The 56,474-nt window shown below is 65.0% G+C and carries 55 protein-coding genes and 3 tRNA genes (2 of these 58 only partly in view); 27 read left to right on the forward strand and 31 right to left on the reverse strand.

Annotation, left to right across the window (positions count from 1 at the left end; all coding sequences use genetic code 11):
* On the forward strand, positions 1–406 hold the 3' portion of the coding sequence (locus ACZYW1_RS07145) for a YciI family protein (protein WP_463784429.1). Its footprint begins 287 nt before the window's first position; the window shows 406 of its 693 coding nt (coding positions 288–693); the start codon falls outside the window, past its left edge; the stop codon is at positions 404–406.
* Positions 407–413: 7 nt separating this feature from the next.
* Positions 414–1,637, forward strand: a complete 1,224-nt coding sequence (locus ACZYW1_RS07150; protein WP_463784431.1) for an RNA polymerase sigma factor — start codon at positions 414–416, stop codon at positions 1,635–1,637.
* Here ACZYW1_RS07150 and ACZYW1_RS07155 read toward each other — a convergent pair.
* The 12 genes from ACZYW1_RS07155 to ACZYW1_RS07210 all read right to left on the reverse strand — a co-directional run bounded on the left by ACZYW1_RS07155 (position 1,634) and on the right by ACZYW1_RS07210 (position 8,297).
* Positions 1,634–3,502 (reverse strand): fatty acyl-AMP ligase, encoded by a 1,869-nt coding sequence (locus ACZYW1_RS07155; protein ID WP_463784432.1) that lies wholly within the window; start codon positions 3,500–3,502, stop codon positions 1,634–1,636. The two genes, ACZYW1_RS07150 and ACZYW1_RS07155, sit on opposite strands and share 4 nt — an antisense overlap.
* Positions 3,503–3,571: 69 nt before the next feature.
* The gene (gene rplA / locus ACZYW1_RS07160; RefSeq protein ID WP_463784434.1) at positions 3,572–4,279 is read right to left on the reverse strand and encodes a 50S ribosomal protein L1; all 708 of its coding nucleotides are present in this window, start codon (positions 4,277–4,279) and stop codon (positions 3,572–3,574) included.
* An 88-nt stretch (positions 4,280–4,367) separates the two neighbouring features.
* Positions 4,368–4,796 (reverse strand): 50S ribosomal protein L11, encoded by a 429-nt coding sequence (gene rplK, locus ACZYW1_RS07165; protein ID WP_463784435.1) that lies wholly within the window; start codon positions 4,794–4,796, stop codon positions 4,368–4,370.
* Between the two features lie 66 nt (positions 4,797–4,862).
* Positions 4,863–5,579 carry a transcription termination/antitermination protein NusG gene (gene nusG / locus ACZYW1_RS07170; protein ID WP_463787728.1) on the reverse strand — a complete coding sequence of 239 codons (717 nt, stop codon included), beginning with the start codon at positions 5,577–5,579 and terminating at the stop codon, positions 4,863–4,865.
* Positions 5,580–5,725: 146 nt separating this feature from the next.
* Positions 5,726–6,142, reverse strand: a complete 417-nt coding sequence (gene secE / locus ACZYW1_RS07175) for a preprotein translocase subunit SecE (RefSeq protein WP_463784437.1) — start codon at positions 6,140–6,142, stop codon at positions 5,726–5,728.
* A 111-nt stretch (positions 6,143–6,253) separates the two neighbouring features.
* A tRNA-Trp gene (locus tag ACZYW1_RS07180) sits at positions 6,254–6,326 on the reverse strand.
* A gap of 135 nt (positions 6,327–6,461) precedes the next feature.
* Positions 6,462–6,962, reverse strand: coding sequence for a (3R)-hydroxyacyl-ACP dehydratase subunit HadC (gene hadC / locus ACZYW1_RS07185; RefSeq protein ID WP_463784438.1), 501 nt, complete (start codon positions 6,960–6,962; stop codon positions 6,462–6,464).
* Positions 6,963–6,964: 2 nt separating this feature from the next.
* Positions 6,965–7,393, reverse strand: coding sequence for a (3R)-hydroxyacyl-ACP dehydratase subunit HadB (gene hadB, locus ACZYW1_RS07190; RefSeq protein WP_463784440.1), 429 nt, complete (start codon positions 7,391–7,393; stop codon positions 6,965–6,967).
* Positions 7,380–7,859, reverse strand: a complete 480-nt coding sequence (gene hadA, locus ACZYW1_RS07195) for a (3R)-hydroxyacyl-ACP dehydratase subunit HadA (protein ID WP_463784442.1) — start codon at positions 7,857–7,859, stop codon at positions 7,380–7,382. The genes hadB and hadA overlap by 14 nt, the downstream gene beginning before the upstream one ends.
* A 49-nt stretch (positions 7,860–7,908) precedes the next feature.
* Positions 7,909–8,076 (reverse strand): 50S ribosomal protein L33, encoded by a 168-nt coding sequence (rpmG, locus tag ACZYW1_RS07200; RefSeq protein WP_003898538.1) that lies wholly within the window; start codon positions 8,074–8,076, stop codon positions 7,909–7,911.
* 37 nt (positions 8,077–8,113) lie between these two features.
* Positions 8,114–8,187: transfer RNA gene (locus ACZYW1_RS07205), tRNA-Met, on the reverse strand.
* 37 nt (positions 8,188–8,224) lie between these two features.
* A tRNA-Thr gene (locus ACZYW1_RS07210) sits at positions 8,225–8,297 on the reverse strand.
* A gap of 116 nt (positions 8,298–8,413) precedes the next feature.
* On the opposite strand from ACZYW1_RS07210, the gene ACZYW1_RS07215 reads away from it, so the two are divergent.
* The 3 genes from ACZYW1_RS07215 to ACZYW1_RS07225 all read left to right on the forward strand — a co-directional run bounded on the left by ACZYW1_RS07215 (position 8,414) and on the right by ACZYW1_RS07225 (position 10,764).
* On the forward strand, positions 8,414–9,130 hold the full coding sequence (locus tag ACZYW1_RS07215) for an MBL fold metallo-hydrolase (RefSeq protein ID WP_463784446.1): 717 nt from the start codon (positions 8,414–8,416) through the stop codon (positions 9,128–9,130).
* A 64-nt stretch (positions 9,131–9,194) separates the two neighbouring features.
* The gene (locus tag ACZYW1_RS07220) at positions 9,195–10,043 is read left to right on the forward strand and encodes a hypothetical protein (protein WP_463784447.1); all 849 of its coding nucleotides are present in this window, start codon (positions 9,195–9,197) and stop codon (positions 10,041–10,043) included.
* Positions 10,044–10,068: 25 nt separating this feature from the next.
* The gene (locus ACZYW1_RS07225) at positions 10,069–10,764 is read left to right on the forward strand and encodes a crotonase/enoyl-CoA hydratase family protein (protein ID WP_463784449.1); all 696 of its coding nucleotides are present in this window, start codon (positions 10,069–10,071) and stop codon (positions 10,762–10,764) included.
* A gap of 16 nt (positions 10,765–10,780) precedes the next feature.
* Here ACZYW1_RS07225 and ACZYW1_RS07230 read toward each other — a convergent pair whose 3' ends face one another.
* From ACZYW1_RS07230 to ACZYW1_RS07250, 5 genes are all read right to left on the reverse strand, one after another.
* Positions 10,781–11,791 carry a patatin-like phospholipase family protein gene (locus ACZYW1_RS07230; RefSeq protein ID WP_463784450.1) on the reverse strand — a complete coding sequence of 337 codons (1,011 nt, stop codon included), beginning with the start codon at positions 11,789–11,791 and terminating at the stop codon, positions 10,781–10,783.
* A complete protein-coding gene (locus ACZYW1_RS07235) occupies positions 11,788–13,134 on the reverse strand; it encodes a DUF2254 domain-containing protein (RefSeq protein WP_463784452.1) in 1,347 nt (448 codons plus the stop codon). Before ACZYW1_RS07235 ends, ACZYW1_RS07230 begins: the two co-directional genes overlap by 4 nt.
* Before the next feature lie 52 nt (positions 13,135–13,186).
* Complete coding sequence (gene cynS / locus ACZYW1_RS07240) at positions 13,187–13,642, reverse strand: cyanase (RefSeq protein ID WP_463784457.1); 456 nt, start codon at positions 13,640–13,642, stop codon at positions 13,187–13,189.
* A gap of 134 nt (positions 13,643–13,776) precedes the next feature.
* Positions 13,777–14,337 (reverse strand): hypothetical protein, encoded by a 561-nt coding sequence (locus tag ACZYW1_RS07245; protein WP_463784460.1) that lies wholly within the window; start codon positions 14,335–14,337, stop codon positions 13,777–13,779.
* Between the two features lie 256 nt (positions 14,338–14,593).
* Positions 14,594–15,046 (reverse strand): universal stress protein, encoded by a 453-nt coding sequence (locus ACZYW1_RS07250; protein WP_463784463.1) that lies wholly within the window; start codon positions 15,044–15,046, stop codon positions 14,594–14,596.
* A gap of 89 nt (positions 15,047–15,135) precedes the next feature.
* Between ACZYW1_RS07250 and ACZYW1_RS07255 the strand changes: the two genes are divergently transcribed.
* The 3 genes from ACZYW1_RS07255 to ACZYW1_RS07265 all read left to right on the forward strand — a co-directional run bounded on the left by ACZYW1_RS07255 (position 15,136) and on the right by ACZYW1_RS07265 (position 18,274).
* On the forward strand, positions 15,136–15,579 hold the full coding sequence (locus ACZYW1_RS07255) for an SRPBCC family protein (RefSeq protein ID WP_463784466.1): 444 nt from the start codon (positions 15,136–15,138) through the stop codon (positions 15,577–15,579).
* Positions 15,572–17,299 (forward strand): sulfatase-like hydrolase/transferase, encoded by a 1,728-nt coding sequence (locus ACZYW1_RS07260; protein WP_463784469.1) that lies wholly within the window; start codon positions 15,572–15,574, stop codon positions 17,297–17,299. The genes ACZYW1_RS07255 and ACZYW1_RS07260 overlap by 8 nt, the downstream gene beginning before the upstream one ends.
* A gap of 84 nt (positions 17,300–17,383) precedes the next feature.
* Positions 17,384–18,274 (forward strand): SCO6745 family protein, encoded by an 891-nt coding sequence (locus ACZYW1_RS07265; protein WP_463784472.1) that lies wholly within the window; start codon positions 17,384–17,386, stop codon positions 18,272–18,274.
* On the opposite strand, the gene ACZYW1_RS07270 is transcribed toward ACZYW1_RS07265, so the two are convergent.
* A complete protein-coding gene (locus tag ACZYW1_RS07270) occupies positions 18,271–18,639 on the reverse strand; it encodes a VOC family protein (RefSeq protein ID WP_463784473.1) in 369 nt (122 codons plus the stop codon). The two genes, ACZYW1_RS07265 and ACZYW1_RS07270, sit on opposite strands and share 4 nt — an antisense overlap.
* A gap of 9 nt (positions 18,640–18,648) precedes the next feature.
* Positions 18,649–19,002, reverse strand: coding sequence for a VOC family protein (locus ACZYW1_RS07275; protein WP_463784475.1), 354 nt, complete (start codon positions 19,000–19,002; stop codon positions 18,649–18,651).
* 85 nt (positions 19,003–19,087) lie between these two features.
* On the opposite strand from ACZYW1_RS07275, the gene ACZYW1_RS07280 reads away from it, so the two are divergent.
* Positions 19,088–19,678, forward strand: coding sequence for a DUF998 domain-containing protein (locus tag ACZYW1_RS07280; protein ID WP_463787729.1), 591 nt, complete (start codon positions 19,088–19,090; stop codon positions 19,676–19,678).
* Here the strand turns inward: ACZYW1_RS07280 and ACZYW1_RS07285 are convergent.
* Positions 19,632–20,000, reverse strand: a complete 369-nt coding sequence (locus ACZYW1_RS07285) for a SpoIIAA family protein (RefSeq protein ID WP_463784480.1) — start codon at positions 19,998–20,000, stop codon at positions 19,632–19,634. The two genes, ACZYW1_RS07280 and ACZYW1_RS07285, sit on opposite strands and share 47 nt — an antisense overlap.
* A 57-nt stretch (positions 20,001–20,057) precedes the next feature.
* On the opposite strand from ACZYW1_RS07285, the gene ACZYW1_RS07290 reads away from it, so the two are divergent.
* Positions 20,058–20,891 carry an NYN domain-containing protein gene (locus ACZYW1_RS07290; RefSeq protein ID WP_463784482.1) on the forward strand — a complete coding sequence of 278 codons (834 nt, stop codon included), beginning with the start codon at positions 20,058–20,060 and terminating at the stop codon, positions 20,889–20,891.
* Here the strand turns inward: ACZYW1_RS07290 and ACZYW1_RS07295 are convergent.
* Positions 20,888–21,847: a DUF1444 domain-containing protein gene (locus ACZYW1_RS07295; protein WP_463784484.1), complete on the reverse strand. Its 960-nt coding sequence runs from the start codon at positions 21,845–21,847 to the stop codon at positions 20,888–20,890. The genes ACZYW1_RS07290 and ACZYW1_RS07295 overlap by 4 nt on opposite strands.
* 36 nt (positions 21,848–21,883) lie before the next feature.
* Positions 21,884–22,825 (reverse strand): class I SAM-dependent methyltransferase, encoded by a 942-nt coding sequence (locus ACZYW1_RS07300; RefSeq protein WP_463784486.1) that lies wholly within the window; start codon positions 22,823–22,825, stop codon positions 21,884–21,886.
* Between the two features lie 46 nt (positions 22,826–22,871).
* On the opposite strand from ACZYW1_RS07300, the gene ACZYW1_RS07305 reads away from it, so the two are divergent.
* Positions 22,872–23,582 carry a TVP38/TMEM64 family protein gene (locus ACZYW1_RS07305; protein ID WP_463784488.1) on the forward strand — a complete coding sequence of 237 codons (711 nt, stop codon included), beginning with the start codon at positions 22,872–22,874 and terminating at the stop codon, positions 23,580–23,582.
* 25 nt (positions 23,583–23,607) lie between these two features.
* Here ACZYW1_RS07305 and ACZYW1_RS07310 read toward each other — a convergent pair whose 3' ends face one another.
* From ACZYW1_RS07310 to ACZYW1_RS07320, 3 genes are all read right to left on the reverse strand, one after another.
* Positions 23,608–24,159: a YceI family protein gene (locus ACZYW1_RS07310; protein WP_463784490.1), complete on the reverse strand. Its 552-nt coding sequence runs from the start codon at positions 24,157–24,159 to the stop codon at positions 23,608–23,610.
* 75 nt (positions 24,160–24,234) lie between these two features.
* Complete coding sequence (locus ACZYW1_RS07315; protein WP_463787730.1) at positions 24,235–25,545, reverse strand: serine hydrolase domain-containing protein; 1,311 nt, start codon at positions 25,543–25,545, stop codon at positions 24,235–24,237.
* A gap of 123 nt (positions 25,546–25,668) precedes the next feature.
* Positions 25,669–27,477: an N-acyl-D-amino-acid deacylase family protein gene (locus ACZYW1_RS07320; RefSeq protein WP_463784492.1), complete on the reverse strand. Its 1,809-nt coding sequence runs from the start codon at positions 27,475–27,477 to the stop codon at positions 25,669–25,671.
* Positions 27,478–27,566: 89 nt separating this feature from the next.
* Here ACZYW1_RS07320 and ACZYW1_RS07325 point away from each other — a divergent pair, with 89 nt between their 5' ends.
* Positions 27,567–28,586, forward strand: coding sequence for an AraC family transcriptional regulator (locus ACZYW1_RS07325; RefSeq protein ID WP_463784495.1), 1,020 nt, complete (start codon positions 27,567–27,569; stop codon positions 28,584–28,586).
* On the opposite strand, the gene murQ is transcribed toward ACZYW1_RS07325, so the two are convergent.
* The 4 genes from murQ to ACZYW1_RS07345 form a co-directional block, all read right to left on the reverse strand.
* Complete coding sequence (gene murQ, locus ACZYW1_RS07330; RefSeq protein ID WP_463784497.1) at positions 28,583–30,301, reverse strand: N-acetylmuramic acid 6-phosphate etherase; 1,719 nt, start codon at positions 30,299–30,301, stop codon at positions 28,583–28,585. The genes ACZYW1_RS07325 and murQ overlap by 4 nt on opposite strands.
* Positions 30,302–30,453: 152 nt before the next feature.
* A complete protein-coding gene (locus tag ACZYW1_RS07335; RefSeq protein WP_463784501.1) occupies positions 30,454–31,458 on the reverse strand; it encodes a C40 family peptidase in 1,005 nt (334 codons plus the stop codon).
* Between the two features lie 63 nt (positions 31,459–31,521).
* A complete protein-coding gene (locus ACZYW1_RS07340) occupies positions 31,522–32,448 on the reverse strand; it encodes an alpha/beta hydrolase (protein WP_463784502.1) in 927 nt (308 codons plus the stop codon).
* Positions 32,449–32,535: 87 nt separating this feature from the next.
* Positions 32,536–33,300 (reverse strand): class I SAM-dependent methyltransferase, encoded by a 765-nt coding sequence (locus ACZYW1_RS07345; RefSeq protein ID WP_463784503.1) that lies wholly within the window; start codon positions 33,298–33,300, stop codon positions 32,536–32,538.
* Between the two features lie 86 nt (positions 33,301–33,386).
* On the opposite strand from ACZYW1_RS07345, the gene ACZYW1_RS07350 reads away from it, so the two are divergent.
* The 5 genes from ACZYW1_RS07350 to ACZYW1_RS07370 all read left to right on the forward strand — a co-directional run bounded on the left by ACZYW1_RS07350 (position 33,387) and on the right by ACZYW1_RS07370 (position 37,267).
* Positions 33,387–33,686, forward strand: coding sequence for a hypothetical protein (locus ACZYW1_RS07350; protein ID WP_463784505.1), 300 nt, complete (start codon positions 33,387–33,389; stop codon positions 33,684–33,686).
* Positions 33,687–33,688: 2 nt separating this feature from the next.
* Positions 33,689–34,819, forward strand: a complete 1,131-nt coding sequence (locus ACZYW1_RS07355) for a guanyl-specific ribonuclease (protein ID WP_463784506.1) — start codon at positions 33,689–33,691, stop codon at positions 34,817–34,819.
* Positions 34,820–34,831: 12 nt separating this feature from the next.
* The gene (locus tag ACZYW1_RS07360; RefSeq protein ID WP_463784508.1) at positions 34,832–35,329 is read left to right on the forward strand and encodes a barstar family protein; all 498 of its coding nucleotides are present in this window, start codon (positions 34,832–34,834) and stop codon (positions 35,327–35,329) included.
* Positions 35,330–35,721: 392 nt separating this feature from the next.
* Entirely contained in the window at positions 35,722–36,741 is a 1,020-nt protein-coding gene (locus ACZYW1_RS07365; RefSeq protein ID WP_463784509.1) for a hypothetical protein, read from the forward strand.
* 274 nt (positions 36,742–37,015) lie between these two features.
* Positions 37,016–37,267, forward strand: a complete 252-nt coding sequence (locus ACZYW1_RS07370; RefSeq protein WP_463784511.1) for a hypothetical protein — start codon at positions 37,016–37,018, stop codon at positions 37,265–37,267.
* A 9-nt stretch (positions 37,268–37,276) separates the two neighbouring features.
* On the opposite strand, the gene ACZYW1_RS07375 is transcribed toward ACZYW1_RS07370, so the two are convergent.
* Positions 37,277–37,792, reverse strand: coding sequence for a nitroreductase family protein (locus ACZYW1_RS07375; RefSeq protein WP_463784513.1), 516 nt, complete (start codon positions 37,790–37,792; stop codon positions 37,277–37,279).
* A 196-nt stretch (positions 37,793–37,988) separates the two neighbouring features.
* Between ACZYW1_RS07375 and ACZYW1_RS07380 the strand changes: the two genes are divergently transcribed.
* From ACZYW1_RS07380 to ACZYW1_RS07405, 6 genes are all read left to right on the forward strand, one after another.
* Entirely contained in the window at positions 37,989–38,369 is a 381-nt protein-coding gene (locus tag ACZYW1_RS07380) for a hypothetical protein (RefSeq protein WP_463784514.1), read from the forward strand.
* A gap of 20 nt (positions 38,370–38,389) precedes the next feature.
* The gene (locus ACZYW1_RS07385) at positions 38,390–39,034 is read left to right on the forward strand and encodes a VWA domain-containing protein (protein ID WP_463784519.1); all 645 of its coding nucleotides are present in this window, start codon (positions 38,390–38,392) and stop codon (positions 39,032–39,034) included.
* 91 nt (positions 39,035–39,125) lie between these two features.
* The gene (gene recC / locus ACZYW1_RS07390) at positions 39,126–42,410 is read left to right on the forward strand and encodes an exodeoxyribonuclease V subunit gamma (RefSeq protein ID WP_463784521.1); all 3,285 of its coding nucleotides are present in this window, start codon (positions 39,126–39,128) and stop codon (positions 42,408–42,410) included.
* A complete protein-coding gene (recB, locus tag ACZYW1_RS07395; RefSeq protein ID WP_463784523.1) occupies positions 42,410–45,685 on the forward strand; it encodes an exodeoxyribonuclease V subunit beta in 3,276 nt (1,091 codons plus the stop codon). Before recC ends, recB begins: the two co-directional genes overlap by 1 nt.
* Positions 45,682–47,391, forward strand: a complete 1,710-nt coding sequence (gene recD / locus ACZYW1_RS07400) for an exodeoxyribonuclease V subunit alpha (RefSeq protein ID WP_463784525.1) — start codon at positions 45,682–45,684, stop codon at positions 47,389–47,391. Before recB ends, recD begins: the two co-directional genes overlap by 4 nt.
* 168 nt (positions 47,392–47,559) lie before the next feature.
* Complete coding sequence (locus tag ACZYW1_RS07405) at positions 47,560–47,940, forward strand: hypothetical protein (protein ID WP_463784528.1); 381 nt, start codon at positions 47,560–47,562, stop codon at positions 47,938–47,940.
* 111 nt (positions 47,941–48,051) lie between these two features.
* Here ACZYW1_RS07405 and ACZYW1_RS07410 read toward each other — a convergent pair whose 3' ends face one another.
* On the reverse strand, positions 48,052–49,338 hold the full coding sequence (locus ACZYW1_RS07410; RefSeq protein WP_463784529.1) for a sigma-70 family RNA polymerase sigma factor: 1,287 nt from the start codon (positions 49,336–49,338) through the stop codon (positions 48,052–48,054).
* Positions 49,339–49,435: 97 nt separating this feature from the next.
* On the opposite strand from ACZYW1_RS07410, the gene ACZYW1_RS07415 reads away from it, so the two are divergent.
* The 4 genes in view from ACZYW1_RS07415 to ACZYW1_RS07430 are tightly spaced (each overlapping or abutting the next) and all read left to right on the forward strand, a layout consistent with a single transcriptional unit that may run on beyond the window.
* A complete protein-coding gene (locus ACZYW1_RS07415) occupies positions 49,436–51,055 on the forward strand; it encodes a nuclease-related domain-containing DEAD/DEAH box helicase (protein WP_463787731.1) in 1,620 nt (539 codons plus the stop codon).
* Positions 51,052–54,291, forward strand: coding sequence for a helicase-related protein (locus ACZYW1_RS07420; protein WP_463784532.1), 3,240 nt, complete (start codon positions 51,052–51,054; stop codon positions 54,289–54,291). Before ACZYW1_RS07415 ends, ACZYW1_RS07420 begins: the two co-directional genes overlap by 4 nt.
* Positions 54,291–56,165, forward strand: a complete 1,875-nt coding sequence (gene drmB, locus ACZYW1_RS07425; RefSeq protein WP_463784534.1) for a DrmB family protein — start codon at positions 54,291–54,293, stop codon at positions 56,163–56,165. Before ACZYW1_RS07420 ends, drmB begins: the two co-directional genes overlap by 1 nt.
* Positions 56,162–56,474 carry the start of a DEAD/DEAH box helicase gene (locus tag ACZYW1_RS07430; RefSeq protein WP_463784536.1) on the forward strand. It continues 788 nt past the right edge of the window, so the window shows 313 of its 1,101 coding nt (coding positions 1–313); the start codon lies at positions 56,162–56,164; its stop codon lies beyond the right edge, outside the window. The genes drmB and ACZYW1_RS07430 overlap by 4 nt, the downstream gene beginning before the upstream one ends.

Below are 56,474 nucleotides of genomic sequence, written 5' to 3' on the forward strand. Positions count from 1 at the left end.
CTACGGCGCTATCGAGGTCCGGCCGATCTTTCACACCGTCGACGAGCAGTGGGCACGCTCTGATGCCCAGTGGCTGGCTCTGCTGCTCGAGCCGCCCGAGGGTGTCAACATCCCAGGCACTCCGGAATGGCAGGCCGAAGCCGCGAGCCACTTCGACTTCGCCGCCGCGGCCGGTGACCAGATTGTCGGCGGCGCGGCCTTGCATGAGCCGGCGACGGCGACCACCGTCCGGGTCCGCGACGGCGAGGTGTTGCTCACCGACGGCCCGTTCGCGGAGAGCGCCGAGATCGCGACCGGCTTCTACCTGCTGTCCACCGCCGACCGCGACGAAGTCGTCAAGCTGGCCGGCAAGATCCCGGCTTCGGCGATCGAGGTCCGCAAGCTGGCCGGGGCGTCGGGGCTCTAACTCACCAATGGTGAACCTGGACGGCGTCTTTCGGCGCGAGTGGGGTCCGGCCGTGGCCGCGCTGGCCCGGTGGTCGGGTGACCTCAGCGTCGCCGAGGACGCCGTTCAGGAAGCTTTCGCCGAGGCGTTGCGGGCGTGGTCGCGCGACGGCGTTCCCGACAACCCCGGGGGCTGGGTGCTCACTGTGGCGCGCAACCGCGCCCTCGACCGGTTGCGTCGCGAGTCGGTGCGACCGAGCAAGGAGCTAGCGGCCATGAAGGACTACGTCGACCGGATCCAGCGGCGCACCGAGCTGGACCTCCACCCGGTCCGCGATGACGAGCTGCGGATGATGTTCACCTGCGCGCACCCGGCACTCGACCGGTTGTCGCAGCTGGCGCTGACGCTGCGGTTGGTGTCCGGGTTGACCGTCGCCGAGATCGCCCGCGCGCTACTGCAGACCGAAGCGGCCGTCGGACAACGTATTACCCGGGCCAAGGCGAAGGTGCGGCACGCCAACATCCCGCTGCGGGTGCCCCCGGCCGAGCTGCTGCCGCAGCGCACACCGCATGTGCTCAGCTGCATCTACTCGGTGTTCACCGAGGGGTACTGGTCGACCGCCGGGCCGTCGGCCATCCGCGACGAGTTGTGCGACGAGGGCGTCCGGCTGGCAACCGAGTTGTGCACGCTGATGCCCACCGAACACGAAGCACACGCATTGGCGGCCCTTGTGCTGCTTCACGATTCGCGGCGCGATACCCGGGTTGACGCCGACGGAGCTCTGGTGCCGCTCGAGGAGCAGGACCGTGGCCGCTGGGACCGCGGCCGGATCAGCCGCGGCCTGCAGCGGATCACGCTGGCCCACGGGTCCACCGGACCGTACCTGCCCCAGGCGGTGATCGCCGCGGCGCATGCGACGGCGCCCTCCTGGGAGCAGACCGACTGGCGCACGATCTGCACGGCCTACGACCGACTCGTGGCCATCACGGATTCGCCGGTGGTGCGGGCGAACCGGGCGCTGGCGGTGGGGTTCCGAGACGGCCCGGACGCCGGGCTGGCGGCGCTGGACAAGGTCGCGCACGATCCGCGACTACAGCGTTCGAACCTCGTCGCATCGGTGCGCGCCGACCTGCTGCGCCGCGCGGAACGACCGGACGATGCGCTCACCTGGTATCGAGAGGCGTTGGCGTCCAACGGTTCCGACCCGGGGCGGGACTATCTGCGTCGCCGGATCGCCGAGTGCGGCGGTTAATGGCCGCGGTGCCCCAGCTCGCCGTTGAGGTAGAGCGCCCGGCACGCCCGGCGCGCGAGTTTTCCGCTGGTGGTTCGCGGGATGACGCCGGCCGCCACCAGCAGCACATCGGCCAGCGGCAGGCTGTGCCGGCGCGACACCGCCGCGCGAATGGTCTCGATCACCGGCTGTAGGTCCGCCCGGCCGGCGCCCGGGGCCCGTTCCGCGACGATGACGACGCGTTCACCGACCTCGTCGGCGGGTGCTCCGGGCACCTCGTTGGCCGGCACCGAAAACGCTGCCACGTAACCGGATCGGACTTTCGGTGAGGCCGCCGCGGTGGTGGCTTCGACGTCCTGCGGATAGTGGTTGCGGCCGTCGACGATGATCAGATCCTTGATCCGGCCGGTGATGTGCAGCTCACCGTCGAGGTAGACGCCGAGGTCGCCGGTCCGCAGCCAGGTGGCCCCGCTCGGTGCTCCCTCGGCATGGCTGCCCTGCTGCAGGGGCCGCTGCAGCTTGTTGCCGAACACCCGCTCGGTCTCGTCGGGGCGCGCCCAGTAACCCTGGCCGATGTTGTTGCCGTGCAACCAGATCTCGCCGATCTCCCCGTCGGGCGCTTCGGCTTCGGTGTCGGTCTTGACGATGACGCCCCATTGGCTGCGGGCGATTCGACCGCACGACACCGACGCGACGGCGTTGGGTGCATCGCGGGCCACCTTGACCGCGCAGTCCCTGCTCAGCTGCTCGCGGTCCAGGTAGACCACGGTCGCCTCGGCGGACAGGTCGATCGTCGCGACGAACAACGTCGCCTCGGCCATGCCGTAGGACGGCTTGATCGCCGTCGTCGGCAGACCGTAGGGGGCGAAGGCCGCGTTGAACTTCTCGATCGAGGCGATCTTCACCGGCTCCGAGCCGTTGATCAGCGATACGACATTGGTCAGGTCGAGGTCTTCGCCGTCGTCCGGACGGCCGCGCTCGACCGCGAGCTCGAACGCGAAGTTCGGGGCCGCGGCGAAGGTGGGGCCGTGCTGGGATTCCGCGGCCAGCTGACGAATCCAGCGTTGGGGCCGTCGGACGAAGGCCACCGGCGACATCAGCGTCACCTGGGTGCCGAACACCGCCACGCACACGATCATCAGCAGGCCCATGTCGTGATACAGCGGCAACCAGCTGACACTACGGATGTCCCAGTCGATTCCCGTCGAGATCACCATCTGCAGCACATTGGTGCCGATCGCCCGGTGGGTGATCTCGACACCGACCGGGGCCCGGGTGGAGCCCGACGTGTACTGCAGGTAGGCAATGTCGTCGGTGTCCAGGTGCACCGGCGTGTAGGTGGCGCCGACCGAGTCCGGCACCTCGTCGATCGCGATCACCCGCGGTCGACGCTCACGCGGCAGCGAGCGGACGAACTCCTGGACCGCGGCCCCCGCGGCGGTCGTGGTCAAGACCACCGAGGGCTGGGCGTCGTTCAGCACCGCGTTGAGGCGCTCGGCGTGGCCGGGAAACTCAGGCGCGAACAGCGGCACCGCGATGTCGCCCGCCTTGATCGCCGCGAAGAAGCCGACGATGTAGTCGATCCCCTGCGGCGCCAGGATTGCCACCCGGTCACCACGGGTGGTGATCTGCTGCAGGCGAGCGCCGACGGCCCTCAGCCTGGTGCCCAACTCGCCCCAGGTCAGCTCGATCGTCGTCCCGTCGGGATCATGGGAGTAGTCGAGGAATCGGTAGGCGATGGAATCGCCGATGTCGTCGATGTGGCGGTCCAGAAAGGTGACCAGGCTGACGCCGTCGGGCAGCACGATGCTGCCGTCCGCGTCGAGGTAGTCAGTCAACTCCGGCCGGTCAAACCGACTGCCGTCGTTCTCCGAGGCAACTGGCATGTGAGGATTCTAAGAGACGGTGGTTCTGTTCGTCGTCATCGACTGATCAGCAGCCAACGGCGTCTGCGCTCAGGCCTCGGTGAAGTTGCGGGTGACGGCCGGGTCGACCGGGATGCCCGGGCCGGTGGTCGTCGACACCGTGATCTTCTTCAGGTAGCGGCCTTTCGACGACGACGGCTTGTGCCGCAGCACCTCGTCGATCGCGGCGCCGTAGTTCTCCACCAGCTGCGTGGAGTCGAAGGAGGCCTTGCCGATCACGAAGTGCAGGTTGGCCTGCTTGTCGATCCGGAAGTTGATCTTGCCGCCCTTGATGTCGTTCACCGCTTTGGTGACGTCCGGGGTGACGGTTCCGGTCTTGGGGTTCGGCATCAGGCCGCGCGGGCCCAGGATGCGGGCGATCCGGCCGACCTTGGCCATCTGGTCGGGCGTCGCGATGGCCGCGTCGAAGTCGAGGAAGCCGCCCTGGATCTTCTCGATCAGGTCGTCGCTGCCGACCACGTCGGCGCCGGCCGCCGTTGCCTCCTCGGCCTTTTCGCCGACGGCGAAGACCGCCACACGCGCCGTCTTACCGGTGCCGTGCGGCAGGTTGACCGTGCCGCGGACCATCTGGTCGGCCTTGCGCGGGTCCACGCCGAGCCGGATCGCAACCTCCACGGTCGCGTCCTGCTTGGCCGACGACGTCTCCTTGGCCAACTTGGTGGCCTGCAGGGGGGTGTAGAGGTTGTCGCGGTCGACCTTCTCGAGGGCCGCGCGGTATGCCTTGCTGGTCTTGCTCATTCGTTCGTCCAATCGGGTGTTGGGTTGTGGTTCGCGGGCCGAAGCTGGCCCTCCCACTCATTTCATTGTCGGCGCAGCGCGCCGGGAACTACTTGACCGTGATGCCCATCGATCGGGCGGTGCCGGCGATGATCTTGGCGGCCGCGTCGATGTCGTTGGCGTTGAGGTCTTCCTTCTTGGTCTCGGCGATCTCGCGGACCTGATCCCAGGTGACCGTCGCGACCTTCTCCTTGTGCGGTTCGGGCGAGCCCTTGGCCACCTTGGCGGCCTTGAGCAGCAGGCGGGCGGCCGGCGGCGTCTTCAGCGCAAAGGTGAAGCTGCGGTCCTCGTAGACGGTGATCTCCACCGGGACGACGTTGCCGCGCTGGCTGTCCGTCGCGGCGTTGTACGACTTGCAGAACTCCATGATGTTGACGCCGTGCTGGCCGAGCGCCGGACCGACCGGCGGAGCCGGGTTGGCCTCGCCCGCCTTGATCTGCAGCTTGATCAGCCCGACGACCTTCTTCTTCGGGGCCATGAGTTTGGTGTTCCTTCCTATGTGCCGGACTCCTCAGCGGGACCGCCCGCTTCGTCGTCCGACGTCCTAAATCTTGGAGACCTGGGTGAAGCCCAGCTCGACAGGTGTTTCGCGGCCGAAGATGGACACCAGCACCTTGAGTTTCTGTTGTTCGGCATTGACCTCGTTGATCGTTGCCGGCAGCGTGGCGAACGGTCCGTCCATGACGGTGACCGACTCGCCGACCTCGTAGTCGACCTCGACCACGGGACGTTCCAGACCGCCATCGGCGACCGCGGTCGCGGTGCTCGAGGCGCCCTTGACGGGCTTCTTGGCGGCGCCCTGCGGCAGCAGGAACTTCACCACGTCGTTGAGCGTGAGCGCCGACGGCTTGGAGGTTGCGCCGACGAACCCGGTGACGCCCGGGGTGTTGCGCACCGCGCTCCAGGATTCGTCGGTGAGATCCATCCGCACCAGGATGTAACCCGGCAGCACCTTGCGGTTGACCTGCTTGCGCTGGCCGTTCTTGATCTCGGTGACCTCTTCGGTGGGCACCTCGACCTGGAAGATGTAGTCGCCGACGTCCAGGTTCTGCACGCGGGTCTCGAGGTTGGCTTTCACCTTGTTCTCGTAACCGGCGTAGGAGTGGATGACGTACCAGTCGCCGGGCTTGGAACGAAGCTCGGCCTTCAACTTGACGGCCGGGTCGACGTCTTCGTCGTCTTCGGCCGGCTCCTCGGGTGCGGCAGTCGCTTCGGGGGCCTCGTCGGCCGTCAACTCGGGCGCCTCGCCCACCTCCGACACCGCTTCGGCCGTCGATTGGTCCAACGACTCGGCGGTCCTGCTCGCGATCGTGGTCGTCGGATCCGCGGCAGCGATGCGCGCGTCGGACACTTCAGAGGGCGTCTGGCCCTCGAACGAAGTCACTTGTTCTGTCCTCTCATCACGTCTCAGCCGAACACCAGTAGCACGAGCTTGGCCAAGCCCAGGTCCACCAGGCCGATCAACGTCACCATGAACACCAGGAACGCCAGCACCACCGAGGTGTAGGAGCCCATCTGCTTGCGGTTGGGCCAGATGACCTTGCGCAGCTCCGCAACGACCTGCTTGAGGTAGGTGAGGACGAAGACGAGTGGGTTGCTTGACGGTTCGCCGGCCTTCTTGGCCTTCTTCGGCTTCTTGGCTTTCTTGCCGGAGTCGCTGTCGGTGAGCTCGACGGCGCCCGACGCCGCTGCGCCGTCGTCCGACCTCAGCCGGGACCGCTTACCGGTGGGACGCTGCGGCGCCACCACGGCCGTGCCGCCGCCCTGCGAGGTGTCGGTTTCGCCGTCGGCTGCGGCGTCGGCATCGACGTGTTCGTCGCTCACCGCATGCTCCTTCGTTCACTCGTGTGCATGGTGATCACCTTCCAGTGTCCACCTTTACAGGTCTGCTTCCGTTACGGGCCGTACCGGCCCGCATCGTCACCAGACGCATTGCAGGGGCGACAGGACTTGAACCTGCAACCTGCGGTTTTGGAGACCGCTGCTCTGCCAGTTGAGCTACGCCCCTTCGCCGGTTGGCAGGCCAACCTGCGCGGGTGGGGCCTACCGCGACGCGCGCTTCGCCCACCTGAAGGGAAAAAGACGCTGGTACTGGGAAAACCCCGAGATAAGAGTGTACAGCGGAGCAGGTCTCAGGTACTAATCACGCCGTCCTGACGACCTGGCCGCTCTCCTTGTCCCATTTGAGCCCGATCGAGTTGTCTCCCTCGTGGCCCATCATCGTGGTGAAGGACTCCATGACGAGTTCGCCGTGCTGATTGGTCAACGTGTTTCGGGTGACGACGATGTCGGCACCGAATCGCTCCACGACGGATTCAATTTCCATCCGGGCACGCAACTCGTCACCGGCCAGAATCGGCTTGTGAAACACGAACCGCTGGTCGACCTGGACCATCTGCAGGGTTTCGTAGCCGGTGTCGACCTTTCGCATGAAGTCCGCCTGGACCAGCTTGCCGAGGATGGTGACGAACGTCGGCGGCGCGACCACGTCGTCGTAACCGAGCTCGACCGCGGCCGCCGGATCGAAGGTCGCCGCGTCGTCGGCCTTGACCGAGCGAGCGAACAACCGGACCATCTCCCGGCCGACGACAAAGCTGTCCGGGTAGTCCCAGACCATCCCGCGGATGTCGGTGTTGATCGCCATGGTTACGCCAGCTTTGCCGACGCGATCGCCCGACCGAAGATCTTCTTACCGTCGGTGGTCGCGGTGAGCGCGATGGTGACCGACTTGTTGTCGGGGTCGACGGACTTGACCCGCCCGGTGAACACGATCTCGGCGCCCTTGCCGTCATTCGGCACCGGCACCACCGCGGTGAAGCGCACATTGTATTCGGTGACTGCGCCGGGGTCGCCGACCCACGAGGTGACGAATCCGCCGCCGAGACCCATGGTCAGCATGCCGTGGGCGATCGCCGTGTCGAGTCCCACGACCTTGGCGATTTCGTCGTCCCAGTGGATGGGGTTCAGGTCGCCGGAGACACCCGCATAGTTCACCAAATCTTGGCGGGTCAGCGGGTAGACCTTCTCGGGTAGCTGATCACCGACCTTCACCGAATCGAACTCACGCAGTGGCATCTGTGAAACCCTCTTCTCCATCTTCGCCTGCCCGACCCGCCAAGGTCGTGAAGGCTTCTTGAATAAGCTCGCCCGCGTCGTTGGTGATGGTTTGCTTCGTCATGATGATGTCGGTGCCGTGGGCTCGACGTACCGACTCGATCTCTACATCACAGAACAGGCGATCCCCGGCCTTGATCGGGGCGAAGAATGTCAGCGCCTGGTCTACCTGGACGATCTGTGCATCGTGCGTGGCAATATTCGCCCACTCGAAGAAGGCTGCCACCGCTTTGTAGCCGAACACCGAGATGAAGGTCAGCGGTGCCGCCAACCCGTCGTAGCCTAGTTCAGCGGCTGCGCGTTCCTCGTAGAACAGCGCATCGTCGTTCTTGACGGCGGCCGCGTACTCGCGGATCTTCTCCCGTTCGACGACGTAGCAATCGGGGTAGCGAAATCGCTTCCCGATGGCGTTCTGGCCCAGCGACATGGCTCTTAAATATACCTAGTCCGTCTGTGTAGATAGCTGACGGGAGGTGTCAGCGTGTCTCGCGGTGCGCCTGGTGCTTCCCGCAGTTGGGGCAGAACTTCTTCAGCTCCAACCGGTCGGGGTCATTGCGGCGGTTCTTTTTGGTGATGTAGTTGCGGTGTTTGCACACCTCGCAGGCCAAGGTGATCTTGGGCCGTACGTCAGTACTGGAGGCCACGTGAGTTCTTCTTTCCGGTTTCTTCGTTGTTCTCTTGTAGCGATGGCCGGACTTGAACCGGCGACCTAACGATTATGAGTCGTTCGCTCTAACCAGCTGAGCTACACCGCCCCGCCTGCCGCGCCGCTTGCCTGCCCGGCGCCCGCCGAGCCCCCTAACGGAATCGAACCGTTGACCTTTTCCTTACCATGGAAACGCTCTACCGACTGAGCTAAGGGGGCGCACCCGATAGCGACCGGTGGGTCATGGTCGGGCCTAAAAGAGGGTACAGCCTGGTCCGCGAGGGCACCAAACGGTGAGGTTTACCCCCTGTCGCGAACCCCTTTAGGCTGTCTGGGTGCCCGATACCGACCAGCTGTACTTCCGCCAACTGCTCTCCGGCCGCGACTTCGCCCAGGGTGACGGAATCGCCGAGCAGATGCGCAACTTCGCCTATCTGATCGGCGACCGACACACCGGAGACTGCGTCGTCGTCGACCCCGCCTACGCCGCCGGCGACCTGGTCAACACGCTGGAGGCCGACGGCATGCACCTGTCCGGTGTGCTGGTCACCCATCACCACCCCGACCATGTCGGCGGCTCGATGATGGGTTTCGAGCTGAAGGGACTGTCCGAACTACTCGAACGGGTCAGTGTTCCGGTCCACGTGAATTCGCATGAGGCGTCCTATGTTTCGCGCATCACCGGAATTCCGTTGAGCGATCTCACCTCTCACGAACACGGCGACAAGGTGAGCGTCGGCGATATCGACATCGAACTGCTGCATACGCCGGGCCACACGCCGGGCAGCCAATGTTTCCTGCTCGACGGCCGGTTGATCGCCGGTGACACGCTTTTTCTGGAGGGTTGCGGTCGCACCGATTTTCCCGGCGGAGATTCCGACGAGATATTCCGCAGCTTGCGAAAACTTGCACAGCTATCGGGTGATCCGACAGTATTTCCCGGACACTGGTATTCAGCGGAGCCAAGTGCCTCGTTGTCTGAGGTCAAGCGTTCGAATTACGTTTACCGAGTGACCGATCTCGAACAGTGGCGAACGCTGATGGGCGGATAGCTGTGATGCACGCCGGCTCGCCGGCGAATATCACGCGGCCAAGCGCGTGATTTAGGCGAAAGCGATGGGTTCCTCGATGGACTGGCTCCGCGATCGATGGCACGACGTGGAGGCGGCTGGGTCCGCTACCTGGCTGGCCTGGGCCGTCTGGGCGTTGCTGGCGCTGGGCGTCGTCGCGCTTCTCTTCGCCAATGCCGCCATCCGCCGGAACCGTCGCCAGCTCGCCGAGACGAACCGTCCGCACGTCAGCATGTTCATGGAGCCGCACGCTGCCGACTGGCACGTGATCGAGCTGGTGGTCCGCAACTTCGGTAAGACCTCGGCTCACGACGTCTCCTTCACCTTCCCCCACCCGCCGACCGTCGCCGAATACGAAAACGCCAACGACGGTTACGCCGACGTGGTCGAGCTGCAACTCCCCCGTCAGCTGCCGACGCTGGCGCCCGGTCAGGAATGGCGCACGGTGTGGGATTCCGCGCTCGACCGCACCGAGCTGGGCGAGGGCATCGAGTCACGCTTTCCGGGGACGGTCACCTATTACGACCGGGCCGAGCTCCCTCGCGGCTGGAAGTTCTGGCAGCGCCGCCGTCGGCCGCTGGAGACCAAGGTGGTGCTCGACTGGGCGTCGCTGCCGCCCGTGCAGCGCATCGAGCTGATGACCACCCACGATCTGGCCAAGCGGGAGAAGCAGAAGCTCGAGCTGCTGCGCAGCCTGCTGACCTACTTCCACTACGCCGCCAAAGAGACCCGGGCGGACGTCTTCCGCACCGAGATCGAACGGATCAACCGCGCGGTGGACGAGACCAAGGACCGCTGGCGCACCCGGCAGATCGAAGCGCCGCCGACCGACGTCAGCCTGCGGTGGGGCAGCGCCGAGGACGAACTCGGCAAGCACCGCGGCGAACGCGTCTAGCTGCCCGTCTGATTCAATCGCTGCTATGAGCGGTCCAGTCACTTATCGTCTCGACGATTCCATCGCGTTCATCACCATGGACGACGGCAAAGTCAACGTGCTCGGCCCGGCCATGCAGCAGGCGTTGCAGGACGCGATCGACCAGGCGGACCGCGACAACGCCGGCGCACTGGTGATCGCCGGTAACGACCGCGTTTTCAGCGGCGGATTCGACCTCAAGGTGTTCAATTCCGGTGACGTGCAGGCCTCCGTCGAGATGCTCAAGGGCGGGTTCGAGCTGTCGCACCGGCTGCTGTCCTACCCCAAACCGGTGGTGATGGCCTGCACCGGTCACGCCATTGCGATGGGCGCTTTCCTGTTGGCCAGTGGCGATCACCGAATTGCGGCCCCCGGGTACAACATTCAGGCCAACGAGGTCACGATCGGCATGACTATTCCCTATGCGGCGCTGGAAGTGATGAAGCTACGCTTGACGCGGGCAGCGTTCCAGCAGTCGGCGGGTTTGGCGAAGACGTTCTTCGGCGAAACCGCGGTGGCCTCCGGCTGGGTCGACGAGATCGTGTTGCCCGACATGGTGCTCAGCCGGGCCGAGGAAGCCGCGCGCGACTTCGCCACGTTGAAGCAGCACGCTCACGCATCGACGAAGTTGCGTACCCGGGCCGACGCGCTGACTGCGATTCGAGCCGGAATCGACAACATGGCAGACGAATTCACCAGCTGAACCACCCGCTCTGCGATCAGGCGACGGGCCGCCGGAACCGCTCGAGGTATTCGTCCCAGTTCCAGGTTTCCAGGAATTCATCGGCGGCCTCGTGACCGCTTCGGTACAGCTCCTGCATCTGCTTGGGGCCGATACCGAAGTCGAGGAAACCGACTTTCGAGGAGTCGACACGCATCGCCCGCGAGTCGACCCACGGTTGATTCAGGTAGGCCTGGTCGCGACCGACGATCATCGTGGTGATCAGCGCCTCGATCAGCGGCGGACCGCCGAAAAGCCAATTCACCGGCCCCAGCGCGGGAATCACCTTGTCGTTGCCCTGCGGGAGGTTGGGCAGCAGCGTCACCCCGAAAGTCGGCCAGCGGGGCAGCTTTCCGTCGCGCCGGTCGAACGAGTCGATCGGGAAGTTCGACAACATACCTCCGTCGACCAGGGTCGAAGTCAGACCCGCGGCGCTGGTCAACTTGACCGTCTTGAAGAAGAACGGGATCGACATCGACGCGCGCACCGCGTCGGCGACCAGTTGCTCGTCGGGGTCCAGGCCGTAGAGCCGGCGGTAATCCCAGGGCAGGCGGACCAGCTGGCCCGTCGTGACGTCGGCGGCGGTGACCACCAACCGGTAGCGCTGCTCCGACGGGACGCTGGTGTTCTTGAACGCCAGGTCACCGAAGGTACGCACGCCGAGGTTGGCCAGTTCGGACTTTATCCAGTCGTGCGCGTAATCGCCTTTGTAGATACCGGTTTCGCTCAACACACCCCAGGCCGGGCCGAGCAACGGGATACCGGTGATCCGGGTGGGATCGAGGAATTTCTTGTACGGCAGCGTCATGGTGAGCTGCTCGACCTGCTCGGGGGTCAGTTGGTCGGCACCGGCTGCGAGGATCGCACCGACGATCGAGCCGGCCGAGGTGCCGGAGACCCGTTGGATGGCGTAGCCGGCCTCCATCAGCGCGACGGCGGCACCGGCCAGTCCGATACCTTTGACGCCGCCACCGGATAGGACGAGGTCTGCCTTCAGGTCGTCGGTCATCCACCCACGGTAACGGCTGGGGTGACCAGCTTCATGACCGCCTCGTACCGCCGGGTCACGGCGTCACGATCGGTCGGATCGGCAACCGTCGCGACATTGGAACGCTGGATCGCCTCGGCTTGCCGGATCAACGGGGTGCGACGTTTGCGATCCGGAACCTGTTCGATGACCTTGGCGATCGCGTCGAGTTGGCGAATCATGATGGCGGGCATACCGACTGCAGCCTGGCGGATCGTGTCGAAGGCGCGCTCGACCAACCTGTCGAAATCGGGTTGGAACGCGATGACGCGAATCAAGCCGTCGGCATCGCGGCGTACGCGCTGCGGATGCCACATCGGCGCGATCCGACACAGGCAGTCTGCGATCCAGTCGACACAGGTCATTCCGGTGAAGGTGTCATTGACCGCGGGCGACAACGCCCGTAGTGCGATCTCGACCAGTTGGTCGAAGCCGAACGAAACATCCTGCGGAAGCGTGCGATACGCGCCCGCAACGTGACCCAGTGCCAGATTCTCGGCCACCGAGCCGGCCGCCTCCGGTGGCCACACTCTGGCGATCACCTGCCCGGCTACCATGAAATGTCCTGGGCGATAGGGCAACTGGACGACAGCGTCGGCTTTCGCTGCGATCTTGACCAGCACGTCATGACGGATCACCTGGAGGTAGCCGCTACGCGGAGTGCGGATCGGAGACCCCTGCCCGACCAGGCGTTGAAGCAGTTCGTCGTGGGTCGGGCCGCGCGCGACACCGGCGGGGCACGCGTCGGCACTTTCCATCGCGGTGACTTCGTTGACCAGTGTGGTGGCGATGTTCGCAATGACTACCGGTAGCTGAATCATCGTGGCGACGTGGTTGAGAAAGTAGATCAGCACGGCCACATCGAGCAGCGTGAGGATCAGCGTCGTCGTGATCGACAGGTGCGGGACGAAGTCGCCGTGCGGTCCGCCGCCGACCGAGACCAGCGCGATCATCGCGTAGCAAAAGCTCGCCACGAAGGTTCCGAGAGCCAGTTGAGTTCCGGGGTCGCGGACGAAATTGCGCAACATCCGCGGTCCGAACTGAGTCGAGGCCAGCGTCAACGCCACTATCGTGATCGAGAAGACGATGCCCACCACGGTGATGATGGCCGCCGCCACCGTCGCCAGTAGTACCCGTGCTACGTCCGCGCTGCCGCTGATCACCCACGACGGCAGTGTGATCCGCCCGTTGTAGGCGAAGCGGTCAACGCTGTACGTGACTCCGAACAGCACGACCACCGCGACCGTCTGGACGAACGGAACCACCCACAGATTGGTTCGCAGCGCCTCGCGCCGCCAATCGGCCTCGAAGTACGGACCGCGCATCTGGAGAATCTAGGCGCGCTGCGCGCGCGGCGCCCGTGTCTTGACGGATTATTTACGGCTCAGCCGAAACCCAGTCGTAGGGAAGGAATTTGCCGTCGAATGTCACCACGACACGATCACCGGACGGGTGCGGCTTCTTCTGCATGTCGATACTGAAGTTGATCGCGCTCATGATGCCGTCGCCGAAGTTCTCGTGGATGAGTTCCTTGAGCGCCGGCCCGTACACCTGCAGGGCTTCGTAGAAGCGGTAGATGGTCGGATCGGTCGGCACGGCGGTGGGCAGGCCACCGCGGTACGGGACCGCGGCCAGGATCGGGATGGCGGATTCGTCGAGGCCGAGTGTGTCGACCAGCACCGCGCCGAGTTCGGCGGGAATCGGGTGCTGGCCGAGGAGGGCGGCGGTGGTCCAGACGACCGGCCGGTCGATGGCGTCAGCCAGTTGCTGCCAGGTCAAGCCCTTGGCCAGGCGGGCGACGACGATCTGTTCGGTGATCTCGTTGCGGGTCATGGACACCAGCATGGACCATGCGGTAGCGCCGCGTCGCGGCCCCCGCGCATGGCACGGTGGAAGCGATGTCGACTCACGGTCAAACACGCTGCGGCAGAACCCCGTTCAGCGAGGTTCCGCCGCAGCGATGCATGTCAGGCTGCGGACAGGGAGGGCAGCGCCTTCGAGCGGGTGCGGGCGGCAAGCTTGCTACCGAACCCGCTGAGGATCTCTCCGGGGCGCTGTTGCTCACCCTGCTGCGCGCCGAGGACGACCACAGCTCCGGTCAGCACCGGCAGCACCCACTGCAGGTACCGCAGCTGGCGCTGCGCATTGGCGACATCGTCAGGGGTTTCCGACGACGGTTCGGTTGCGCCGTGCGCGGCGTGGCCGTCACCCTGTGCGGTCTTGGCGCCGAGCGCGCCGCTGTAGGCGGTGGCGCCCAGGGCGGCACCGGTGGCGATGAGCTTGGTGACGGTGTTGGCCGTGACACCGGACTGGTGCTTGGCGCGGCGACGGTTCGCGTAAAGGATCGCGCCCCCACCGACCAGGTGCGCTGCGATCGCAGCGGCGTTGACCGGGCTCCACTTCGCCCAACCGACCGACGCGACGCGCGCGCGATCCTTCGGCTCGCGGACTGCGGCAGCGGCGCCGTTGACGCCGACAGCACCCATCAGTGCGCCACCGAACCACGCGGCCGCGCCGAGGTCGTGCATAGACCTGACAACAGTATTTCTATTCGACATGGAAAAACCTTCCTAGAAATGAGCAGAATTGAACCCGGGCACAGTGCGGGTTGCTAAACGCTGATTCCAACGCAACATGATTTGGCGTTGTTCGGGTGGGATACACGCCCACCGGCGATCCGAAACCTGTTAGCGGTAGATACTTCCTACGAGCTTCTTGTCGCTAGCTCGTCGACACTGACAGCAGCCGCGAAAGAGTGGGCCGCGCAATCTAAATCGGCGTGGGTCAGCCGCTGGTGTAGGCGATCAGGACGTCGATCTTGGCCCGATTGGCAACCGCGCCGGGAATCGAGAACACCCGCCCGATGATCGCGGCGCCGGTGTCGAGGCCGACATTGCCGACCACCAACAGGTCGGCATGCTCCTTCTCGGCGAGGTCTACCAGCGCGCGAACCGGACTCCCCTCGACCGGACGGTCCTCGATCTTGGTCGCCCCCGCTGCCTTGGCCCGATCGTGAGCGTCGTGCAGCGTCGCGTACACCGGTGCGATTCCGGTGACCTTGTACGCCTCGGAGCCCAGAGCGTCCGCCGCGCGGGTGTCGTCCTTCTCGTGGAGGTACCCGGTCGCGATGATCAGCCTTGCGTCGGAGTCCGCGGCGATCGCGCCGGCACGATCGACCGCGCGAAGTGACGATTCGGAGCCGTCGGTACCGACCAGCACAGTGTTGTAGGTCGTCATACGCAGACGTTAACGCCCCTGTCAACGGCAGCCTGCTGTTTCCGGAGAATGCGTCCGTGAACCGGCCCGCCGCCACGTACCGTGAGGCGGTGGCCGCCATAGACCGCAGCCGGACCATCTCAGCTGAACCGCGAGCCGTCTGGGACGTGCTTGCCGACTTCGGGTCGATCAGCGGCTGGGCCGACAACATCGACCACTCCTGCATCCTCGTTCAGGGCCGCCAGCCGCTCGGCACCACCCGGCGCGTACAGATCGGCCGTGACGCCCTGGTGGAGACGATCGTCGAGTTCGACCTCGGCAGGACCATCGCCTACGACGTCGACGGCCTGCCCCGGCGGGTGCGCCGGTTCAACAACCGCTGGAGCCTCCGACCATCCGGTGACGGCACCGTCGTCACGCTGACCAGCACCGTCGAAATCGGTTCTGGCCCACTACACAAACTTGCCGAGCGGGCGGTCTGCCTCGTTCAGACCCGACAGTCCGACGTCATGCTGACCGGTCTCGCGCGGCGATGGGAGCAGCCTCATGACTAGTCGCCCCGACGTGATAATCCTGATGACCGACGAGGAACGCGCTGTTCCGCCCTACGAGTCGCCCGAGGTGCTGGCCTGGCGCGAGCGAACCCTGCACGGCCGCAAGTGGTTCGACGACCACGGCGTCAGCTTCGCCCGGCACTACACCGGTTCACTGGCGTGCGCGCCCAGCCGGCCGACGATCTTCACCGGGCACTACCCCGATCTGCATGGCGTCACACAGACCGACGGACTCGGCAAGATGCCGGACGATTCCCGGATGCGCTGGTTGCGCCCCGGCGAAGTACCCACGATGGGCAACTGGTTCCGTGCCGCAGGGTACGACACCCATTACGACGGCAAGTGGCACATCTCGCATGCCGATCTGCACGGCCCCGACGGAACCGTGGTCCAGACCAACGACGCGAGCGGGTTCGTCGATCACGATGCAGTGCAGCGCTATCTCGACGCGGATCCGCTTGGGCCGTTTGGGTTTTCGGGATGGGTGGGCCCGGAGCCGCACGGCGCGCTGCCCGGCAATGCGGGCGTACGGCGCGACCCGCTGGTCGCCGATCGCGTCGTGACGTGGTTGATCGACCGCTACACCCGACGCCGCGCCGGCGACACCGCCGCACTACGCCCGTTCCTGCTGGTGGCCAGCTTCGTGAATCCGCACGACATCGTGCTGTTCCCGGGCTGGCTGCGGCGCAGCCCGATCACCCCGTCGCCACTGGATCCGCCGCGGGTCCCCGCGCCTCCCACCGCCGAAGAGGACCTGTCCACCAAGCCGGCCGCGCAGATCGCGTTCCGGGAGGCCTACGCCACCGGCTACGGCCCCGCGCCGCTGATCGAGCGGGCGTACCGCGCCAACGCGCAGCGCTACCGCGACCTGTACTACCGCCTGCACGCGGAGGTCGACGGCCCGATCGACCGGGTGCGCCGCGCGGTCACCGAAGGCGGCTCGGACGACGCGGTGCTGGTACGCACCTCGGATCACGGCGATCTGCTTGGGGCGCACGGCGGTCTGCATCAGAAGTGGTTCAACCTGTACGACGAGGCGACCCGGGTGCCGTTCGTGATCGCGCGGATCGGTCCGCAGGCCACCGCGCCGCGCAAGGTGACGTCGCCGACCTCGCATGTCGATCTGCTGCCCACGCTGCTGGCCGCCGCCGGAGTCGACGTCGAACTGGCGGCCAACGACCTGGCCGACTCGTTCTCCGAGGTGCACCCACTGCCGGGCCAGAACCTGATGCCGGTGGTCGACGGCGGACCGGCCGACGACGACCGGGCCGTCTACATCATGACCCGGGACAACATTCTCGAAGGCGACACCGGAGCCTCCGCGGTGGCACGCCGGCTGCGACGGACCACCAATCCCCCTGCCCCGATCCGTATTCGGGTGCCCGCACACGTCGGGTCCAACTTCGAAGGTCTGGTGGTGCGTGTCGACGACCGGCTGTGGAAGCTGGTGCGCACGTTCGACGATCCGGCGACCTGGACCGAGCCGGGAGTGCGGCACCTCGCGGCCAACGGGCTTGGCGGCGAGGCGTATCGGATGAGTCCGCTCGACGACCAGTGGGAACTCTACGACCTCACCGACGATCCGATCGAGACCCGCAACCGGTGGACCGATCCGGAGCTGCATGATTTGCGCCAAAAGCTCCGGGCGCAGCTGAAACAGGCGCGGTTCAGCTCGATCCCGGAACGAAACCGGCCGTGGCCGTACGCCTCTCGCGGTTGAGACGTCGAGAAGCCACCCCGACGTAGGACCACGGCGAGCAGCGGACGTTGTCGGCGACTTCGACAACACCTAGGCTCGATTTTCATGCACAGAGAACCACAACTTGCGCGGCGCTTCCTGGACCGGTTCGAGCCCATCCACGGCGTGACCTACTTCGCGCCGGAGGTGCGCGAGGCGTTGGACGGACTGGGCTACAAGGGCTACTGGATGGGCTACTTCGCTGCCCGCTCGGCTCCGCTGGGCACGGTGCCGCCCGAGGTGGTGACGGCGATCTTCTACAACTTCGCCCCGTCCCGGGTGGCCAAGGCGCTGCCGGCCGCATGGGACATCGCCGGTCCGGGTGAGGCGTTACGCGTCCGGCTGGACACCGCGGTCGGGGTGTTGCGCCGTTACGGCCTCGACGCCGACGAAAACATCTCTACCGCAGCGGAACTGCTCGGCAAGGTGGCCCGCGAGGCGCCGCTGGGCGGGCGACCGCTGTTCGCCGCAAACCGCGCCCTCCCCTGGCCCGACGAGCCGCTGGCCGCACTGTGGCACGCGACGACGCTGCTGCGCGAGCATCGCGGTGACACCCATATCGCGGTGCTGAGCGCCGCAGGTGTCACCGGCCGGGAATGCAATGTCCTGCATTCCGCGTCGGGCGCGATACCCCGCGACTACATCGCCCGGACCAGGGATTACGACGACGATGAGTGGCAGGCCCGCGAACAGCAGCTGGCGGCGAAGGGCCTGCTCAACGCCGACGGCTCCTTGACCACCGCCGGGCAGGAACTGAAAGACCGCATCGAATCGCAGACCGACGAACTTTCAGCGACGGTGCTCGACGTGCTGAGCGACGACGAGGTAGAGACGTTGTTCCAAGCGCTGACGCCGATCACCCGGATCGTGGTCGAGGCCGGCGACGTGCCCGCGATGACGCCGATGGCGTTGCGCCGTAACGAGTTAGACGACGACGGCGCGCATCTCGGCGGTTAGCCCTCGAGGAACTCGATCCGATTGCCCGACCCGTCGCGGGAATGAAACCTGCGACGGCCCGGGATCTCCGCCTCGTCGGCCCAGTCGACCCGGTAGCCGGATTCGGTGAGGCGGGCAGCAGTCGATGCAATGTCCGCCAACACGAATGCCGGGTGCGCTTTGAGGGCCGGCCGGAAGTCTTCCTCGACGCCGACGTGGATCTCACCGTCGGGACCGCCGACTCCGGGGACCTTGAACCAACAGCCACCGCGGCGCTTCAACAGCGGCGGCTTTTCCAGTTCGTCCCAGCCCAGCGCGTCGGCGTAGAAGGCGCGTTGCGCCGCTTCGCCGCCCACCGGGCAGGCGACCTGCACGTGATGGATCACGCGGTGAGTTTATCGACCCAGGGGTTTGTAGAACACGATGCCGTTGCCCTTGTTGTCAAAGACCACGGCCCGTCGCTCGTGGGCGTCGTCGTACGGGCCGCGCACGATTCCGCCACCGTTGGCCTCGATGGCCTTGGCTGCGGCGTCGACATCGTCGGTCTTGATGCCGACGACGACCTGGCCCGGGATGGGATGGTCCACCTCGGTGGCCAGGGCCAGGGTGACCGGCCCGCCGTCGAGCGCGGCGAAGTGCGCGCCGTCGCGGAACTTCAGCGCCATGCCGAGGGTGTCGCTGTAGAACTTGATCGACTGGTCGAGGTCGTCGGTCGACAGGATGATGAGTTTGACCTGGTAGTTACTCATAGGGGCACCTCTTTTCTTGGGCGTACGGCCACGGTAACGGCCGCGGCAGGTGTCTGAGGGCCGATTCCGATAGCGTTCATCGGTGATGGCACATTCGAGTCGCGCCGCGGTGGTATGGCTCTGTGCTGCGACGACGTATCTGGTGCTGGAAGCTGTTGCGGCGGCGGCATTCCGGCCGTTTTACAGCTACGCGGACAACCTGATCAGCGACTTGGGCGTCCCGTCGCAGTCGTCTGTTGCATGGGTGATGAATACGGCGTTCTGCGTTCAGGGCGCACTGTTTCTAGCGGGCGCCATCCTGGCCGGCGGGGCGCGATCGCTGGTAGCTCTGGCCGCCGCGAACGCGCTCGGCAACGTGGTCATCGCGTTCTTTGACAGCGGATCGGCCACACATGCCATCGGCGCGGTGCTTGCGATCGTGGGTGGAAACGCGGCAGTCCTTGCGGGATCGTCGCTCATCGGCGGATGGCACCGCCGGGTGTCGATCGGCCTCGGTGTCGTCGGTCTGCTCAGCTTCGCGGTGTTCGTCTACGGACTGAGGCACTCCGGCGTCGGGCCGCTCGGGGTCTGGGAGCGCGGCAGCGTCTACTCGATCACCGTGTGGCAATTGCTCACGGCCGCGGCGTTATTCAGCCGGCGGCCCACCGCTTGGCCGCATCGAGCTCGTCGAGCGTGAAGACCGCGAGCTCGCCGGGGATCATCCACGCCAACGCATGCAGGGTGTTGCCCACCCACGCCTTGTCCGACACCACCGCGATCCGCTTGAAGTGCGCGTGATGCGGCCAGACGGTACCCAGGCCCAGCTTCAAGTCCTCGAACAACCCGCCCGGACCGAAGCCCTCGTAGTCGTCCCCGATCACTTCGACGATCCTGATCTCGTCGGTCTTGAGCATCTCCTCGATGGCGGGCTTCACCTCGCGCAGCTCGTCGCCGCTTAGGCGGCCGGACACCCGCACACCGGTCACCCCCGTGGGCATATCCGGCAGTAGCTCGATCATGACACCCACTATGCGCAAATCAGGCTCGTCGGGCCAGCGATGGTCAAGACTGGACCGATGACAGATGCCGACGCGGACCGGGTTGCGGTGTACCTCGACTTCGACAACATCGTGATCTCGCGTTATGACCAGGTCAACGGCCGCAGCTCGTTCCAGAAGGACAAGGCCAAAGGGCTGAAGGAGGATCGGCTGCAGCGGGGCACCGTCGATGTCGGCGCCATCATCGACTTCGCCTCGTCGTTCGGCACACTGGTGCTGACCCGGGCGTACGCGGACTGGTCGTCGGAGGTGAACAACGGCTACCGCGAGCAATTGGTCGGGCGGGCAGTCGATTTGGTGCAGCTGTTTCCCGCCGCGGCGTACGGCAAGAACGGCGCCGACATCCGCCTGGCGGTCGACGCGGTCGAGGACATGTTCCGCCTGCCGGACCTGACCCACGTGGTGATCGTGGCGGGCGACTCCGACTACATCGCGCTGGCGCAGCGCTGCAAGCGCCTCGGCCGCTACGTGGTGGGTGTCGGGGTTGCCGGTTCGTCGAGCAAGGCGTTGGCCGCGGCATGCGACGACTTCGTCATCTACGACGCACTGCCCGGAGTTCCGGTGCCCGAGCCCAAGGCGAACCGCACCAAGGCCGACGACGACGAACCGCCGACCGGGCCCGATCCGCAGGCGGCCACCGCGCTGCTCACCCGCGCGCTGCGCATCGGCACCGAGAAGGACGATGTCGACTGGCTGCACAACTCCGCGGTCAAGTCGCAGATGAAGCGGATGGATCCGTCGTTCAGTGAAAAGTCGCTCGGTTTCAAGTCTTTCAGTGATTTCCTGCGGTCCCGCTCCGACGTGGTGGAGCTCGACGAGAGTTCGACGACGCGGATGGTGCGGCTGCGTTAGCCGGTCGGCAGAGTGATCGCGTGGGCGCGCAGCGCCGAGATCACCGACGGCTCAGGCCAATCCGTCACGCGATAGCGAGGTGGGAAGTAGCCCGGTGTCGGCTGGAGGCCGACCAGGTCGACCACGATGGAGAACGGGACGGCGAAATGGCCGTCGTCGTTGATGAAGAACAGGTAGTCGACTTCGGGCAGTTCGTAGAGGACCCCTTCACCCCACACCGCCGCCGAGCGCATGCCGTGGCCGGTGTCGACGATGTCCGTCGCGGCGACATAGGCCTCGATCATCTGCTCGTCGTACAGCTCTTTCAGGAAATCGGCCTGCTCCCCGTACTGCCGAACCGCCACACAGGTACGGGCCTGTATTGCCCTGCGCCGCAACGGGTGCGGTCCGGAGTCGAAGAACGATGTGAGGTTGCGGTCGGGCCCGACCGTGAACGCCTCCGGTGAGACGCCGCGATCGGATTCGCAGTACATCTGCTCTGCGGTGTCGAAGAGCTGCGCGTCTGCGTCGTTGCCCAGGATCAGCGTGTCTTCGGTCGGCACGAACGCCATCGGTCGCGGGCCTCCGGGCCGGGCCAATGCGGCCAACCAGCCCGGCGTCAGAATGGCCGAGGTGATGTAGCTGCTCTGATCGGCATCGACGAGCACCCCTTCGGTGCCGACTTCGACGCTGCCGGGCGGGTGTAGACGGGCGATGTTTTCCCGGCCCGCGACGAACAGATCGGTACCGCTGACACCCCACTGGTCGGTGATGTCCATGGTGGCGATCAGGCGCATGTCGGGCAGGTCGATGGCGACGAGTTCGTGCAGGAACGCAGTCAGCGGGATCCGCCACGCCAGCGGGTCGCCCGGTTTGGCGAGGCTGCCGAAGGTGGCCGGCCGCAGGATCGACCGCAGCAGTGGCCGCACCTCGGCCCAGTTCTGTGGCACGCCGGGCGGCAGCCCACCGATATCCATGCCCGCCAGCCTAAGTGCGGCGCGGCGGCCCGCAAGTCACGCTTTGCGCGCGGAGATGAACCAATGGGTGGGAGACGCCTCTTCGAGGCCTTCGGGAGACGGACGCCCGTAGCTGGCCATCAGCTCGTCGGACGGCGTCGCGGTGACGTCCCAGCCGTGGCGGCGCAACCAGTCGCCGACGTCTTCCCGTTCCTCGAAGTACCACAGCTCGTCGGTCTTGGGCACTTCGAGCTGCGAGCCCGACTGCTCCATCAGCTCCCGGACCCGATCCATCCGCTCGCGGCGCTGCTCCCGCAGCTCGGGGACGGCGAACTCGGGTCCGAGCCCCTCGACGGCGACGCGGCTGCCGGGGGCGGAGAGTTCCTGGATGCGCTCGAACAGCAGGTCCTGCGCCGCGGCCGGCAGATACATCAGCAGGCCCTCGATCGACCAGACGCTCGGGGCGGTAGCATCAAAACCGGCCTGCCGCAACGCTGTTGGCCAATCCTGGCGCAGATCCACCGCGACGGCGATGCGGTTGGCCGTCGGCTCGGCCCCGTGCTCGTGCAGGGTGTCGAGTTTGAAGTCCAGCACGCGGTCCTGGTCGAGTTCGTAGACCGTGGTGCCGTCCGGCCACGGCAGCCGCCACGACCGGGCGTCCAACCCGGCCGCCAGGATCACCGCTTGGCGGACGCCGGCGTCGGTCGCGTCGATGAAAGCGGTGTCGAAAAACTTGGTGCGCGTGGCGAAGTAGCTCACCAGCGCACGCATCCGCAGCGGCATGTCGGGCTCGGCTTCGACCAGTTCGGCGGGCAGTTCGGGGGCGCCGTACCAGTCCCAGACCCCGGAGCCGACGCGGTCGAGGAAAACCCGTGCGAAGGGGTCGCTGATCAGCGGATCGCTGCTTTCGGTGTCGGCCGCGCGGGCCGCGGCCACGCCCAGCGCCGTCGCGCCCACGCTCTCGGTTATTTCCCAGCTGTCGTCGTCGGTTCTCGCCACGACCTGACCCTAACCGAGCCGGACATACGGAAGAATCACGGTCACCATGACCTCGACCTCGCGACGCCCGCACATCATCCGGCTCGCGGTGTTCGCGGTGTTTCTGGTGGTGATGTTCTACCTGCTGGCGGTCAAGCACGTGGTGAACATCGAGGACGTGCGGGGCTGGGTGAAGGCGACCGGGCCGCTGGCGCCGTTCACCTACGTCGTGCTGTCGGCGGCGTTGGGCGCGATCTTCGTGCCGGGTCCGATCCTGGCGGCCAGCAGCGGCCTGCTCTTCGGCCCGCTGCTGGGGGTGTTCGTCACGCTGGGCGCCACGGTGGGGACGGCGGTGGTCGCGGCCTTTCTGGGGCGCCGGGCCGGTCGGGACAGCGCGCGTGCGCTGCTGGGCGCCGCACGTGCCGACAAGCTCGATGAGCTGATCCAGCGTCGCGGCCTGTGGGCGGTGGTCGGTCAGCGGTTCATCCCCGGCCTGTCGGATGCGCTGGCGTCGTATGCGTTCGGAGCGTTTGGAGTTCCGTTGTGGCAGATGGCGGTTGGGGCGTTCATCGGCTCGGTACCTCGGGCGTTCGTCTACACCGCGCTGGGGGCCTCGATCGGCAACAAGTCACCCGCGCTCGCGTATACGGCGATCGGGGTGTGGTGCGTGACCGCGGTGGCGGGGGCGTTCGCGGCGCGGCAGGGGTTTCGGAGGTGGCGCGGGCGTGACGAGCAGGACTCCGCTGAAGTCCCACCCGTCACCCCGCCGAACCAGTAGTCGAGTTGCCCGCCTCTGAGCGAATTCAGTCCTGCTTCAGTGCCTCGATCGCCAACGTGATGGTGACCTTGTCGCCGACGATGGCACCGCCGCCGTCCAGCAGGAGCTCCCCGCCGACGCCGAAGTCTTTGCGGCTCAGCACAACCGACGCATCGAATCCGGCGACTTCCCCGTGCCCCATGCCGGGGCTGACACCGTTGAACGCCAATGACAGGGTGACCGGCTTGGTCACGCCCCTGAGCGTGAATTCGCCGTCGAGCAGGTAGTTATCACCGTCCGGCCGCACCGCGGTCGATACGAACGTCGCGGTCGGGAACTGCGCGGCGTCGAAGAAGTCCGGCGCCTTGATGTGTGCCTCGCGTTGTTCGTTGCCGGTGTCGATCGAGTTGACGTCGACCTCGGCACGCACGGACGGGGTGCCGTCTTCGCCGATCGTGATAGCCCCGCTGAACTGGCCGAACCGGCCGTACGTCTTGCCGACTACCAGGTGGCGGACGGCGAAGTTGACGGATGAGTGGACGGGGTCGATCGCCCAGGTTCCGGCGGTGAGTTGGTGGGTGTCAACGGCTGCGGTCATAGTGGTCTCCCTTTGGCTTGGACTTTCGCACAACACCGCAGGCTAACCGGACTAGGGTCCGGATTATTCCCGGGGTCAGAGCCGTAGCGCCTGGGCTGCCGCGGTCGCCACGTCACCGCGCAGAGCGGAGATGGGTGGACTGCCGCGCAGATGAATCGAGTTCGTCAGGAGGATGACGTAGGTATCCGAGCCCGGGTCGATCCACAGCGAGGTGCCGGTGAACCCGGTGGCGCCGAAGCTGCCGACGGGAAAGATCAGACCGCGCGGTTTGGAGAACGCCGTGTCGATATCCCAGCCGAATCCGAAGAGGTCTTGCCCCTCGATGGCCGGATAGTGCGGCGCGAGCAGCGGATCGGTGGTGTTCGGTGTCGTCGCGGCGGCGTGCCGGACGGCGTCATTCGCCGCTTCGACCTGTCCCGGGTGATGTCCGGGCTGCTGCGGACTTGTCATCACCGCAAGAGTCGCTTGGTTCAGCGGAAATGTGCTGGGCCGGCCGGCAAGTCGATCCAGTAGCGCCTGGGCGTAGCGGCCGACGTCGCCCGCCGTCGAGAACACCCCGGCGTGCCCGGCGACCCCTCCCATCCGCCGCGCCGTCGGGTCGTGGACGATGCCCCTCAGCAGACGGCCGAAATCGGAATTCTTGCCCGGATCCGCACCGCTCTGGTCGTCGATGGCCGTCGGCGCGATGCGCGGCACCAGGCCGGCCGGCGGTAGGTAGCGGGTTTCGGTCATCCCCAGTGGCGCAAAGATGTTCTGCCGGGCGTAGTCGTCTTCTGTTTCGCCAGTGAGGTTTTCGACCAACGCGCCCAGCAGGATGTAGTTGATGTCGGCGTAGCGGAAAACCTCACCGGGAGCCGACTGCAACGGCATGGCGAGCGCGCGGTGTATGCCTTCGGCTTTGTCGGGTCGGTCCAGGCCCCACGGGTCTGCGAGGTCGACGTCGATCGGTTCGCCGGACGTGTGCGTCAGCAACATCCGCACGGTGACTCGTTGCCGCTCCGGGTCGTTGGCCGCGTTGAAGTCGGGCAAGTAGGTGTGCACGGGCTCGTCGAGTGCCACCTTGCCTTGCTCGTAGAGCTGCATGACCGCAGTCGCGGTGGCCAGCGGCTTCGTCAACGAGGCGATGTCGAATATGGTGTCCTCGGTCATCGACTCGGCAGGTGCGGGTGATCCGTCCAACCCCTGTTCGCCGGCGAGTTTGCGCGACCCGTACGCCTGACAGAACACCGTCTTGCCGTCGTGTCCGATCTGCACCACGCCGCCCGGCAGCTTCTCCGCCGCGATCGCATCGTTCATCAGGGTGGAGATCGGCGCGAATTCGGTTGCGGCCGAATGTGTTCCCTCGCGGCTCACCACATACCTGGCCGAGGACGCCGTCACGAGCATCAGCACGGCGACCGCACACGCAGCGGCTTTCCGCTTCACGTCAGGTAGCGGTGTCGAGCAGGTTGTCGGCTGCCGACGGGGATCCGCATGGGATCAACCTACTCATCCGCCGGGCGTCGCGGCTTACGACGTACCGGCCCCCGTTGCGGCGGAGGCCAACTCGACACCGGCGTGGTTGGTCATCGCGGTGGCGTTCGCGCGCAGGAAGCTGCCGGTGCGCTGGGTGCCGAGTACCGCGGTGGGGTTGCCGTCGAGGAATACCGCCCGGCCGGCGACGAGTACGGCGCTGACGGTGTCGTCGTTGCGGTTGACCATCCGCGACAGTCCGCCGTACTGCTCGACCTTCTGCTCGGCGTAGGCGTCCAGCGAGTCGTCGAGGTGTGCGGGGTCGACGATCACCAGGTCGGCACGGTCGCCGGGCCGCAGATGTCCGGCGTCGATGCCGTACCAGTCGGCCAGTTCTCCGGTGAGTCGGTGCACCGCCCGCTCGATGGTCATGAACGGCTTGCCAACCCGCTGGGCGTCGTTGACGTGGCGTAGCAGGCGCAGCCCGAAGTTGTAGAAGGCCATATTGCGCAGGTGCGCGCCGGCGTCGGAGAAGCCCATCTGGACGCCGGAATCGCTGGCCACCTTCTTGAGCATCTCGGGTCGGTGGTTGGAGATCGTGGTACGCCAGCGCAGCGCGGTGCCGTGCTCGACGACGAGGTCGAGGAACGCATCCACCGGATGCAGGCCGCCGCGATCGACTCCCACCTGCCCGAACGACTTCCCGATCACCGAGCGATCCGGGCAGTCGACGATTTCGGCGTCGAAGAAGTCGCGGTGCCACACCCGTAGACCGAACTTGTTGTCGTAGTCCTTGCGGAACCGTCGCCGGTAGCCCTCGTCTCGCAACAGATCCAGGCGTTGCGCCACTTGCTCTTTCAAGTGCATGGCGGCCGCACCGGAGCCGAACTCCTCGAAGATCACCAGGTCGATGCCGTCGGCGTACACCTCGAACGGAACCGGCAGGTGCTGCCAGCGGAAGTCGCCACCGAGCCGGTTGACCAGGCGGGCTCCGGGTCCCAGCATCGCGATCAGCCACGGGTTTGCCTTGATGTCGGCGGCCGAGAGCAGGCTGGTCTTCAGTGACTTGCGCAGCACACCCAGCGACTGCGCCACCTGGGATGCGATGTTCAGCGGATTCTGGATATCGGGCCCTGCCTGCAAGACTCGTCCACTGCGCCGCAACAACGACTTCAGCCGACGTAGCTCGCGTGGCTTGGCGTAGGTCGAAGGCAGGGTACGCGAGCGGCAGGTCTCGCCGTCGAGCTTGTCGAACAGCAGTTGCTGGGATGACATCCCGACGAACCCGGCATCCAGCGCCTCGACGAGCATCCGCTCCATCTGCGCCTGCTCGGACGCGGTCGGAGTTACGTCTTTTCGAGTGGCGCGGTCCAAACCCATTGTCGCAGCGCGCATGTCCGAATGGCCGATGAACGCAGCGACGTTCGGGCCCAGCGTCCGCGACTCCAAGGCGGTGATGTATTCCTCGCAGCTGCTCCACGTCTTGTGCTGGTCGATCGTGCCGATGACGTGGTCGCGCGGAATGGCTTCCACCCGGCCGAACAGGTCACCGGCGTCCTGGCTGTCGACGTGGACGGTCGACAGCGAACACGAGCCCAGCAGTACCGTCGTCACGCCGTGGCGCAACGACTCCGACAGTTCCGGTCCGCCGAGCACCTCGACGTCGTAGTGGGTATGGATGTCGACCATGCCGGGCAGCACCCATTTGCCGTCGGCGTCGATGACGTGGCCGCAGCCGGTTTCGTCGAGCGGCTGGTCGCTGATCGCCGCGATGCGGCCGCCGAGGATGCCGATGCTGCGGATCGCTGACGGTGCGCCGGTGCCGTCGAACCAGCGCCCATTGCGAATTACGGTGTCGAAGCTCATGGTGGTCCTTTCCTGCAATGTATCCAGGATGCGGGCGCGAGCGCATCGACGTCTTGACAGTTGCGGACAAATATTTGACATTAGTTGACATGTCTGTGGTCCGTGGCACATCGCTGTCGGGCTACCCGCAGCTGGTGACCGAGTTGGGCGGCGACCCGGTCGCGCTGCTGGAGGCCGCCGGCATCGGGGCCAGCGACGTCGGTGACCACGAGGTCTTTCTGCCCTACCTGAGTCTCATCGAGGCCATCGAGACGGCGGCGGCAGCCACCTCGACTGCGGATTTCGGGCGGCGGTTGGCGTTGCGGCAGGGCATCGAGATCCTCGGGCCGCTCGGTGTCGCCGCACGCACTGCTGCCACCGTCGGCGACGCCTTCGCGATTGTGGAGACGTTTCTGGCGGCGTACAGCCCAGCGATTTCCGCGCGCATCGACACCTGCGCCAATCCCGAGCACTCCTTCTACGCGTTCGAGGTGTTGATCGAGCGACCGCCGCCGCATCCCCAGACCACCGAGCTGTCGCTGGGAGTGTCGCTGGGCATGTTGAGGTTCATGCTCGGCGCCGAGTACACACCGTTGACGGTGCACCTGCCGCACCGGCCGCTCACCGCGAAGGCCGAGTACGCGAGCTACTTCGGCTGCCGGCCGCGTTTCGCCCAACCCGTAGCGGGATTCACCTTTCGCACAGCCGATCTCGCGCGCCCGCTGGAACAAGACGCGCTGACCCATCAAGCGGTCGTGCGGTATTTGCGTGGGATCGCTCCCCACCAACCCGCCATGACGGAGTCGGTGCGCAGGATGGTCCGCCAGTTGCTACCCACCGGCGCAGCCAGCCTCGACTTGATCGCCGCCCAGTTCGATCTGCACCCAAAGGCACTGCACCGCCGATTGCAGGCGGAGCGCACCACATTCGGCGAACTCATCGACAGCGTGCGCCGTGAAACCGCCGAGCACTACCTCCGCGACACCGACATCAGCCTCACGCACCTGACCAGAGAACTCGGCTACGCCGAGCAGAGTGTGCTCAGCCGGTCATGCCGGCGCTGGTTCGGCTGCGGTCCCGCGCGGTACCGCGGCGCGGTTCGCGTCGTCCCGCCGCACCAACCCGGCTAGCGCTCACCGAGCGCGGCACGCACGTGGCCCCGCGCCTGATCGAGCCGAACGGCGGCTTGGGCTGCGTCGACACCGGCGAGCAGTGCGACGATCGCGGTCTTGGCGTGACCACCGGCGGCGGTGAGCGCTGCGGCGGCGGTCTCCTCGTCGACACCGGCGGCGTCGCGGACGATGCGGACCGCGCGGCGGCGCACCTTCGCGTTGGTCAGGCGCACGTCGACCATCCGCGGTCCGTAGGCCTTGCCGAGCGCGATCATGACGCTCGTCGAGAGGGCGTTGAGCACGACTTTCTGCGCCGTCCCCGCGGTCAACCGGGTCGACCCGGCGAGAACCTCAGCGCCGGTGAGCAATTCGACGACGATGTCGGCGGCCGCCTCGCTGCCCGGGTTGTTGACGATCGCGACGGTCAGCGCACCTCGTTCGTGGGCGTATTGCAGCGCGCCGAGCACGTACGGCGTGCGTCCCGACGCCGTGATCCCGACGAGCGCGTCGGCAGCGGTCAGGTCGGCGAGGTCGGCGAGGTCGAACGTGTCTTCGGCACCCTCGATCGCCTCGGTCAAAGCCGTTGGACCGCCGGCGATCACGCCGCGCACCAGGTCGGTCCCGAATGTGGGTCCGCACTCGGCCGCGTCGAGCACACCGAGCCGTCCGGGCGTTCCGGCGCCGGCGTAGATCAGACGGCCACCCTGCTCGAGTCGACCGACGATCGCCTCGGCCGCCCGGGCGATGCTCGGGACCGCCGCCTCGATCGCAGCATGCGCCTCGCCCTCCGCGGCGACCAGCAGCGCGACGACCTCACTTATCGACCGCGCGTCGAGGTCGTCGAGGTCGGGACGGGCACCCTCGGTGGCGAGTGTGTCCAGGCCCTGTACAGCAACGGGTTTGGCGTGTATCCGGATGATATGCGGTCCGTGGATCGATCCGAGACGCAGCGCGCCGTCCAGGGCGTCGCCCGCCGCTGGGATGAGGTCGACTCGCTCGCGTAGTACGGGGTTCAACGCTGACGCCAATCCTCCGACCATCGCCACCGGACCGTGCCCGACCGCGCGGGCCGCCGCGGCGATTGCGTCGGCGGCGGCGTGCACGATCGCCTGCGCCACAGCGTCATCCCGCGCGGTGACCACGTCGGGGGCGAAGGACGCTAACACCGCAGCACCGGCGAACTGGGCGGGCCACGTCTCCGGCGCACCGAAGCGAGCGCGGGCAGCGTCGAGAAGCATCGTCGCCGGGCCGCGGCCGTCGTGGGCGCGTAGTGCCGCGCGCAGACCGGCAGCACCGATCCACGCCCCACCGCCTTCGTCGCCCAACCACGGGCCCCAGCCGTCGACCGTCCGCAGCGCGCCCGCCGCGTCGATCGCGAGCGCGACGACGCCGGTGCCGACGATCAGCACCACGCCGGGCTGCCCGTTCAGCGCGCCTGCATGCGCGATCACAGCGTCGCTGGTCACTGCGACGCGCTGGGCCCGCAGCGAGGTCAGCAGCGCGTGACCCAGGGCGCGGGCCGCGTCCGGCGCCGCGAACGCCCCGGCAGCGCCCACGATCACCTCATCGACCGGGCCCAATTCCTCTGCGGCAGAGAGGATTGCTGTCTCGGCCGCCCGCACGCCGCCGGGCGTCGCGAGTCCGGGAGCGCCGGCGCCCTCGGTCCTACGGCCGCCCGCTGCGGCGCGGCAGGACGTTTTGCCGAGGTCGACGGCGAGGATCATCGCGGTCATCCTTCCACGGTGGTCGGGAGCATGAAGTCACATCCGCCACACCGGCCTCTCGGGGGGCAGGCACTCGTTGTGCCCACCTCACAGCGACAACATGCGACTGTTGCCCCGGTGGATATGCATTTGTCGCTCTGAGGCGGGCACAAAGTCGCGAGCTAGAGATAGCGGCGCGCACCCCAGTAGTCCGCGCCGAGTCGGACCGGGGTGATGCGTACCGGGGTCCCGGTTTCGAACGCTTCGACCATGTTGCCGTCGCCGGAATACATGGCTACGTGGTAGATCGCGTCCGCGTCCTTGCCGTGCGAGTAGAACAGCAGGTCGCCGGGTTGCAGCGCGGATTTGTCGACCGCACGGCCTCGGCTGTCGGCGGCTTGCGGGCCGGCGTCGCGCGGCAGGGTGATGCCGTGCACCTGGTAGATCGTCGACGTGAAACCGGAGCAGTCCATCCCGAATCCGGCCCGGCCGCCCCACAGATACGGGACGTTCACGAACCCGGTGGCGTACCGGACCAGATCTGATCCGCTGGGATGCGCTGTGTCCGTTGGCTTTTGGTAGACGGTGGTCGTTCGGGCGTCCAGCCATCGCGGGCCACGGTCCGGGGTGCCCACCTGGACGGCCTTGTCGGTGCGGCTCACCACGGGAAGCCGGGTGTTGGTGCTGATCTCGAGGTCACGTTCAGAGAGTCCGGGTTCGCGGTACAGCCACGTGGTGATCCCGTGACCGGCCATCGCGACGGCCGCGTGGTCCTGCTGGGTGCCGAAGTTCGGATCGGTTGTCAACTGCGCCTTCGGAATCCAACCGGGATAGCCTTGAGGATTCTTTGGTGTGGGCTGGCCGGTCACCAGTACCTGGTCCCAGTCACCCTGCTCGCGCAGCACGATCACGCGGTCGCCGTAGAGTGCCTGCGTTTGGTCGAGATCGTCCGAGGTGAGCGCTTCCTGCTGAGCCGGCGTCATGGCAGTCAGCCAGCCGCGAATGTCGACCGGGTTGGTCACGGCGGGGTGGTCGACCGGGCGCGGGCTTTGCGGCGTGGTCCATACCGTGGCCGCCGAGACGGTGACGTAGGCGGTCTGCGCGGCGGGCGATGCGGCGGCAGGTGGCGTTGCCAGGGCGATGAACAAAACACCGGCCAGCGCTATTCGGGTTGCGGCGCCGGTCATGTACGTCGACGTTATCGGAGCCGCGCCGGTGTGCCCGCTCAACGCCGCGGCGCGTCGTGCGGCTCAGAGCATCGCACGCATGTGGGCGAGCACGTCCTCGGTCATCGCGAAACCGCCCAGGTGGCTTTCGGAGCGCACGGTGAGCTCGCCGTCCTGCAGGCGCGCGACAGCGGTGTGCACCCCGTCGATCGGGACGACGTGGTCGGTCTCGCCGTGCCACCACCGCACCGGAACCTTGACGTCAACGAGTCGAAAGCCCCAGTCGCGCCCCAGAAGTCGAGCGTCGTCGACCATGGCCAGACAGCGGCCACGGAAGGCGTTCACCATGTCGTCGACGAAGATCGCCTCGACCTCTGGATCGTTGAGCACCTGCCGATCGACCTCGGGCCACATCCGCATGTAGACGCGATAGGCGTAGTGCGCGAACGGAATCAGCGGAGCGAGCAGGATGGTGGCGATCACCGCCAGCGGGCGGCGTAGCTGGGTGAGGACGGGGCCGAAGCGCCGGGCGATGTTGGTGGCGCCGGCGCGAGTGGCCTCCGGCCCGACGGCGGGGACGGTTCCGTCGAGCACGCCGACGGCGGCAACGCGGTCGACCATCGGAGGCAGGGCACCGCAGGCCAGGGCGTAGGGTCCGCCGCCGGACATGCCGACGACGGCCACCTTTTCGGCCTCGAGGGCGTCGGCCACCTGGGCCATGTCGGCGACCCATTCGCTGACCGAGGTGTAGCGGTGCGAGTCGGACAACCCGGTGCCCGGTCGCTCAATCACGATGACGCGCAACCCGAGTCGCTCCGCGGCACGCCTGCCCTTGGCCAGGAATTGGCGTCGGGCGCCAAGGGTTCCGTGGAACCAGAGCACCACCGGGCCATTCGGGTCACCGAATTCGGCGTAGCCGAGACGGCGGCCGTCGGCGAGGTGGAATTGGCCTTCGGCGCGTGGCTTTTCGACGCGTGGCACTCCGGGAGGATGCCGCAGTGGATTGTCCATCGACTTCGAGACTAGGGACCGTTTGCCCCGGTGCTGAGGGTCGAAGCAGCCGATGTGCGCAGTGTTACGCAGGAGTTCCCGCGTGATTCATCGCGGCTTCGTCGCCGTGACAAGGTGCGTCGTCATCCAGGGTCCGCCCCACCACATGCGCCATCCGATGCTTCTGTGTTCGACCTCTTGCCAGCCTTGGGCTCGCAGGTGCTCGGCGTGCTGTTTCGTCTCCATCAGATCGGCGATCGCGAGGCGACCGCCGGGCTTCATGACGCGAATGGCCTCGTTCAGGGCTGCGCGACGCCCGTCATGGCCTGGGATGTTATGGATGGCGAGACTGCTGACGATGACATCAAAGGTGTTGTCGTCGAATGGAAGTGCGGTCATGTTGCCGGTGTGCAGTTCGATACGGTCTTGCACGCCTTCGATTTCCGCGTTGGCCAGGGTCGCCGTCGGCGAGTTGTCGGTTTGATCGGCCTGCCAGAGGTCGACACCGACGGCTTTGCCCTGCGGCAGTCGCTTGGCCACGGCGAGTAGCACCGCGCCTCGGCCGCAGCCCATGTCGAGCACCGTCTCGTCGCCCTGGAGCACCAGTTCGTCGAGGATCCGCTGCCAGACGGCGAACTTGCCGGCCTTCGTGACGTAGATGTAGAGCGCTGTGCTGGCGGCGATGCCGAGCGACGAGGCGCCGGTGAGTGCGGCAGTCAGTCGCTTACCCTTCGCCACGCTGACCGCGGACGACGCAGCGAGAGCTGTTGCGGCAGCACCGATGAGGCCCGCCTGCCCGCGCGCGGAGACAATGTGGAACGACCCGTCGATTCCGTAGTCGCCCTTGTGGTCTGGTGGCATCGCGTGCGACATTGCCGCCTCTTCCTGTTGTGCATCGTTGCTTCACCAGACTATGTGGTGACTGGTGAGCGGCACGGTCGGTGCCTACACTCCGGGCTGTGGAGCAGGAATTGCACGTAGACACCGCCGGCGTGCAGGCGATGGCCACGCGCTGGGGTGCTTTGACGGGTGACCTGCACCGGGTGGCCGCGCCGAGCGGGCTGGGCTTGTCCTGCCAGAGCAGCGCGGCTGCGGTCGAGGCCGCGCACGGCGAGGTCGCGGCGTTCACGGCCAGTCTGGCCGCGCTGGTGGATGGGCGAGCAGCGCACGTCGTCAAGGCCGACAGCAGCTATCTGGCGCGGGAAGAGGCGTCGACGGCTGCGATGGCCGCCATCTTTCGGCAAACGATTCGCATGTAGCGATGGCAGCCGTAACAGGGACTCCAGGCCTGTCGGCCTTGCTGAGTTGGCCGACGGACCATCTCACCGAGGCCGCCAGTCACTGGGACGCGGTCGGCGAGAGCAGCTACGGGTTGGCCCACGGTGTGTGGAGCGACGCGATGGCTGTCGATTGGAGCGGCCGGACCGCTGACGCGTTGCGCACCGACACCCACGCCGACCTGGTGACCACCAGCGCGACGGTCGATCAACTCCAGGATGCTGCCGGCGTTGCGCGCAGTGGCGCCTCGGAACTAGATTCGGCTCGCTCGCGGGTTCGCTACGCCGTCGATGATGCGCGCGCCGCGGGATTCGAAGTGGGCGAGGATCTTTCGGTCGCCGATCGAATGTCAGGTGGATCGGCGGCGCAGATGGCCGCTCGGCAAGCGGAAGCCGAGGCTCACGCCGCGAATATCGGTGGGCATGCGGCGCAACTAGTCAGCGCTGATGCTCAGGTGGCGGCGCGGGTTACCGCGGCGGTGGCCGGGGTCGGGTCGACGTTTCCGCAGGTGCCGTCGACCAATGGCCAGGTGCGGGCGGTTGACAACCACACGTTCAAGCAGAGCCCCGAGATGCCGGTGAATCCGAGCGAGATGACCGCGAAAGAGGCATTAGCCGAATGGGAGGGGCTGAACGCCGAGCAGCGAGCGTGGAACGCCCGATGCGGCATCGAAAACGTCGGACTGCTACCGCAGGCCCAATACGAGGCCTGTCTTGTCTCTCAGCGTTCCATCTTCGACAGACGGGCGTTGATCAAGGCGCGACTCGACCAGCTCGGGATTCCGGTAGAAGGGGGAGGGCCCGCCCCGCCGAGCGGAAACACGGGCAGCGGGCCGCTTCCGCAGAATGTGCAAGACACGCTGAACCAGATCGACGCTGGGAAGTGGCCGGGGTCAGCGAACGCACCAGGTACGAAGGGCGGACGGAGCTTTGAAAATCGGGAAGGCCTCCTGCCCAGAACAGGCTCCTCTGGCGAGCCGATCACCTACCAGGAATGGGATGTCAATCCGAAGGTGCCAGGTCAAGGTCGCGACTCTCAGCGGATTGTTACCGGGAGTGACGGTTCAGCCTGGTATACCGATGGACATTACGGATCGTTCCGGCGGGTCCGGTAGATAGGAGTCACCGTGAACGCACACGAATTCGTATCAGAGGCCGGCGCCCACGGGCCGTGCGTCGGCGTTGCGGACGGGACGGCCTCCGCACCGATGCTCCCTGCCGGCTTCGAGAAACGCACTGTCGAGGGATCGCGTGTGAAAACGCGCGACGGGATTTACGAGGCATTCGCTGAGGCGTGGCACTTCCCACCCTGGTTTGGACGCAACATGGACGCCTTCGACGATTTCATGCGCGACCTCGATAACATGATCAATACCGCGAGCGGAAAGCCGCCTGCGCCAGGCTATTTCACTCACATCACCGATGCGCACTTGATCTTGATTGACCAGCCCGACGCTTTCTCCTGGTTCGCGAAAACCGCGCCTTTCTACCGTGATTATTATCGCGACGAAGCTAGCCCGCCGGCAGCCTTTGGCTTGCTGCTCTCAGCCCCTCTCGATCGCCTGGAAGAGATTCGTGAACGCTGGCTGAGTGTCGACGTCCCCGTCGCAGCTGTGACGGCGTGAAATTCATGCCGACAGGCGATGATCACGCCGGCGAAGATCCGCGGCAGGTCGAGATCAACGTCCTGGACGCTCTTCCGGTGGAGGCACACGCCGTGATTGTGGACGAGTTAACTCGACGCGATCCTGGCCTACTAGCCGAGCTTCGCGCGGCACGAATTCCTAGCGTGGAGCAGAGCTCCGCAGTTAACGCTCTGCTGGCAACCGCCATAGTTGCGAGCATGGGCGAAGATTGGATGCCTAACGAGCACGGGTTGGCGGTGGAACGCGCCGTGACCACTTACTTCGAGGTGTGGCCGACATCCTGATGAGTGCGCGTCGCACCCGAATCTGGTTGCTGGACAGTCTCATCGGCTGATTTACAATCTGCTATGACTGCTGGGAGGATTCGCCACATGGCATCGACCGACTGGTTCGAGAAGCTCACCGGTTTCCAAGAGCGCGACTACAAGACCACTCAGGAGCAACTGTCGGTCGAGGGCGATCAGCTGGTATCGACCGCCAACGGCAAGCGCCACGGTATCGGCAGTCTGGCACTGGAGCCGTTGAGCGAGTTGCGAGCGCGAGTCAACGTGCCCGACGGTGAACGCACAACCGTCCAGTGCATCGCCGCCGATGTCGGGGAGCTGCACACCCGACCGGAATACAGTCAGGCGCTGTTTCAGGTCGCCTCACAGTTCAACCTGTTGGAGATGACGGGGCCGAACATCACGCCCGAAGAAGGGGTGGCGCGCTACGCCTTCGATCACACGCAGGGGCCCACCTGTGCGATCGCGGCAGGCGCCGCCACCATTTACCGGAACTACCTTGTTCCTTTCGACGGGCGGACGGGGCAGACACGCGATCGGCAGCTCGATGGGCTCGCCGATATCGGCGCGGCATTGGCAACTCATCTCAACCGCCCGGTGACCGAGCTATGGACGATGCGCAACGGCTACGCGCTGTGCACCCAAGCCGGCCTGCGCGCGATTGACGACCTCATCGCGAAAGGCGACGAAGGTTTTCGCGATTCGTTGCGCGGCAAGCTCGCCATCGGCGTGCATCGTAACGTCGAAGTCACCGCAACCGAAGTACCACGCGGGCAACATGTTTCGCAGGCGTTCTGCTCCGCGCTCCCTGTCACGTATGGTGGCGGTCCGCAGTCGAGCTGGGAGACGTTTGCCCGACTGATTCTCGAAGCAGCCTACGAAGCAACCATGCTGGGGGCTGTCGAGCAGGTAACCGCGGGCGGATCAAACACGTTGCTCCTCACCAGATTAGGCGGTGGTGTGTTCGGTAACGACGACGCCTGGATCGACGACGCGATCGTCCGGTCGCTCGGCATCGTGGAGCACGCGGGCCTGGATGTTCGACTGGTCAGCCACGGTCATGTGGAGACCTCGATGCGGACGATCGCCGATAACTGGCGCCGCTGACACCTCCTATCCGCCCTTCGATCACTCATCTATCGACAGCATTGTTGTTGGCTAACCAGCCCCTGGCCGGTGCGGACACCTGACGTCCTGAGGTCGCCCGCGAGGCATAACGCTGTCGGTGCCCACTCCTAACGTGGGGCACATGGGATCGAGTAGTTCGGCTACGTGCCTTGATTGTGCGGATCAGTTCATCGTCAGTGACGGTGGAGGCTTTGCTTTCCACCTGTTGCGTTGCGTTCGGTGCGGACGAGAGAAAAGTGTTGGCTTCGACGAGTTGGGTGATCTACACCTCCGCTATCTCAAGGGCAGCGCAACCCCGTACACGGTCGCATTCGCCAGCGAGCACCATTACGTCCGAGAACAACTCGACATCGAAGCGATCTCCGACGAGGACTATTACGCCCACGTCGAGGCGGCGACCTCGTGTTCTTGCGGCGGATCTCTGAGCTTCAGCGCCCCGCCGCGCTGTCCAGAATGCGGCTCCACGCGAATCGAGAAAGGCCCCGATGTTCTCTGCTACGACTGAGTCGGTTGATCACCAATGTTCGTGGTGGACAACCTCTTCGAACGGTCGACGGTTCGGTTTGCGGATCGGCTTGAGCGGACGGTCAGCCGGATAGCCGACGCCGAGCAGGTACGCGACCTCGTAACCTTCGGGCACACCGAGAATGGCTCGAGCTTTGTCCTGCTCCCCCACCGACGAATGGCCGGTTCCAATTCCGAGATCGGTGGCCGCGAGCATGATTGCCATCGTCGCCTGCCCGACGTCGTACTGGTCGGTGACCCTGCGGCGCTCATCCGGTGGTTCGGGGATCACCAAGGCAATCGCGGCCGCGGCCCCGGCGATGTGGCCGGCGCCGCGCCACACCGTCGACAGCTCCTGCAGGTGTTCCTTGTTGGTGACGACGATGAAATCCCACGCTTGGCGGTTCTTCGCGGACGGCGCCCGCCAGCCGGCCTCGACGATGCGGTTCAGGTCGGTCTCCGAGACAAGTTGCTCCGTGTATTCCCGAACATTGCGTCGGGCCGTGATCGCGTCCCAAGTTTCCATCTTTTCGCTCCCTCTGGCGTTGTCCGCCATAGTGCCACCGCCGAAAATTGTCGTACCCAGGCGCGATAATCAGTGCATGAAAGGTCAGAGATCCCACCAGCCGGTTCGACGAACGACGCCGGGTGAGCACGCGATCGCAGAAACTTACTGATCCGCAGTTATTGCGGAATCCGCACATTGTGCGGTACAGTGACGTGTGTCCGAGCAATACAAGCTGATCCGTTCGCTTCTTGACCAAGCGGAATCTGCCGAGTCCACAGCCCAATCACTTGAACACCTTCGGTCGATCCTGGAAGAAGTCGGCCGACTACTTGACGAGCACCTGGCCAGCGCCGTCGTCGACGACGAGTTGTCTATCGCGGCGGCCGGCAAGCACGCCGGGCTGACTGAAAATGCGGTGGGGCCGCGGCTGGCCAACACGGCCAGACTGGCCCCGTATACGACGTCGCCCGGTCGCGTGAAGGCCGAAGACGTCAAGCGCGCCCGCCAAGACAAGTACGCCCGCCAACCACTGCCGCAGGCACCACCCGCTGAGCCGATGCGGTTCAAGCCGCGCCGAAAAGCCAACCCCTCCTAGCGATCTCGAAAGGATTACTCATGTCAAACCAGAAACTCACTCACCTGGCGTTCCTGCTCGACCGGTCCGGATCGATGCAATCCATCGCGTCCGACGTCGTCGGCGGATTCGAAGCATTCGTCGCTGAGCAGCGGAAAGGCGAAGGGCTGTGCACCGCGACGCTGGCGCAGTTCGACGACGAGTACGAGGTTGTCTACCGCGGCATTGCCATCGGCCAGGTGCCCCCGTTGGCATTGTGGCCGCGCGGTTGCACGGCGCTGCACGACTCGATGGGCAAGCTCATCACGGAGACCGCGGCAGAAATCAACGCACTGCCCGAGGGCGCCAAACCGGGCACAGTCATCGTGGCAATCATGACCGACGGTTTGGAAAACGCCAGCCAGGAATGGCGGCGGCCAGACATCAAAGCCCTTGTGGAGAAACAAACTAACGACCACGGGTGGGAATTCCTCTACATGGGCGCTGACCAGGACGCCGTCGAAGTCGGCAAGGGTCTGGGTGTCAAAGAGTCGCACGCCGTGACGTACGCCAGGGGCAAGTCTCGCGATGCGATGATGGCGGCGTCTGGCAACGTCCGCGGCTACCGCAACGCCAGGATGGAGGACGCGTGCGCAGCCATGCCGCAGTTCACCGACACGCAGCGCAGGCACCTGGCGGAGGAGTGAGCCGGGCCTTTGTGTGTCGATTAGTACGTTGGTACGACAAATTGGCTGATCCCGCCACGGTCCTTCGCGATCCGTCTTAGGGTGGCCAACGATGGCACTCCACGTCCACCGTGCCGAGCGCCCTGACCAGCTAGCGGACGGTTTGGGCGCGTTGCTGGCGAGTCCGTTACCGGACCCGTTTGCCGAAGAACTGGTCCTGGTGCCGGCCCGCGGTGTCGAACGCTGGCTGAGTCAACGGCTCTCTCACCTCTTAGGTACCGGCACCGCGGCTGACGGCGTGTGCGCGGGAGTCGCGTTTCGCAGCCCGGGCTCGTTGATCGCCGAGATCACTGGAACCGTCGACGATGACCGGTGGTCGCCGGACGCGATGACGTGGCCGCTGATCGAGACCATCGACGCCTCGCTCGACCAGCCCTGGTGCGCCATCCTGGCGAAACACCTGGGCCATTTCGACGCTGGCGACGAGGCCGAGTTACGCAGGGGTCGAAGGTATTCGGTGGCGCGAAAGCTTGCCAGGCTCTTTGCCTCCTACGCCCGCCAGCGCCCGCAGCTGCTCATCGACTGGCTTGAGGGCAACGCAACAGACCTCGACGTCGACCTGTGCTGGCAGCCCGAACTATGGCGGGCACTCGTCGCGCGCATTGACGCCGATCCCCCGCACATCCGTCAGCAGAAAACAGTGACGCGGCTGCAGGAAGGTCCAAGCGACCTACCCGCACGGCTGTCGCTGTTCGGACACACCCGCCTGGCCTCGACCGACATCGAGCTACTGCAGGCGTTGTCGGCGCATCACGATCTGCATCTCTGGCTCCCCCACCCCAGCGACGCGTTGTGGCAGAAGCTCAACGGTCACCACGGGTCCATCCCCCGCCGCGACGACACCAGCCACCGCGAAGTCGACCATCCGCTGCTGGCCACGCTCGGACGCGATCTCCGCGAACTGCAACGCAGCCTGCCGACCGACCTGCAGACCGATGAGTACCTGCCCAACCAAGACCGTCCGGACACCCTGCTCGGCTGGCTGCAGACCGATATCGCCGCCAATGCTGTTCAGCCGCAAGGCCGTACCCTCGCCGCCGATGACCGCTCGGTGCAGGTGCACAGCTGTCACGGCCCGGCGCGTCAGGTCGACGTGCTGCGCGAGGTGCTTCTGGGGCTGTTGCAAGACGATCCAACCCTGGAGCCGCGCGACATCTTGGTGATGTGCCCCGACATCGAGACGTATGCGCCGCTGATCGTCGCGGACTTCGGGCTCGGCGACGTGGTGCACGGCGCGCATCCAGCGCATCGGTTGCGGGTCAAGCTGGCCGACCGCTCGCTGATCCAAACCAATCCGCTACTGGGTCTGGCCTCGCAGTTGCTATCGCTCGCTGACGGCAGGGTGACAGCCAGTGAGGTGCTCAACATCGCAGAGGCAGCGCCGGTGCGGGCTCGCTTCGGCTTCACCGACGACGACCTGGAATCGATCACCCGCTGGGTGCGCCAGGCCAACATCCGGTGGGGCTTCGACCAAGAACATCGACGGCCCTACCACGTCGATTTCGTCCACAACACATGGCGTTTCGGCATCGACCGGATCTTGGCCGGCGTGGCGATGTCCGACGACGCCCACGCCTGGATCGACAACACGCTCCCGCTCGACGATGTGGGCAGCAACAAAGTCGAACTTGCCGGACAGCTTGCCGAATTCGTCTGCCGGCTCGAACGTGCAGCTGATTCACTGTCGGGCGCCCGCCCGTTGAGCGAGTGGCTCCACGCCTTGAGCGACGGAATCACCACCCTGACGCGCATCAGCGATTCCGACGCGTGGCAGACGCGCCAGGTGGAGCGTGAGTTCGCGGAAGTGTTGCAGCAGGCCGGTTCTCGGGCTGACACGACACTGCGCCTACCCGACATCCGGGCACTACTCGACCAGCACCTGGCCGGACGTCCCACCCGAGCCAACTTCCGCACCGGAACCCTGACCGTGTGCACGATGGTGCCGATGCGATCGGTACCGCACCGGGTGGTCTGCCTGGTCGGTCTCGACGACGGCGTCTTCCCGCGGATCGGCGTCGTGGACGGCGACGATGCACTGGCGCGCGACCCGATGACCGGCGAACGCGACATCCGTTCCGAGGACCGGCAATTGCTGCTCGACGCCATCGGCGCGGCCGCCGAGAAACTCGTCATCACCTACACCGGAGCCAACCAGTACTCGGGCCTACCCCGTCCGCCGGCAGTGCCACTGGACGAGCTACTGGACACCCTCGACCAGACCACCCGCGAGAAGATCCGCCGACGCATCGTCATCGACCATCCGTTGCAGCCGTTCGACATTCGCAACGTTGTCCCCGGCGAGCTGGTGCCCGACGTCCCGTTCAGCTTCGACCCGACCGCGCTGCGGGCCGCGAAGGCCAGCGCCGGTGACCGAAGCGAACAACCACAATTCATCTCTGGACCGCTGCCGCCGCCACCCGCCGACGACGTCATCCTGGCCGACTTGATCGCCTTCTTCAAAGACCCGGTGAAAGGGTTCTTCCGGGCGCTGGACTTCACGCTGCCGCGCGACGTCGACGGGATCCAGGACGCGATTCCGGTCGACCTCGACAACCTCGAGGAGTGGTCGGTCGGCGACCGGATACTCAGCGACCTTCGGCGCGGCATGACCGCGGAGCAAGCGCGCCAAGCGGAATGGCGCCGCGGCACCTTGCCGCCCGGCCACCTGGGCTGGCGGAAAGCGACCGAGATCCGCGACCAGGCCGGCCTGCTGGCGACCGAGGCTCAGAATTACCGGACGACCGAGGCAACGCCCTACGACGTCGACATCGAACTCGGCGGCGGGCGGCGACTGAGCGGCACCGTGCCGTCGGTGTACGGCCAGCGCTTGGTGTCGGTGACGTATTCCAAATTGGACGGCAAGCATCTGCTGGAGTCCTGGATTCCGTTGCTGGCGTTGTTCGCTCGTGATTCCCGCCAGGATTGGTCGGCCGCTTGCATCGGACGGCCGAAGCGAGGCACCACACCACGCGTCGAGGAGATCGGTCGGCCCGATGGTGACGCCGTCGAAGTGCTGCGGGAGTTGGTAACGATCTACGACGCGGGCCGTCGCGAACCGCTCCCCCTACCGGTCAAGACGTCCCACGCCTGGGCCGTCGCCCGGCATTCCGGCGACGATCCCGAGCACGCCGCCGAGTACCGCTGGAAGAGCGGCCTGTATCCCGGTGAAGACCAATCCCCGGCCCACGTGCGGGCCTGGGGCAAAGGCGCGCGGCTGTCAGATTTGATGACGCCGCTTCGGGCGGGTGAAGAGTTCGACAGCGAAAAGAACCGGCTGGGCGCGTACGCCTGCCGGCTCTGGCTGCCGATGCTGCGCGCCGAGAGGATCCCGACCTGATGGAACCGTTCGACCTGCTCGGCCCGTTGCCCGCCGAAAAGTCCACCACCGTGTTGCAAGCCAGTGCGGGCACCGGTAAGACGTTCGCGTTGGCCGGTTTGGTGGCGCGGTATCTGGCGGAGGGCAGGGCCACGCTGGATCAGATGTTGCTGATCACATTCAGCCGGGCGGCCAGCCAGGAGCTCCGGGAGCGGGTGCGTCGCCAAATCGTCGACGCGGTAGCCGCTTTCGCTGATCCGTCGACTGTCGGCGAGAACCAGTTGGTGGCCTGGCTGATCGCTGCCCCTGACGACGAGCGTGCAGCTCGCGAGCAGCGTCTGCGCGATGCGTTGGCCGGTTTTGACGCCGCGACGATCGCCACCACGCATCAGTTCTGCCAGCTGGTGCTCAAGTCGCTCGGCGTGGCCGGTGACACCGCTTCCAATGTCACGCTGATGGAGAGCCTGGACGACCTGACCGCCGAAATCGTCGCAGATCTGTACCTGGCGCACTTCGGCCAGGAGCGCGACGACCCGGCACTGCCGTACGGCGCTGCGTTGAAGCTGGCCCGCGAAGTGGTCGGCAACCCCGCAGCCGAGCTTCGGCCGCGTGACGCGGACCCGGGTTCAGAGTCCGCTGCCCGCCTCGATTTTGCGAAAGACGTTCTAGCCGAGTTGGAAACACGTAAGCGCCGCCTCGGTGTCCTGGGCTACGACGATCTACTGAGCCGGCTGGCAGCCGCACTCGACACCGACGACTCCCCCGCGCGAGCGCGGATGCGGCACCGTTGGCCGATCGTCATGGTCGACGAGTTCCAGGACACCGACCGCGTGCAGTGGGAGGTGATCAGTTGCGCCTTCAGCGGGCATTCGACGGTAATTCTGATCGGCGACCCAAAGCAGGCCATCTACGCGTTTCGCGGCGGTGACATCGTGACGTACCTCGAGGCGGCGGAGACGGCGGGCGATCGAAAGACGTTGGCCACCAACTGGCGCAGCGATTCAGCGTTGTTGGATCGCCTGCAGGTGCTGTTGCGCGGCGCGCAACTCGGTGACGCTGCCATCGTGGTGGAGGATGTCAAGGCCCACCATCAGGGGCACCGGCTTGCGGGCGCACCGCAGAACGATCCGTTTCGACTACGAGTGGTTGCGCGAGAAACTTTTGGCCGCAAAGGTGTTCAGAGTCCGCCTATCGACATGACTCGCGAGCACATCGGCGCTGACCTTGCCGCCGACATTCGCGCGCTGCTCGCCAGCGGCGCGACGTTCGATGGAGAGCCAGTGCGGGCCCGCGACATCGCGGTGATCGTCGAGCGGCACCGGGACGCCGAGGTCTGTTTCCAGGCTCTCTGCGAGGCCGGCATCCCCGTGGTCTACCCGGGCAACACCGACGTGTTCACTTCGGATGCCGCAGAAGACTGGCTCTGCCTGCTGGAAGCCTTCGACCAACCACACCGCCCCGGGATGGTGCGCGCCGCTGCGGCGACGGTGTTCTTCGGCGAGACCGCGGAAACCCTTGCGGCAGGCGGCGACACGCTCACCGATCGAATCGCCGATACGTTGCGGGAATGGTCCGCGCATGCCCGCGAACGCGGGGTTGCCGCGGTCTACGAAGCCGCGCAGTTGCGCGGAATGGGCGCGCGCGTGCTGTCTTGGGAGGACGGCGAGCGACGGATGACCGACCTCGCGCACGTCACCCAGTTGCTGCAGGACGTCGCCCACAACGAGCAGTTGGGCCTACCGGGACTGCGTGACTGGCTGCGCAAACAACGCGACGAGCGTAGCGGCGCAACCGAACGCAACCGACGACTGGACAGCGACGCCACTGCCGTGCAGGTGATGACGGTGTATGCCGCCAAGGGCCTCCAATTCCCTATTGTCTACGTGCCGTTCGCGTTCAACCGCAACGTGCAGGACTACGACATGGTGGTGTTTCACGACGACGGGGTGCGCTGCCTGTATGTCGGCGGCAAGCGCGGTGCCGGTGCCGACGCCGCTAAGCAGCAGGGGCGCCGCGAGGACGCCAGCGACGTCAGCCGGTTGAGCTACGTCGCGATGACCCGTGCACAGTCGCAGGTGGTGGTGTGGTGGGCGCCGGCTTACGACGAGCCCAACGGCGGGCTGTCACGGCTACTGCGCGGCCGTCGCCCCGGCGAGGCCGAGGTGCCCGACCGATGCGATCCGCCGAAGATCTCCGACGACGACGTGATGGCGCGGTTCCGGGAGTGGGAGTCCGCGGGCGGTCCGGTGATCGAAGCGTCGGTGGTGGCCGCAGCTCCCCCGGTGCCGGTCAAGCCGGAGCCGGCAGACCTGAAGATGCGGCACTTTCACCGCTCGATCGACGCCGGGTGGCGGCGCACCTCGTATTCCGGTCTGATCCGTGTCGCCGAAACCGTCGGGGTGACCAGTGAGCCGGAAGTGGTCGAGCTGGACGACGAGACCGGGGATATCTCGTTGACGGAGAACGCATCCGGACCTATGGTGGCCTCCCCGATGGCGTCGTTGCCGCGGGGCGCGACCTTCGGATCGCTGGTACATGCGGTGCTCGAGAAGGCCGACCCGTTTGCCGCGGACTTCGCTGCAGAGCTCGAGAGATGTAGCCGACAGGAACTGAACTGGTATTCAGTGGATGTGTTGCCGGCCGACCTGGCTGCCGCGCTGGTGCCGATGAACGAGACATCGTTGGGCACGCTAGCTGGCGGCCTCACGTTGAGACAGATCGGCATGCCAGATCGGTTACGTGAGTTGGACTTCGAGATTCCGCTCGCCGGCGGTGATGTGCGTGGTGCCGCACCGAACGTGTCGGTGGCCGATGTCGGCGAGCTGTTGCGCGCGTTTCTGCCGGACGATGATCCTTTTGCGCCCTACGTCGACCGCCTGACGTCGGTCGCTTTGGGGAGCCAGTCGCTGCGCGGATACCTGTCCGGCTCGATCGACGCCGTGCTGCGCCTGCCCGACCAGCGCTACCTGGTGGTGGACTACAAGACCAACTACCTCGGCGACAACGCTGCCGACTATGGGGCCGGGCGGATGGCCGAGGCCATGCTGCACTCCGACTATCCGTTGCAGGCTTTGTTGTACACCGTTGTGCTGCATCGCTTTCTGCGGTGGCGGGTGCCTGGTTACGACCCTTCGATACACCTCGGCGGGGTGCTGTACCTGTTCGTGCGCGGCATGTGCGGGCCGCAGACGCCGGTGATCGACGGGCAGCCCTGCGGAGTGTTCACCTGGCAGCCGCCCGCCGGTCTGGTGGTTGCGCTCTCGGAGTTGCTCGACGAGGGAAGGAAGGCGGCGTGACTGTCACCGAAGTCGAGTTGGCCGTCGGTACCAGCGGCGTGCTGCAGGAGTTCAACGAAGCCGGCGTGCTCGACATCTCGGACGTCCGAGTCGCCGAACGGATCTGCGCCCTCGGCAAAGAGTCCGACGAACGCGTGGCTTTGGCGGTCGCGCTGCTGGTGCGTGGACTACGCGGCGGATCGGTATGCATCGAGCTGGCTACCATCGCATCTGACATTGATGTCGACGATGTGCCATGGCCCTCGGTTGCGGATTGGCTTGCGGCGGTGCGAGCCAGTCCGCTGCTTGACCAGGTGCTGCATCTCTACGACGAGCGACTGCTCTACCTCGACAGGTATTGGCGTGAGGAGAAACAGGTCTGCGACGACCTGCTGGCGCTGCAGGTGTCCAAGTCGACCGGCGATGTGCCCACCTCTGAGCGACTTTTCCCGGCCGGTTTCGAAGAGCAACGCGAAGCCGCGGAAATCGCTCTGACGCAGGCGGTCACGGTGCTGACCGGTGGACCAGGAACCGGCAAGACGACTACGGTTGCAAGACTGCTGGCGCTGCTCGCCGAGCAAGCTGGTGCGTCCCGACTGAGAATCGCATTGGCCGCGCCCACCGGGAAGGCGGCGGCCCGTCTGGCCGAAGCCGTACAACTCGAAGTAGCCCGGCTGGATAAGCCCGACCATGTGCGGCTCGACTCATTACAGGCGATGACGCTGCATCGGTTACTCGGCAGCCGACCCGACACGTCCTCGCGGTTCCGGCACAACCGCGGAAACCGGTTGCCGCACGACGTGATCGTCGTCGACGAGACCTCGATGGTGTCGCTGACCATGATGGCGCGGCTGCTCGAAGCCGTGCGCCCGGATTCCCGGCTGATCCTGGTCGGCGATGCGGACCAGCTCGCGTCGGTGGAAGCCGGAGCCGTGCTGGCCGATTTGGTCGACGGCATTTCGGCTCGCAGCGATATGCGGGTCGCGACGCTGAATACCTCGCACCGGTTCGGCGAGTCGATCGGCCTTCTCGCCGAGGCGATCCGGGTCGGTGACGCAGACCAGGCGCTGGAGCTATTGCATGCCGGCGGAGAACATATTGAGTTCGTCGAAACCGACGACGCGTCCGACGCTTTGCGCTCAGTGCTGTTGCCGTATGCGTTACGCCTGCGCGAAGCGGCGCAGTTTGGCGCCGACGGTGTCGCGTTGGCGACGCTCGATGAGCACCGGCTGCTGTGCGCACACCGGGAGGGGCCCTACGGGGTACGGCACTGGAATCGGCAAGTGGAGCAATGGCTTTCCGAGTCGACGGGCCAGCCGCCGTGGACGGAATGGTATCCCGGGCGGCCGCTGCTGTTGACCGCCAATGATCACGGGCTGCATGTCTACAACGGCGATACTGGAGTGGCCGTCGCCCATGCCGACGGCCTTCGGGCCGTAATCGCTGGCGCAAGCGGGCCGCTGGACTTCGCGACTAGCCGACTGTCTGACGTCGAGACCATGCACGCGATGACGATCCATAAGTCGCAAGGTAGTCAGGCTGACGAGGTGACTGTGCTCATGCCATGCGAGGATTCGCGGTTGTTGATTCGGGAGTTGTTCTATACGGCGGTGACTCGGGCGAAGAGGAAGGTGCGGGTGATCGGGTCAGAGGATTCGGTGAGGGCAGCGATCGAAAAAAGGGCCTTGCGGGCAAGCGGGATGGCGAGTCGCCTTCAAATGCTTTGAGCACAGCCGAGTTTGTTCAGGACAAGCAGCAGAAGCCTTTATCATCACCAGTTACGCGGTTAGGCGGCCGAAAACGGGTTGGGAGTTGAGCGCCAGCGTGAATATTTTACGTGGGCGTCGCTATCAAATGGCCAAGCGGTTCGGGGACTGACTATAAAATTTGACGCTATGGAGCCGCCGTACTACTACGTCCGCGACCGGTCTAGACCCTCCTTCCATCACTGGGATTATTTGGATGAGCGCATCGATCGTGCCTTGTGTGGTCATGGGTACGTCGATCCAGTTCTGCTGGGCAAGATTTCTCGACCGAAGGCCGTTTGTCGAGCTTGTCAGGCATTGCTGTTGACGTACGAGTTGAAGTGGTGGCGCCAGCAAGCCGAGGAAACCGCCCAACAGCTCGAGGAATGCCGCAGGAAAAGAAACAATCAACGTGAACAGCTTAAGAATTTGCAGGAGGCCAGGCGGCGCGCCAACCTGCGTAGAGCGTCGCCGTCCATTCGGCAGCAGTCTCGACAGACGGGCGCGCCAGCTGGCATGCGAAACCGCTAGCGCTTCGAAGCGGAATGCCATCACAGTCCAGAGCGAAGGACCGGCTGGTGAGGCCAAGCTCCGCGCCCAATTTCCCTCTAGGGCAGCAGCAATTGCTGCTGCCCTAGCGAATCATGCACTCTCGCAGAAGCCACCCGAGTCCTCGTCCTTATCTTCGGACTTACCGCCGGACGAGTCGGCAGACCCAGGTTCGCAACAATCATCGTCCGCCGCCTCATCACCAAACAGGAATGGCCTCAACACTTCTGACCTCGTCGGATGACGAAGCTTTCCCATCGTCTTTGTCTCGATCTGACGTATTCGCTCACGGGTGACTCCGTAAACATCGCCGATCGCATCTAGAGTCCGAGGCTCGCCGTCAACGAGTCCGAAGCGGAGTCTGATGACACCTGCCTCACGCTCGCTCAAGGTTTCAAGAACAGACTGAAGCTGCTCTTTTAGCGCCTCGTATTCGAGTCGATGCTCGAACGATTTGTCGGGATCGCTGCTATCGATGAAGTCGGCCAGTGTGGTGTCACCCTCGGCGCCGACCGGCATGTCCAACGACAAAATGCTCTGCGGACCGAGGCGTAGACATTCGGATACCTCTCTTTCGGTCAACGAGCAGGCCACTGCGAGCTCTTGAACTGATGGCGCTTGGCCGTTGTCGCTGAGTCGATTACGGGTTGCCCACACTTTGAGCACACGCTCGTACATATGCACGGGTAGCCGGATGATGCGAGATTCGTTGGCTATCCCTCGAGTGACCGCTTGGCGCACCCAATTCATTGCGTACGTCGAAAACTTATAGCCGCGTGCCGGGTCAAACAATTCGACTGCACGGATTAGCCCGAGAACGCCGTGTTGGAAGAGGTCGTCAGGAGACATACCGGGCGGCGCGAACCGCCGCGCGAACGACCAGACGAGGCCTTGGTTGTGGAGTAGTAAACAGTCGGCGGCGCTGCGCGGCTCACCCCTGAGTCGACCAAATTCACCTTGATGAAGCGGCAAGCCCCGCTCACCCCGGATCAGAATCGCCAGGCCGACCTCTTCCTCAGGCCGCAGCAGCACCTTTGCGTGGTTTTTGAGGTATCGATCCTTTCGAATTCGCTGGCGGGCTGCAGCGACAGCCGCATCGTCGCGAACGGGCCCGAGGTCTTTCGGGCCTTTAGGCTCGACGGAGTCGTCCTCAAGGAGTACGAGAGCGGCATCCTCCGCCAGCGATAGCTCAGTCTCTTGAGTGTCCTCTTCAATCGTAATGCCGAGTTCAATTAGAAGGTGCTCGAGCTGAAGCCGCAGTTCATCGGTTGCCTCTCGAAAGGTTCCGAGAACCCGCTCAAGCCTCGATCTCCGGACTAGATCCTCACGGATGAAGGGGCCGAGGCGGTTGAGAACGAGACTGAGCTCCACGGATTCCACTCAGCTAAAACTCCGAACGGCTGACAAGCCACTGCGAAGGACGGCCCGAATCGTGCAGGATGGCTGTGAGATCACGCGTAGGGGACCAACTGTGAAGATGATTCCAGCCGAGCTCGGCCTGGACGAGACGACGTCCTCTGAGCGACGGGTGTTCGCATCGCTGCAGATCAGCGACATCGCCGGCACTGCGTTGCATTCCTTGAACCTCCCGACGCACGAGTACAAACTCACGTCCGAATTGGACTTCGTGCTCGTACTAGCTGACATGGTGCTCGTGGTTGAGGTCAAGGGGGCGCGGGTCTCCTGTAACAACGGATTGTGGACGTACAGCGACCGTAGCGGGAACTTCCGACAAGATCACGAGGGACCGTTTAACCAAGTCGTAAGTGGGATGTACGCGCTGCGTGATCGGCTGAAAGTTCGCCTCGGATCTGAGATTGACACCGTTCGATTCGGCTTCCTCGTCGTGACCCCGGACGTTGATCTGGCGTTAAGCGCGTTCGAATGGGAAGCAGCCACGTATTGCGGGCGAGGCCAATATAATCGCGATTTCACCAAAGCGGTGGGTGAGGCGGCCGCCTACTGGCGTCAGCGGGAACCGAGAAAAGTACCGCTATCGAGCAAGTTGCGTGATCGGCTTCTGCAGGACCTTCGACCAAGCTTCGACTACTCTCCGTTGCTCGACGCCCGCGCCGCAACTCTGGACTCTGCCTTTGTGCGGTTGACTGATGAGCAGTTCTCCAGGCTGGACCTCGTGAGCGATGCACCGCGTGTGATTTGCAGCGGCGGTGCCGGCACGGGAAAAACCTTCTTGGCAGCCGAAGTCGCCCGGCGGCAGACCCTTTCAGGGATAACAGTGCTTTTTGTCTGCCGCAGTCCTATCCTCGCGGCATTTGCGCGAACCTTGCTGGCTGGCACCGGCGTAACCGTCTGCGCTCTCAACGATGTTCGTGGCGGTCAGCCATTCGACATGTTGGTGATCGACGAGGCGCAGGACCTGATGAATTTCAGCGCACTTGAGCGCCTTGAATCCTGCGTTTTTAACGGCTGGAGCGACGGCCGCTGGGTGATGTTCATGGACCAAAACCGTCAGGCCCACCTGTACGGCGACTTCGATCTCGATGCACTGCTCTACGTTCAATCATTCCACCCCGTGCCAGCCATGTTGCGGTCGAACTGTCGAAATACTCGCGAGATCGTTTTCCAGACGCGTGCGCTGACCGGCGCGGACACAGGTGTGTCGGCGGCTGGCGCGGGGCCGCTGGTCGAATTCGTGGCTGTGCCCGACGCTGCTGCCGAAACCGCAGCCCTAGCAGCACACCTTCGCGCACTGCGCGAACAGGAAGTGTCGGTCGGCCATGTCACCATCGTCTCGATGCGCGGCGATTGGGGCAGCAGCGCCGCTCAGGGTTTGCGAGAGGCACGCAAAGGCACATTGCTCAAGCTCGACGAGGCAGTCGCGGCCAGCTGGCCAGGGTCGACCCTGACGTGGGCTTCGGCGGTCGATATAAAAGGATTGGAGAACCGCTTCGTGTGCGCCATCGACATTGACTCGTTGGAGTCCGACACCGACATCGATCTGCTCTACGTCACGTTGAGTAGACCGCGGGCTGGTCTATGGATTGCTACGCGGCCGGCGATCGGCGCACGCATGACCGATTTGTACCAACAGCATTCGGCGACGGCAGTCGAGGCGCTCAATAGGGCGGGTTCATGAGCACTCTTACCGATACGCGCGAAGACTTCGTGTCATACGTACGCCGCCAGCTCGTCGGACCTTTCGGAGGACAGACCGAGATTATTTTCGACCCGCCGAATCGCCGCTACCTCATGGGCATTTTGTTCCCGCGGCAAGTGTCTTTCGCTGGGTACGTCGAGAGTGAGGGAGAGGAAGAGGACAACTCGGCCGCCTCTGCGGGCGGAGACGAGAATTCGTTCAGCGACGACCCGGTGTCGGCGGCCAATGACTTCCTCCCGGCATCTCAGGGCATGTCATTCTTCACCACTGCAGCTGCTTTGACGGTCACGGTGCGCGGAGCGAAATACGAAACACTAAGCGGTGACGCGGCGAGAGCTGCTCTTGCCGCCGCCGAGGCGCGCGATGGCGGACCAACGGAAGCCCAAGACGACGACCCGCGATCGAAATCGGCTGGCGCGAAACGGGTATGGCGGCGCCTCTCACTTCCTGAGGCAACAATCTCGATCACGGCCGACAATACGACCGCCAAATACATCTGGGACCGCGCGGCCGAAATCCATGTCCGCTGGAGACCGTACCCACACGGCAACCTAGTGACCATCACGATGGTCAACGCTAAAACGAGCGACGACGAACATCCCGAGCGCGCGTGGGACGACATGCTGCTGCAGGTTTCTTTCGATGTCGGGGTCGCCGACAGCGGCCAGATCCTGGAGTACCCCACCGTCGCTATGGCCTCTCACGACGCCGAAGAGCAAGAACTTCGACTCATTCACCGTAAAGCTCGTGTATTCGCGATCGGCCATGGCTGTTCTCCGGAGTGGACCGAAGACGATGGCTCCGTCTTTAGGGTGCGATCCGAGGTCATGCCCTCGTATGTCGTACCCCGGGTGAGCGCAGATGGCGACATTATGCGAGCGCTTGACGTTGCTTGGCTTGCCGACGAAGCGGTCCCAGCCGACGATCTTGTGGCAGAACTCGGCGCCTTCGTCGACCCCTACGAGGCGTGGATCGAGCGAGTGGCAGACGAAACGCGGCTGCTGGACAAGCGCTACGCCTCCGCAGCCGGGCCAATACTCGATCGCCTGAGGCGCGCGCGGGATCGAATGCGCGACGGGATAACAGTTTTCGCCGAGCATCCCGACAGAGCGGACTTGCTAATGGCATTCCGCCTTGCCAACAGGGCGATGTTGATGCAGATGCGGCATAGCAAAGACGACCTTGCTGGCGTCCGGCATCCGCGAAGCGCTGCTCCTGCGGCCCCGACGGCGTACCCCGCCGGCGCGGCCTGGCGACCATTTCAGCTGGGCTTCTTCTTGACCACCCTGCGGGGTTTGGTGGACTCAACGCACGAGGACCGAAATGTCGTCGACCTCATATGGTTTCCAACCGGTGGCGGAAAAACCGAGGCCTACCTTCTGGTCGCAGCATTCGAGATTTTCCGACGGCGCCTGCTGCACGGCGTCGACGGGTCGGGTACATCTGTCATCAGCCGCTACACCCTGTCGTTGCTCACTGCGCAGCAGTTTCAACGCACCGCGTCAACTATCGCGGCGTGCGAGTACCTCCGGCGGCACAGCGGCGCCGAACTGGGCGAGGAAGCAATCTCGGTCGGTCTGTGGGTTGGGGAAGGCACGACCCCGAATCGCTACCTGCAGGCTCGGGAGAGATTCGACGAGCTACGCGACGCCGGCGAAACAGACGACCGGTTTCTACTCGAACGCTGTCCGTGGTGCGGAACGGAGATCATTCCCCGCGAGCACACCGACGATGACGCTGACTACGGCATCCGGGCAACTGATCGATCGTTCGCATTTTTCTGCACATCGAGCACTTGTGAGTTTCACCAGGTACTTCCGGTGCTAGTGATCGATGATGCGTTGTACGAGAACCCACCGACATTCCTGTTGGGCACGGTCGATAAGTTCGCCCAACTCGCGTGGGTGCCCGAATCGGGCAGGCTATTTGGTCGCCCGGCAAGAAAGCTACCGCCCTCACTTATACTTCAAGACGAGCTGCATTTGCTCACCGGACCGCTTGGAACAACGGTCGGCCTCTATGAAGCAGCCATCAACCTCCTTTGCGCCCACGACCGACCACCGAAAGTAATTGCCTCCACTGCAACTATTCGACGCGCGACTGCCCAGATACAGGGGCTCTTCGGACGCCCGGTTGATTTGTTCCCACCCGCCGGCATCGACGCCGACGACTCCTACTTTGCTCGCGTCGATCACGAGTCACCCGGGCGGTTATACGTCGGAATGATGGCTCAAGGTCACACCTCCGACACCGCAGTGGTGCACACCGGCGCGGCCCTGCTTCAAGCTCCAGTCGACCTTGGCCTTGATGGCGCCTCACGGGACGCGTACTGGACAGTGGTGGCCTACCACAGCTCGTTGCGCGAACTCGGGCGTACCGTCACGATCGCCCGCGATGATATTCATTCGCGCCTAGGTGGTCTCATAGTCGGTCGCCCGCAACGGGAATACGACGTCGATGAGCTCTCTTCCTCAGTTCCACGTGCACAGCAGCCACGACTTCTGGAGCGATTAAACCTGCCGTGTTCCAACCGATACGCGGTGGACTTTCTAGCGACCACCAACATGTTGTCGGTAGGAGTCGACGTGCCGCGACTCGGTCTCATGCTGATGAACGGGCAGCCCAAGGCAACTGCCGAATACATCCAAGCGACAAGCCGTGTCGGACGCTCATCGGCGCCCGGTCTGGTGTTCGGCCTATTTCGCTCGACGAAGCCTCGCGATCGATCGCACTACGAAAATTTCCGCGCCTATCACTCCGCGCTTTACCGGCACGTTGAGCCAACCAGCGTCACACCATACTCACCGCCATCGCGAGATCGGGCTTTGCACGCAGCACTGGTAATCCTTGTTCGCCACCGGCTCGGCCTTGCCGCAGACGGCGACGCGGGCCGCATTGTCGACCGGATCGCCGAGGTTCGTGCCCTCGCAAGCGCGCTTGTTGACGTCGTCGAGCGGGTGGAGCCGCGAGAACGAGTCGGGGCCCAGAACTACCTCGACCACTTTATCGACGACTGGCTCGACCGCGCTAAGCGCGCTGACGGCGACGACAAGATTCTCTACTACCGCTCGAGTGGCAAAGGACAGGTCAACCTAATCAGACAGTTCAACTCCAAAGGGGATGCGTGGCAGACCCTTGGCTCGATGCGCAACGTGGATATGGAGTCGTTGGTTGAGGTTGCCCACGGTGCCTCATCCGCGGGGATGAGCAATTAATGCAACGCAAAATCAGGCAGTCCCAGACCATCGTCCCTTTCGGCGTCGGCGCTATTTTCGACTTCAAGGGCGAGTCGCTTGTTGGGTGTGACATTTTCCGCTGGGGTGCGCGTGGCGAGAACATCCAAAGCGAGCGGCTAGCCGCAGCGCTAGGCGTCACTCAGTTTCGTGCGGCGCCGGCGGTCGACAGCAACGCGTGGGCCCCCTCGAGTGCGGGTGTTCCCTACGCGCGGTTTCCAACTTGGCTCTTCTGCCAACACTGCCGTCGCATGACCCGTTGGAGACGCTCGCTGGAGCGAGAAGGAAAGGCACCAACATGCGGCAGCTGTCCAGGGCGAAAGCCGCTCGTGCCGATGAGGTGGATCCAGATCTGCCCAATGGGCCATATGGACGATATCGACTGGAAACGGTGGGCGCACTCCCGCAATAGCAATCCCGAAGCCCGTCAATGCCAGAAGGACAACCTGTTTTTCGAGCCGTTGAAAGGCAAGGGGGCCGGCGGCCTTGACACCCTTCAGGTGCACTGCCGCAGCTGTAAAAGCCGCAGAAATCTAATGGGCATCACGTCCCGCGGTTCGCTGAAATCAATCGGCGTCACGTGCGGTGGACGCCAGCCGTGGCAACGCTTCGACGATCGCGTCAATTGCCAGGAGGTGCCGCTCGCCGTGCAGCGCGGCGCGAGCAACGTCTACTTCCCATTAGTGCACTCGTCAATCGAGATACCGAATCCTTCACGTTCGGATGCGCACAGCGAAAAGGCCATGGCCATTAAGGCGGACGATTTTTTCCGGCCGCTCCTTGCGGTCAATGAAGACGCCCCAATGTTCGCGATGATGGTGCAGACCTTGGCCGACGGGCATGACGTATCGGCCGAGTATGTAAGAGCTTTGGCCCGCGATGAGAAGCAGCGCGAGGCAGGTAGGGCTACCGCCGTCGAGGCCACGCCGGGTGATCTACTGAGCGAGGAATGGGCGGCATTCCTAACACCCTCAGAAAATGAAGAAGACCCCTACTTTCGCACCCGCCATGTCGGTCTGACCATCGGCAGTGGCGACCCCGACGAGATTACTTCGCTGCTGTCTGACCGCATCGACAAGATTGTGCTTGCAGACAGGTTGCGCGAGGTGCGTGCGCTGGAGGGCTTTCACCGGGTGACACCGGGCAGCAAGGACGCCCTTGTGAAAGCATCGCTGGGGTACTCATTGAACTGGCTGCCCGCCATCGACGTACGCGGTGAAGGTATCTTCTTGTCGCTCGACGAAAGCCGGCTCAACGTCTGGGAAGAATCAGACGGCGTACAGGCCCGTGCAGCCGAATTGGAAAAGCGCCTCCAGGCTTCATTTATGGTTGCTCGCCTCCGCGAGAGAACCGGACCAGTCTTGACACCGCGGTACGTGCTTCTCCACACTTTGGCCCATTTGCTGATCCGGCGCCTTGCGTTTGAGTCTGGCTATGCCGCAACAAGTTTGCGCGAACGCATCTACGCGCGCAGCGCCACGCAAGGCGACGGGGCGTCCAAGCAGGCGGGCATTCTCATCTACACGGCGGCTGGCGACTCAGAGGGAACGCTGGGCGGACTTGTGCGTCAGGGCGAGCCTCCCGCACTGCAAACAACCATTCTCGAAGCTTTACAGGATGCGATGTGGTGCTCTTCTGACCCATTGTGCAGCGAGAATCTCGCATCGACCTTCGCCAGTCTGAACTTCGCAGCGTGCCACGCCTGCACGCTGGTCTCCGAAACCAGTTGCGAGAGTGGCAATTACCTACTCGATCGAGCCATGGTGATCGGAAACGACCGCATCCGCGGATTCTTCAGCCCGGTACTTGAAGCCGTCATCGAACAGGCCGGAGAGGGTGTCAGGGGTATTAGGTGAAGCTCCCCGCGTTTGAGGACCTTTCGAAGGAGCAGGACCTCATCTACAACCTCGATCTCGACGGAAACTATTTGGTTAGCGGACCCCCTGGTACCGGGAAATCCGTCATGGCGCTGTATCGCGGTCAGGTGCTCACGTTCGACGACCGTGTGCCCGCCGTCCTCATGTACTCCAAAGTCCTCCAGCAGTACACAGAACAAGCCGCTAACGAAGTCGATGTTTCGGGTTACGTCACAACGTTTCACAAGTGGTTCTGGCACTTTTGGAAAGGGCACTACGGGACTCAACCACCGAAACTCGCTAGCAATT

Source organism: Mycobacterium sp. IDUB_36 (assembly GCF_055419225.1).

Excerpts from the sequence above, each read along its gene's own strand:
- ACZYW1_RS07150 (WP_463784431.1), top strand. The coding sequence starts at position 414 with ATGGTGAACCTGGACGGCGTCTTTCGGCGCGAGTGGGGTCCGGCCGTG.
- ACZYW1_RS07155 (WP_463784432.1), bottom strand. The coding sequence starts at position 3,502 with ATGCCAGTTGCCTCGGAGAACGACGGCAGTCGGTTTGACCGGCCGGAG.
- rplA (WP_463784434.1), bottom strand. The coding sequence starts at position 4,279 with ATGAGCAAGACCAGCAAGGCATACCGCGCGGCCCTCGAGAAGGTCGAC.
- rplK (WP_463784435.1), bottom strand. The coding sequence starts at position 4,796 with ATGGCCCCGAAGAAGAAGGTCGTCGGGCTGATCAAGCTGCAGATCAAG.
- hadC (WP_463784438.1), bottom strand. The coding sequence starts at position 6,962 with ATGGCGATCAACACCGACATCCGCGGGATGGTCTGGGACTACCCGGAC.
- hadB (WP_463784440.1), bottom strand. The coding sequence starts at position 7,393 with ATGCCACTGCGTGAGTTCGATTCGGTGAAGGTCGGTGATCAGCTACCC.
- hadA (WP_463784442.1), bottom strand. The coding sequence starts at position 7,859 with ATGTCGCTGGGCCAGAACGCCATCGGGAAGCGATTTCGCTACCCCGAT.
- ACZYW1_RS07220 (WP_463784447.1), top strand. The coding sequence starts at position 9,195 with ATGGGTTCCTCGATGGACTGGCTCCGCGATCGATGGCACGACGTGGAG.
- ACZYW1_RS07225 (WP_463784449.1), top strand. The coding sequence starts at position 10,069 with ATGAGCGGTCCAGTCACTTATCGTCTCGACGATTCCATCGCGTTCATC.
- ACZYW1_RS07230 (WP_463784450.1), bottom strand. The coding sequence starts at position 11,791 with ATGACCGACGACCTGAAGGCAGACCTCGTCCTATCCGGTGGCGGCGTC.
- ACZYW1_RS07235 (WP_463784452.1), bottom strand. The coding sequence starts at position 13,134 with ATGCGCGGTCCGTACTTCGAGGCCGATTGGCGGCGCGAGGCGCTGCGA.
- cynS (WP_463784457.1), bottom strand. The coding sequence starts at position 13,642 with ATGACCCGCAACGAGATCACCGAACAGATCGTCGTCGCCCGCCTGGCC.
- ACZYW1_RS07245 (WP_463784460.1), bottom strand. The coding sequence starts at position 14,337 with ATGCACGACCTCGGCGCGGCCGCGTGGTTCGGTGGCGCACTGATGGGT.
- ACZYW1_RS07250 (WP_463784463.1), bottom strand. The coding sequence starts at position 15,046 with ATGACGACCTACAACACTGTGCTGGTCGGTACCGACGGCTCCGAATCG.
- ACZYW1_RS07260 (WP_463784469.1), top strand. The coding sequence starts at position 15,572 with ATGACTAGTCGCCCCGACGTGATAATCCTGATGACCGACGAGGAACGC.
- ACZYW1_RS07265 (WP_463784472.1), top strand. The coding sequence starts at position 17,384 with ATGCACAGAGAACCACAACTTGCGCGGCGCTTCCTGGACCGGTTCGAG.
- ACZYW1_RS07275 (WP_463784475.1), bottom strand. The coding sequence starts at position 19,002 with ATGAGTAACTACCAGGTCAAACTCATCATCCTGTCGACCGACGACCTC.
- ACZYW1_RS07280 (WP_463787729.1), top strand. The coding sequence starts at position 19,088 with ATGGCACATTCGAGTCGCGCCGCGGTGGTATGGCTCTGTGCTGCGACG.
- ACZYW1_RS07285 (WP_463784480.1), bottom strand. The coding sequence starts at position 20,000 with ATGATCGAGCTACTGCCGGATATGCCCACGGGGGTGACCGGTGTGCGG.
- ACZYW1_RS07290 (WP_463784482.1), top strand. The coding sequence starts at position 20,058 with ATGACAGATGCCGACGCGGACCGGGTTGCGGTGTACCTCGACTTCGAC.
- ACZYW1_RS07295 (WP_463784484.1), bottom strand. The coding sequence starts at position 21,847 with ATGGATATCGGTGGGCTGCCGCCCGGCGTGCCACAGAACTGGGCCGAG.
- ACZYW1_RS07305 (WP_463784488.1), top strand. The coding sequence starts at position 22,872 with ATGACCTCGACCTCGCGACGCCCGCACATCATCCGGCTCGCGGTGTTC.
- ACZYW1_RS07310 (WP_463784490.1), bottom strand. The coding sequence starts at position 24,159 with ATGACCGCAGCCGTTGACACCCACCAACTCACCGCCGGAACCTGGGCG.
- ACZYW1_RS07315 (WP_463787730.1), bottom strand. The coding sequence starts at position 25,545 with ATGCTCGTGACGGCGTCCTCGGCCAGGTATGTGGTGAGCCGCGAGGGA.
- ACZYW1_RS07320 (WP_463784492.1), bottom strand. The coding sequence starts at position 27,477 with ATGAGCTTCGACACCGTAATTCGCAATGGGCGCTGGTTCGACGGCACC.
- ACZYW1_RS07325 (WP_463784495.1), top strand. The coding sequence starts at position 27,567 with ATGTCTGTGGTCCGTGGCACATCGCTGTCGGGCTACCCGCAGCTGGTG.
- murQ (WP_463784497.1), bottom strand. The coding sequence starts at position 30,301 with ATGACCGCGATGATCCTCGCCGTCGACCTCGGCAAAACGTCCTGCCGC.
- ACZYW1_RS07335 (WP_463784501.1), bottom strand. The coding sequence starts at position 31,458 with ATGACCGGCGCCGCAACCCGAATAGCGCTGGCCGGTGTTTTGTTCATC.
- ACZYW1_RS07340 (WP_463784502.1), bottom strand. The coding sequence starts at position 32,448 with ATGGACAATCCACTGCGGCATCCTCCCGGAGTGCCACGCGTCGAAAAG.
- ACZYW1_RS07345 (WP_463784503.1), bottom strand. The coding sequence starts at position 33,300 with ATGTCGCACGCGATGCCACCAGACCACAAGGGCGACTACGGAATCGAC.
- ACZYW1_RS07355 (WP_463784506.1), top strand. The coding sequence starts at position 33,689 with ATGGCAGCCGTAACAGGGACTCCAGGCCTGTCGGCCTTGCTGAGTTGG.
- ACZYW1_RS07365 (WP_463784509.1), top strand. The coding sequence starts at position 35,722 with ATGGCATCGACCGACTGGTTCGAGAAGCTCACCGGTTTCCAAGAGCGC.
- ACZYW1_RS07375 (WP_463784513.1), bottom strand. The coding sequence starts at position 37,792 with ATGGAAACTTGGGACGCGATCACGGCCCGACGCAATGTTCGGGAATAC.
- ACZYW1_RS07385 (WP_463784519.1), top strand. The coding sequence starts at position 38,390 with ATGTCAAACCAGAAACTCACTCACCTGGCGTTCCTGCTCGACCGGTCC.
- recC (WP_463784521.1), top strand. The coding sequence starts at position 39,126 with ATGGCACTCCACGTCCACCGTGCCGAGCGCCCTGACCAGCTAGCGGAC.
- recB (WP_463784523.1), top strand. The coding sequence starts at position 42,410 with ATGGAACCGTTCGACCTGCTCGGCCCGTTGCCCGCCGAAAAGTCCACC.
- ACZYW1_RS07405 (WP_463784528.1), top strand. The coding sequence starts at position 47,560 with ATGGAGCCGCCGTACTACTACGTCCGCGACCGGTCTAGACCCTCCTTC.
- ACZYW1_RS07415 (WP_463787731.1), top strand. The coding sequence starts at position 49,436 with ATGATTCCAGCCGAGCTCGGCCTGGACGAGACGACGTCCTCTGAGCGA.
- ACZYW1_RS07420 (WP_463784532.1), top strand. The coding sequence starts at position 51,052 with ATGAGCACTCTTACCGATACGCGCGAAGACTTCGTGTCATACGTACGC.
- drmB (WP_463784534.1), top strand. The coding sequence starts at position 54,291 with ATGCAACGCAAAATCAGGCAGTCCCAGACCATCGTCCCTTTCGGCGTC.